Annotated in this window: 53 protein-coding genes and 6 pseudogenes (1 of these 59 running past the window's edge); 28 read left to right on the top strand and 31 right to left on the bottom strand. The window is 70.5% G+C overall.

Annotated features, from left to right (window positions below; genetic code table 11):
- The 7 genes in view from ACIBTS_RS07635 to ACIBTS_RS07605 are tightly spaced (at most 2 nt apart) and all read right to left on the bottom strand, a layout consistent with a single transcriptional unit that may run on beyond the window.
- Positions 1-1,642, bottom strand: the 5' portion of a protein-coding gene (locus ACIBTS_RS07635; protein WP_399317361.1) for a V-type ATP synthase subunit A. It extends 122 nt beyond the left edge of the window; 1,642 of the gene's 1,764 nt are visible here — the first part of the coding sequence; its start codon is at positions 1,640-1,642; the stop codon falls past the left edge of the window.
- Entirely contained in the window at positions 1,639-2,166 is a 528-nt protein-coding gene (locus tag ACIBTS_RS07630; RefSeq protein ID WP_399317359.1) for a hypothetical protein, read from the bottom strand. Before ACIBTS_RS07630 ends, ACIBTS_RS07635 begins: the two co-directional genes overlap by 4 nt.
- Entirely contained in the window at positions 2,163-2,390 is a 228-nt protein-coding gene (locus ACIBTS_RS07625; protein WP_399317357.1) for a hypothetical protein, read from the bottom strand. The genes ACIBTS_RS07630 and ACIBTS_RS07625 overlap by 4 nt, the downstream gene beginning before the upstream one ends.
- 2 nt (positions 2,391-2,392) lie before the next feature.
- Positions 2,393-2,809 carry an ATP synthase subunit C gene (locus tag ACIBTS_RS07620; protein WP_319671449.1) on the bottom strand — a complete coding sequence of 139 codons (417 nt, stop codon included), beginning with the start codon at positions 2,807-2,809 and terminating at the stop codon, positions 2,393-2,395.
- Positions 2,806-4,308, bottom strand: a complete 1,503-nt coding sequence (locus ACIBTS_RS07615) for a V-type ATPase 116kDa subunit family protein (RefSeq protein ID WP_399317355.1) — start codon at positions 4,306-4,308, stop codon at positions 2,806-2,808. The genes ACIBTS_RS07620 and ACIBTS_RS07615 overlap by 4 nt, the downstream gene beginning before the upstream one ends.
- Positions 4,295-5,272 carry a V-type ATPase subunit gene (locus tag ACIBTS_RS07610; protein ID WP_399317354.1) on the bottom strand — a complete coding sequence of 326 codons (978 nt, stop codon included), beginning with the start codon at positions 5,270-5,272 and terminating at the stop codon, positions 4,295-4,297. Before ACIBTS_RS07610 ends, ACIBTS_RS07615 begins: the two co-directional genes overlap by 14 nt.
- On the bottom strand, positions 5,272-5,751 hold the full coding sequence (locus tag ACIBTS_RS07605) for a hypothetical protein (RefSeq protein ID WP_399317353.1): 480 nt from the start codon (positions 5,749-5,751) through the stop codon (positions 5,272-5,274). The genes ACIBTS_RS07610 and ACIBTS_RS07605 overlap by 1 nt, the downstream gene beginning before the upstream one ends.
- A 173-nt stretch (positions 5,752-5,924) precedes the next feature.
- On the opposite strand from ACIBTS_RS07605, the gene ACIBTS_RS07600 reads away from it, so the two are divergent.
- Entirely contained in the window at positions 5,925-6,788 is an 864-nt protein-coding gene (locus ACIBTS_RS07600) for a CBS domain-containing protein (RefSeq protein ID WP_399317351.1), read from the top strand.
- Positions 6,789-6,824: 36 nt separating this feature from the next.
- Here the strand turns inward: ACIBTS_RS07600 and ACIBTS_RS07595 are convergent, their stop codons facing one another.
- From ACIBTS_RS07595 to acsA, 5 genes are read right to left on the bottom strand one after another with little or no spacing between them, the layout of a single operon-like run.
- Positions 6,825-7,070 carry an acyl carrier protein gene (locus tag ACIBTS_RS07595; RefSeq protein ID WP_399317349.1) on the bottom strand — a complete coding sequence of 82 codons (246 nt, stop codon included), beginning with the start codon at positions 7,068-7,070 and terminating at the stop codon, positions 6,825-6,827.
- Positions 7,067-8,476 carry a 2-oxo acid dehydrogenase subunit E2 gene (locus ACIBTS_RS07590; protein ID WP_399317347.1) on the bottom strand — a complete coding sequence of 470 codons (1,410 nt, stop codon included), beginning with the start codon at positions 8,474-8,476 and terminating at the stop codon, positions 7,067-7,069. The genes ACIBTS_RS07595 and ACIBTS_RS07590 overlap by 4 nt, the downstream gene beginning before the upstream one ends.
- Positions 8,477-8,478: 2 nt before the next feature.
- Positions 8,479-9,474 carry an alpha-ketoacid dehydrogenase subunit beta gene (locus ACIBTS_RS07585; RefSeq protein WP_399317345.1) on the bottom strand — a complete coding sequence of 332 codons (996 nt, stop codon included), beginning with the start codon at positions 9,472-9,474 and terminating at the stop codon, positions 8,479-8,481.
- A 2-nt stretch (positions 9,475-9,476) separates the two neighbouring features.
- On the bottom strand, positions 9,477-10,562 hold the full coding sequence (gene pdhA, locus ACIBTS_RS07580; protein WP_399317344.1) for a pyruvate dehydrogenase (acetyl-transferring) E1 component subunit alpha: 1,086 nt from the start codon (positions 10,560-10,562) through the stop codon (positions 9,477-9,479).
- Positions 10,559-12,349, bottom strand: coding sequence for an acetate--CoA ligase (gene acsA, locus ACIBTS_RS07575; RefSeq protein WP_399317342.1), 1,791 nt, complete (start codon positions 12,347-12,349; stop codon positions 10,559-10,561). The genes pdhA and acsA overlap by 4 nt, the downstream gene beginning before the upstream one ends.
- A gap of 81 nt (positions 12,350-12,430) precedes the next feature.
- On the opposite strand from acsA, the gene ACIBTS_RS07570 reads away from it, so the two are divergent.
- From ACIBTS_RS07570 to ACIBTS_RS07550, 5 genes are all read left to right on the top strand, one after another.
- Positions 12,431-12,700, top strand: coding sequence for a universal stress protein (locus ACIBTS_RS07570; protein ID WP_399317339.1), 270 nt, complete (start codon positions 12,431-12,433; stop codon positions 12,698-12,700).
- 155 nt (positions 12,701-12,855) lie between these two features.
- Positions 12,856-13,458, top strand: coding sequence for a hypothetical protein (locus ACIBTS_RS07565; RefSeq protein WP_399317338.1), 603 nt, complete (start codon positions 12,856-12,858; stop codon positions 13,456-13,458).
- A 40-nt stretch (positions 13,459-13,498) separates the two neighbouring features.
- Positions 13,499-14,890 (top strand): nicotinate phosphoribosyltransferase, encoded by a 1,392-nt coding sequence (locus tag ACIBTS_RS07560; RefSeq protein ID WP_399317336.1) that lies wholly within the window; start codon positions 13,499-13,501, stop codon positions 14,888-14,890.
- An 11-nt stretch (positions 14,891-14,901) separates the two neighbouring features.
- Positions 14,902-15,189, top strand: a complete 288-nt coding sequence (locus tag ACIBTS_RS07555) for a DUF1876 domain-containing protein (protein ID WP_399317334.1) — start codon at positions 14,902-14,904, stop codon at positions 15,187-15,189.
- Between the two features lie 36 nt (positions 15,190-15,225).
- Positions 15,226-15,684, top strand: coding sequence for an Hsp20/alpha crystallin family protein (locus tag ACIBTS_RS07550; protein ID WP_399317332.1), 459 nt, complete (start codon positions 15,226-15,228; stop codon positions 15,682-15,684).
- A 141-nt stretch (positions 15,685-15,825) separates the two neighbouring features.
- Here the strand turns inward: ACIBTS_RS07550 and ACIBTS_RS07545 are convergent, their stop codons facing one another.
- Positions 15,826-16,503, bottom strand: a complete 678-nt coding sequence (locus tag ACIBTS_RS07545) for a CBS domain-containing protein (protein WP_399317330.1) — start codon at positions 16,501-16,503, stop codon at positions 15,826-15,828.
- A gap of 144 nt (positions 16,504-16,647) precedes the next feature.
- On the opposite strand from ACIBTS_RS07545, the gene ACIBTS_RS07540 reads away from it, so the two are divergent.
- On the top strand, positions 16,648-17,571 hold the full coding sequence (locus ACIBTS_RS07540; RefSeq protein ID WP_399317328.1) for a DUF1918 domain-containing protein: 924 nt from the start codon (positions 16,648-16,650) through the stop codon (positions 17,569-17,571).
- A gap of 66 nt (positions 17,572-17,637) precedes the next feature.
- On the top strand, positions 17,638-18,630 hold the full coding sequence (locus tag ACIBTS_RS07535; protein ID WP_399317326.1) for an Acg family FMN-binding oxidoreductase: 993 nt from the start codon (positions 17,638-17,640) through the stop codon (positions 18,628-18,630).
- A 119-nt stretch (positions 18,631-18,749) separates the two neighbouring features.
- On the opposite strand, the pseudogene ACIBTS_RS07530 reads toward ACIBTS_RS07535, so the two are convergent.
- From ACIBTS_RS07530 to ACIBTS_RS07520, 3 genes and pseudogenes are all read right to left on the bottom strand, one after another.
- Positions 18,750-18,875 (bottom strand): annotated as a pseudogene (locus ACIBTS_RS07530) (CBS domain-containing protein); the annotation flags it as partial.
- An 86-nt stretch (positions 18,876-18,961) separates the two neighbouring features.
- Positions 18,962-21,649, bottom strand: coding sequence for a formate dehydrogenase subunit alpha (fdhF, locus tag ACIBTS_RS07525; protein WP_399317324.1), 2,688 nt, complete (start codon positions 21,647-21,649; stop codon positions 18,962-18,964).
- Positions 21,646-23,331 (bottom strand): NAD(P)H-dependent oxidoreductase subunit E, encoded by a 1,686-nt coding sequence (locus tag ACIBTS_RS07520; protein ID WP_399317322.1) that lies wholly within the window; start codon positions 23,329-23,331, stop codon positions 21,646-21,648. The genes fdhF and ACIBTS_RS07520 overlap by 4 nt, the downstream gene beginning before the upstream one ends.
- Positions 23,332-23,543: 212 nt before the next feature.
- Here ACIBTS_RS07520 and ACIBTS_RS07515 point away from each other — a divergent pair, with 212 nt between their 5' ends.
- Both ACIBTS_RS07515 and ACIBTS_RS07510 read left to right on the top strand, forming a co-directional pair.
- On the top strand, positions 23,544-24,320 hold the full coding sequence (locus ACIBTS_RS07515; RefSeq protein WP_399317321.1) for a PspA/IM30 family protein: 777 nt from the start codon (positions 23,544-23,546) through the stop codon (positions 24,318-24,320).
- Positions 24,317-24,595: a hypothetical protein gene (locus tag ACIBTS_RS07510; protein WP_399317319.1), complete on the top strand. Its 279-nt coding sequence runs from the start codon at positions 24,317-24,319 to the stop codon at positions 24,593-24,595. The genes ACIBTS_RS07515 and ACIBTS_RS07510 overlap by 4 nt, the downstream gene beginning before the upstream one ends.
- Before the next feature lie 91 nt (positions 24,596-24,686).
- Here the strand turns inward: ACIBTS_RS07510 and ACIBTS_RS07505 are convergent, their stop codons facing one another.
- The gene (locus ACIBTS_RS07505; RefSeq protein WP_399317317.1) at positions 24,687-25,127 is read right to left on the bottom strand and encodes a transposase family protein; all 441 of its coding nucleotides are present in this window, start codon (positions 25,125-25,127) and stop codon (positions 24,687-24,689) included.
- A 196-nt stretch (positions 25,128-25,323) separates the two neighbouring features.
- On the opposite strand from ACIBTS_RS07505, the gene ACIBTS_RS07500 reads away from it, so the two are divergent.
- Entirely contained in the window at positions 25,324-25,518 is a 195-nt protein-coding gene (locus ACIBTS_RS07500; RefSeq protein ID WP_399317315.1) for a hypothetical protein, read from the top strand.
- A gap of 493 nt (positions 25,519-26,011) precedes the next feature.
- Here the strand turns inward: ACIBTS_RS07500 and ACIBTS_RS07495 are convergent.
- From ACIBTS_RS07495 to ACIBTS_RS07455, 9 genes and pseudogenes are all read right to left on the bottom strand, one after another.
- A pseudogene (locus ACIBTS_RS07495) lies at positions 26,012-26,449 on the bottom strand (SLC13 family permease); the annotation flags it as partial.
- Positions 26,446-27,702, bottom strand: a complete 1,257-nt coding sequence (locus ACIBTS_RS07490; RefSeq protein ID WP_399317314.1) for a cation:proton antiporter — start codon at positions 27,700-27,702, stop codon at positions 26,446-26,448. The pseudogene ACIBTS_RS07495 and the gene ACIBTS_RS07490, both read right to left, overlap by 4 nt.
- A 170-nt stretch (positions 27,703-27,872) precedes the next feature.
- Positions 27,873-30,425, bottom strand: a complete 2,553-nt coding sequence (locus ACIBTS_RS07485; protein ID WP_399317312.1) for an ATP-binding protein — start codon at positions 30,423-30,425, stop codon at positions 27,873-27,875.
- Between the two features lie 45 nt (positions 30,426-30,470).
- Positions 30,471-31,154 (bottom strand): response regulator, encoded by a 684-nt coding sequence (locus ACIBTS_RS07480; protein WP_399317310.1) that lies wholly within the window; start codon positions 31,152-31,154, stop codon positions 30,471-30,473.
- A 121-nt stretch (positions 31,155-31,275) separates the two neighbouring features.
- Positions 31,276-31,887 (bottom strand): potassium-transporting ATPase subunit KdpC, encoded by a 612-nt coding sequence (gene kdpC, locus ACIBTS_RS07475; RefSeq protein ID WP_399317308.1) that lies wholly within the window; start codon positions 31,885-31,887, stop codon positions 31,276-31,278.
- Positions 31,888-31,892: 5 nt separating this feature from the next.
- Positions 31,893-34,040 (bottom strand): potassium-transporting ATPase subunit KdpB, encoded by a 2,148-nt coding sequence (gene kdpB, locus ACIBTS_RS07470; protein WP_399317307.1) that lies wholly within the window; start codon positions 34,038-34,040, stop codon positions 31,893-31,895.
- Positions 34,040-35,701 (bottom strand): potassium-transporting ATPase subunit KdpA, encoded by a 1,662-nt coding sequence (kdpA, locus tag ACIBTS_RS07465; RefSeq protein ID WP_399317305.1) that lies wholly within the window; start codon positions 35,699-35,701, stop codon positions 34,040-34,042. Before kdpA ends, kdpB begins: the two co-directional genes overlap by 1 nt.
- A 7-nt stretch (positions 35,702-35,708) precedes the next feature.
- The gene (gene kdpF / locus ACIBTS_RS07460; protein ID WP_037770757.1) at positions 35,709-35,798 is read right to left on the bottom strand and encodes a K(+)-transporting ATPase subunit F; all 90 of its coding nucleotides are present in this window, start codon (positions 35,796-35,798) and stop codon (positions 35,709-35,711) included.
- On the bottom strand, positions 35,795-36,001 hold the full coding sequence (locus tag ACIBTS_RS07455) for a hypothetical protein (protein ID WP_399317303.1): 207 nt from the start codon (positions 35,999-36,001) through the stop codon (positions 35,795-35,797). The genes kdpF and ACIBTS_RS07455 overlap by 4 nt, the downstream gene beginning before the upstream one ends.
- 123 nt (positions 36,002-36,124) lie before the next feature.
- Here ACIBTS_RS07455 and ACIBTS_RS07450 point away from each other — a divergent pair, with 123 nt between their 5' ends.
- Positions 36,125-36,724, top strand: coding sequence for a hypothetical protein (locus tag ACIBTS_RS07450; protein WP_399317301.1), 600 nt, complete (start codon positions 36,125-36,127; stop codon positions 36,722-36,724).
- 162 nt (positions 36,725-36,886) lie between these two features.
- Positions 36,887-38,470, top strand: a complete 1,584-nt coding sequence (locus tag ACIBTS_RS07445) for an amino acid permease (RefSeq protein WP_399317299.1) — start codon at positions 36,887-36,889, stop codon at positions 38,468-38,470.
- A gap of 15 nt (positions 38,471-38,485) precedes the next feature.
- Here the strand turns inward: ACIBTS_RS07445 and ACIBTS_RS07440 are convergent, their stop codons facing one another.
- Positions 38,486-38,914, bottom strand: coding sequence for a hypothetical protein (locus tag ACIBTS_RS07440; RefSeq protein ID WP_399317297.1), 429 nt, complete (start codon positions 38,912-38,914; stop codon positions 38,486-38,488).
- Positions 38,915-39,042: 128 nt separating this feature from the next.
- On the opposite strand from ACIBTS_RS07440, the gene ACIBTS_RS07435 reads away from it, so the two are divergent.
- From ACIBTS_RS07435 to ACIBTS_RS07410, 6 genes and pseudogenes are all read left to right on the top strand, one after another.
- A complete protein-coding gene (locus ACIBTS_RS07435; protein WP_399317296.1) occupies positions 39,043-39,735 on the top strand; it encodes a CATRA system-associated protein in 693 nt (230 codons plus the stop codon).
- Positions 39,707-41,299: a CATRA conflict system CASPASE/TPR repeat-associated protein gene (locus ACIBTS_RS07430; RefSeq protein ID WP_399317295.1), complete on the top strand. Its 1,593-nt coding sequence runs from the start codon at positions 39,707-39,709 to the stop codon at positions 41,297-41,299. Before ACIBTS_RS07435 ends, ACIBTS_RS07430 begins: the two co-directional genes overlap by 29 nt.
- Before the next feature lie 86 nt (positions 41,300-41,385).
- On the top strand, positions 41,386-44,844 hold the full coding sequence (locus ACIBTS_RS07425) for a CHAT domain-containing protein (protein ID WP_399317294.1): 3,459 nt from the start codon (positions 41,386-41,388) through the stop codon (positions 44,842-44,844).
- On the top strand, positions 44,814-45,236 hold the full coding sequence (locus tag ACIBTS_RS07420; RefSeq protein WP_399317292.1) for a VOC family protein: 423 nt from the start codon (positions 44,814-44,816) through the stop codon (positions 45,234-45,236). Before ACIBTS_RS07425 ends, ACIBTS_RS07420 begins: the two co-directional genes overlap by 31 nt.
- Positions 45,209-45,874, top strand: a pseudogene (locus ACIBTS_RS07415) (transposase); the annotation flags it as partial. The gene ACIBTS_RS07420 and the pseudogene ACIBTS_RS07415, both read left to right, overlap by 28 nt.
- A 240-nt stretch (positions 45,875-46,114) precedes the next feature.
- The gene (locus ACIBTS_RS07410; RefSeq protein WP_399317963.1) at positions 46,115-46,603 is read left to right on the top strand and encodes a GNAT family N-acetyltransferase; all 489 of its coding nucleotides are present in this window, start codon (positions 46,115-46,117) and stop codon (positions 46,601-46,603) included.
- A gap of 129 nt (positions 46,604-46,732) precedes the next feature.
- On the opposite strand, the pseudogene ACIBTS_RS07405 reads toward ACIBTS_RS07410, so the two are convergent.
- A pseudogene (locus tag ACIBTS_RS07405) lies at positions 46,733-46,987 on the bottom strand (hypothetical protein); the annotation flags it as partial.
- 2 nt (positions 46,988-46,989) lie between these two features.
- Positions 46,990-47,215, bottom strand: a pseudogene (locus ACIBTS_RS07400) (transcriptional regulator); the annotation flags it as partial.
- A gap of 11 nt (positions 47,216-47,226) precedes the next feature.
- On the opposite strand from ACIBTS_RS07400, the pseudogene ACIBTS_RS07395 reads away from it, so the two are divergent.
- From ACIBTS_RS07395 to ACIBTS_RS07385, 3 genes and pseudogenes are all read left to right on the top strand, one after another.
- Positions 47,227-47,382 (top strand): annotated as a pseudogene (locus ACIBTS_RS07395) (RNA helicase); the annotation flags it as partial.
- A 207-nt stretch (positions 47,383-47,589) separates the two neighbouring features.
- On the top strand, positions 47,590-47,832 hold the full coding sequence (locus ACIBTS_RS07390; RefSeq protein WP_399317291.1) for a DUF5302 domain-containing protein: 243 nt from the start codon (positions 47,590-47,592) through the stop codon (positions 47,830-47,832).
- A 288-nt stretch (positions 47,833-48,120) separates the two neighbouring features.
- On the top strand, positions 48,121-48,369 hold the full coding sequence (locus ACIBTS_RS07385; RefSeq protein ID WP_399317290.1) for a hypothetical protein: 249 nt from the start codon (positions 48,121-48,123) through the stop codon (positions 48,367-48,369).
- A gap of 218 nt (positions 48,370-48,587) precedes the next feature.
- On the opposite strand, the gene ACIBTS_RS07380 is transcribed toward ACIBTS_RS07385, so the two are convergent.
- Together ACIBTS_RS07380 and ACIBTS_RS07375 are read right to left on the bottom strand one after the other, a co-directional pair.
- Positions 48,588-49,811, bottom strand: coding sequence for a PP2C family protein-serine/threonine phosphatase (locus tag ACIBTS_RS07380; protein ID WP_399317288.1), 1,224 nt, complete (start codon positions 49,809-49,811; stop codon positions 48,588-48,590).
- A gap of 238 nt (positions 49,812-50,049) precedes the next feature.
- Positions 50,050-50,229 carry a hypothetical protein gene (locus tag ACIBTS_RS07375; protein ID WP_399317286.1) on the bottom strand — a complete coding sequence of 60 codons (180 nt, stop codon included), beginning with the start codon at positions 50,227-50,229 and terminating at the stop codon, positions 50,050-50,052.
- Between the two features lie 325 nt (positions 50,230-50,554).
- Here ACIBTS_RS07375 and ACIBTS_RS07370 point away from each other — a divergent pair, with 325 nt between their 5' ends.
- From ACIBTS_RS07370 to ACIBTS_RS07345, 6 genes are all read left to right on the top strand, one after another.
- Positions 50,555-51,097 carry a lysylphosphatidylglycerol synthase domain-containing protein gene (locus ACIBTS_RS07370; RefSeq protein WP_399317284.1) on the top strand — a complete coding sequence of 181 codons (543 nt, stop codon included), beginning with the start codon at positions 50,555-50,557 and terminating at the stop codon, positions 51,095-51,097.
- The gene (locus ACIBTS_RS07365; protein ID WP_399317282.1) at positions 51,073-51,252 is read left to right on the top strand and encodes a hypothetical protein; all 180 of its coding nucleotides are present in this window, start codon (positions 51,073-51,075) and stop codon (positions 51,250-51,252) included. Before ACIBTS_RS07370 ends, ACIBTS_RS07365 begins: the two co-directional genes overlap by 25 nt.
- Before the next feature lie 286 nt (positions 51,253-51,538).
- Positions 51,539-52,477 (top strand): ATP-binding cassette domain-containing protein, encoded by a 939-nt coding sequence (locus ACIBTS_RS07360; protein WP_399317280.1) that lies wholly within the window; start codon positions 51,539-51,541, stop codon positions 52,475-52,477.
- Positions 52,474-53,313 (top strand): ABC transporter permease, encoded by an 840-nt coding sequence (locus ACIBTS_RS07355; RefSeq protein WP_399317279.1) that lies wholly within the window; start codon positions 52,474-52,476, stop codon positions 53,311-53,313. The genes ACIBTS_RS07360 and ACIBTS_RS07355 overlap by 4 nt, the downstream gene beginning before the upstream one ends.
- 27 nt (positions 53,314-53,340) lie before the next feature.
- A complete protein-coding gene (locus ACIBTS_RS07350) occupies positions 53,341-54,621 on the top strand; it encodes a sensor histidine kinase (RefSeq protein ID WP_399317277.1) in 1,281 nt (426 codons plus the stop codon).
- Positions 54,618-55,286, top strand: coding sequence for a response regulator (locus ACIBTS_RS07345; RefSeq protein WP_399317276.1), 669 nt, complete (start codon positions 54,618-54,620; stop codon positions 55,284-55,286). Before ACIBTS_RS07350 ends, ACIBTS_RS07345 begins: the two co-directional genes overlap by 4 nt.
- Positions 55,287-55,439: the final 153 nt, after the last annotated feature.

The following is a 55,439-nucleotide window of genomic DNA, read 5'->3' as shown; positions in this document are numbered from 1 at the left end:
CCGAGGCCGCCGGGACACCGGAGTCCACCAGCTCGCGGCAGCGGTCGGTGACCGCGAGGACGGCGTCGGCCAGGGCGGCCGTCTTCTCCGGACCGCAGTACGCGTCCCGCTCCGACAGCGCGCTCTGCTGCAGTACGCCCTCGCGGACCAGCCTTCCGGCCAGCACGCTGATGCGCTCCTTCGCGGGCAGTGCGGCGATGCCGATCAGGTCCACCAGGTCGGCCAGCCGGTCGGCCTCCGCCAGCACCGCTCCCACCCGGTCGCGGCGCCGGGACCATGCCGGATCGCCGGCTGCCCGGTGTCCGGCGGCGAGGACCGGTACGTCCCGGGAGAAGGACCCGGCCCAGGAGACCGCCGGGTAGTGGCGGGCGTAGGCCAGGTCGCGGTCGAGGGTCCACAGGGAGCGGACGAAGCGTTCGGTGTGCGCTGTCACTGGTTCGGTCATGTCCCCGCCGGGCGGGGACACCGCGCCGATCACGGTCACCGAGCCGCGGTCGCCGCCGAGAGTGGTCACGGCGGCGGCCCGCTCGTAGAAGGCCGCGATGGCGGAGGCCAGCCCGGCCGGGTAGCCCTCCTCGGCGGGCAGCGCACCGGTACGGGAAGCGAACTCGCGCAGCGCCTCGGCCCACCGCGAGGTCGAGTCGGCGATGACGACCACGTCCAGGCCCATGTCCCGGAAGTACTCGGCGACCGTCATCCCCGTGTACACGCTCGCCTCACGGGCCATCATCGGCATGTTGGAGGTGTTGGCGATCGTCACGGTGCGGTCCGCGAGGCGCCCGCCCGTGCGCGGGTCCTGGAGCTCCGACAACTCGGTGATGACGTCGGCCATCTCGTTGCCGCGCTCCCCGCAGCCGACGTAGACGATGACGTCCGCGTCGCACCACTTGGCGATCTGCTGCAGGAGCATCGTCTTGCCGGTGCCGAAGCCACCGGGCACCGCCACCGTGCTGCCCCGAGCCACCGGGAAGAGCAGGTCGATCACCCGCTGGCCGGTGTTCAGGGCTTCGTGGCTGTCGACGCGCTCCCGCACCGGGCGCGGCCGCCGTACCGGCCACAGGGCGCCGACGGTCACCTCGGTGCCGCCCACCACGGCCACCACGGCGTCCCGTGGGTCGTCCCCGGCCCTGGCGATCTCCTCGACCGTGCCCCCGCCGCCCGGCGGTACGAGGACCTTCACCCGCAAGGGCCCCGCGTCGCGGATTTCTCCGAGCGCCTGCCCCTCGGCCACCTGCTCGCCCCGGGCCACGAAGGGGCGGAAGGACCAGGTGCGGTCCTCAGCCGTGTTTCGCTGCGAGCCCGGCAACAGCCAGTCGCCGGCACCGGACAGCGGCCGCAGGAGGCCGTCGAAGATGCCGCCGAGCAGTTCGGGACCGAGCCGGACCGACAGCGGACGGCCCTGGGGCAGCGCCGTCTGTCCCGGAGCGAGGCCGCCGGTGTACTCGTACGCCTGGACGGTGACCACGTGTCCGCTGATGGCCACGATCTCCCCGGGCAGCCGGGCGGGGCCGATCGAGACCAGGTCGTACATGGCGATGCCGCCCGTGTACTCCATCTCCACGAGCGGTCCGGTGACGCGCAGGATCCGGGCGACCGACTGCCGGTCAGTCTGTCGCTGACGCGGCCTGGAGTCTTCCGTCACGGCTCCCACAGGCTCCGCACCTCCCCTCTCATACGGTCCAGCGCGCGGTCGGCAAGCGCGGTCAGCGAGAGGTCGACCCGCTTGCCCGGCGCCCGGGCCACCACGCCCCCGTCGGCGTGCTCGCTCACTTCGGCTGCGGGACCGAGGAGGACACGGGTCCGCTGCTCCAGCCACTCCCGCAGGGAGGCGTAGCCATCGGTCCCGCGCAGGGCGCGGACCCGCTCGGCGGCCTCGCGGCGCAACTCCTCGTACGCCTCCCGGCGAGCGGAGAGCGTGCCGGACCTGGCCTCCCGCCGGGCTCTGACGAGGAGGTCGCGGGCGGCGTCCGAACCGTCGGCCTCGCCCTGCCGCCGGGCCTCGTCGAGGATGGCCCGAGCCTCGGCGCGGGCCTGGTCGAGCAGTGCTGCGGCCTCCCGCTCGGCGTGGCTCAGGACCGCCTCCGCATCGGCGTGAGCGGCTCGCAGCAGCCCCGCCCGGACCGGCGACAGTGCGTCCGTCGTGCGCTGCGGGGCCGGGGTCGTCATGGCGGCATCACGGCGGTCAGCGGGCGGCGGCCACCGGGCGTGGCGCGCTCCGGCTCCAGTGCCTCGGCCGCGGCGGGTGTGAGGATCACCAGGTCGATGCCGTCCGGCAGGCTGCGCCAGACCCGGCGTACGGCCGGGGCGTCGTCGGCGACGAGGACCATCGCCCCGGCCAGGGCCAGACCGGTCACCCTGGAACGTTCTCCGAGGGCGGCGACGCGTCCCATGGTCACGCCTTCCCGATGAGGATGACCGCGACGACCAGCCCGTAGATGGCGATGCCCTCGGCCAGGCCGACGATGACCATGGCCCGGCCGAAGAGTTCGGGCCGTTCGCTGAGCGCCGCGAGGGCCGCCGCACCGGTGTAGGCGACGGCGATGCCGGCGCCGATCGTCGCGCCCGCCACCGCGATCGCGGCTCCGATCAGGGCGGCGGATCCGGAGCCCGACTCCTGTGCCACCGTGGTCGCGGCCTGTGCGGATCCTCCGCCGAGCGCCAAGGTCAGCACCACGGTGCCGGCCACCAGGAGCACGGCGTCGGCGGCGACCATCCACCACAGGGCCCTCCGGCCCGAGCGCCGCAGCACGAGCCGTACGGCGACGAACCCCGCGACGATGACGGGCAGTGCCAAGAACCAGGTGATCACGATTCCTCCTCCCTCGCCGGGCCGCCGTGTCGGACGGCCTCCCGGGCTGCCGGCGGCCCGGTGTGCACGGCCGGCTCCGTGAGGCGTTCCACGGGCAGCCGCCAGGGCCTGAAAGGGCGGCCCTCAGTCTCGAAGAGCCGGGAGAACAGCTCGTAGAACTCCAACCGCAGCGCCTGGACACCCGCCACCAGCGCCTCCAGCGAGAAGGCCAGGGCATTGCCGAGAAGGAAGACGAGCACGGCTGCGACGATGCCCATCGGGCCCCGGCCCGCCAGGGCCGTCGTGCCGTCCCAGACGATCGCACCGAGCGCCGCATGCGTCAGCCCGAAGGCCGCGAGCCGCGCGAAGGACACGATGTTGGAGCCGATCCGGACCACCGCGTCGAAGAGCTGGATGCCGGTCTGCACGGCGCCGCCCGGCCCGCCCGCCGTGCTCGCGAACAGTCCCGTCCCCGCCAGAGCCAGCCCCACAACGGCGATCACGGCACCCACGACGCCGTACGCCACCTGGCCGAGCCACACATACCCCGCGCCGACGGCCAGCCCGAGATAGAGCGCGGCCCCGGCGATTCCGGTCGTCGCGTACAGGGCAGCCGCAGGTCCGCCCTCCCGCCATCGGTTCACGATCCCCGCCGCGTAGGCGCCGGCGAGCAGTACGGCGCCGAGCCCGACCGCGACGGCAAGCAGCCGCATGGGCTCCTCCAGCGGTTCCAGCCACAGCCCGGGGAGCACCCCGGTCGGGCCGAAGAACTCGCCGTACCCCACCCCGGCCAGCGTGGCGGCCAGCCCGGCACCGGCGACGAAGGGCCACAGCGAGCGCAGCGCCGCCAACCGGCGCGGCCGTCCCGCCCGCAGCAGGAGCGCGATGGCGACCAGCAGCAGCCCGTGCCCGGCATCGCCGAACATCAGGCCGAACATCACCACGTAGACGATCCCGGCCGGCATGGTGGGGTCCAGGTCGGAGTAGGGCACGGTGCCGTACGTGCTGACCAGGGGCGTGAAGGAACGGCGCAGGGGCCTTGTCGTGTACGCCGGGGGCCCGGTGTCCGCTCCGGTCAGCAAGGTCGGCGGATCGACACCGCGCGGGCTCCGCAGGGGCACCAGCGCGCCCCCGGCACCGGATAGGCGTGCAGCCGTGGCGCCCACGTCCGCCTCGGGGCACCAGCCGGCCAGTGCCGCGACGGCGCCGTGCCGGACCGCGCTGCCGAGCCGTTCCTCCAGCTGTGCCTCGCCTGCCAGCAGGTCGGTCCTGCCCTCGCGCTCCAGGACGTCCAGATCGGGGGGAGCCTCACTGAGAACTGGTTGTGCCGACTCCGCGCGCAGCCGTTGCAGGCGCGTCGCTGCCGGCCCGCGGACGTCCGGCCCGCCGTCCTCGGCCAGGTCGACCTCGACGCAGCCCGCCTCCGCGATCCGCACCAGGCTCTCCCGCAGCGCCTGCTCGGGGGCCACGATGGCCACCCTGCGCATCCGGACCGGGACCGCCGCGTCAGCGCGGAGCATCGAACACCTCCGCCCACCAGTCCCCGGGGCCACCGCCCCGGGCGGCCAGTTCCAGCGCCCCGCGGGTCCGCCACGCATCGACGGACAGCAACGCCACGGCCCCCACCACCGGCTGGGGACCGAGGTGGGACCGGCGCAGCAGTTCCCGGCCGTCCCGCTCGACCGCCTCCCACCACCGTGCCTCCGCCCGCCACATGTCCGCCGCCTCGTCGATGTCCTCCAGCAGCCATCTTGCGGTGGCCGGCAGCGCCTGCCGGAAATCGGCGTACGACCCCGCGCCCACCGCGCGCGGACCGAGCAGGCGGGCCGCCCGGTGGACGGACACGTCCGGCAACCGGCGGCCGACGACGAACACCTCGCGGCCGAACAGCAGGGCGAGCCGGGCCGCCGCCCAGCGCGCCGCGTCGGGAACGGCGGTGGCGAGCCGTAGGGCGGCGGAGATGCGCATACCGGTGGCGACCGCGGCCGGGGAGTCGCCCCCGGGGTCGCCCCAGACGGAGGCCGCCAGCGCGGCACGCAGCTCCGACGGCGTGCGGGTGTGGGCGAGCCTTGTCCAGGCGGTCGCCAGAGCGCCGAGGCGGTAGGGCGGCAGGCGTCCTGTGTCCAGGGCTGGTGTGCCGGCCGGGGCGGGGCGCGGGTCGTCGGCGGAGAAGGAACGCAGATGGTGTTGGGCGTTGGAGATCTCGAACCCGGCGGCGAGCGCCCGGATGGCGTCGGCGCCGGTGGCCGGCTGCCAGCCGGCGAGAACCCGCAGATGCCACAGCAGCGTCGCCGAGACCGCGCGTTGGGCCTCGGCCGGCGTTGCGCCCGGGCTGACGTCGTGCCGGTACGGAGTGGCCGCCAAGTAGCGCAGGGCATCCTCGAGGGTGTGGGACGCGGACACGTCCCTGATGCGCTCGGCGCCCAGGCACCTCGTCCGCAGAGCCCGTGCCCGTGTCACGCCGGCCACCCATCGGGCGCCCATCAGAGGTCGCCTTCCTGGGGGTTCCCCCGTTCGGGAGCCTGGCGTCCCTGCTCCGCTTCGAGGTCCTCCAGCACCAGCGCGAGCACTCGGTCGGCGAGCTCGGGCGTACGGCTCCTGGCACGGTCGCGGACGGCGACAGCCTCACGCTCCGCTTCGGCGAGCAGCGCCGCTGCCTGGCCCTCGGCCGCACGCAGCACCTGCTCGGCGGTGCGTGCCTGTACGCGGCGGGCTTCCGCACGCGCCGCGGCCACCATCGCCTCGGCCTGTCGTTCGGCTTCACGTCGGCGCGACGCGGCGGTGGCGTCGGCCTGTTCGCGTACGGCCCGGGCTTCCGCCTCAGCCTTTTGGAGCCGGGCCAGGGGCGGCGCGAGTTCCGCACGGAGTTCGGCGGAGCGGTCCGCCGGGACACCGCTCGGTGCGGCCCGGCCGGGCGAGGCCGCCGGTCGGAACCGTGTCAGAAAGTCCCGGAAACCCGTCACGAACTCTCCTCGCGTCGGCCCAAGCCCCCGCTTCCAGTCTCCCCGCTGGGCGGTGACATGTCGTGCTGCATGGGGCCGTCCGGCCCGCAGGGGGGCCACTCGGCCCGCAGGCCACGCCCCTCGATCGATGCGAAACTGGCCCCATAAGTGGACGGTGTCCCCAGGAGGCAGCCGTGAGCGACTTGGACCGCAGCTCCGCGGAGAAGGAAGCCCGCCGCAGCACGCCGGGCCGCCCCTGGACACCCCAGGAGGAACCCCGTCAGGACGCGTTGGGCCGCTACCTCGCGGCCGTCGCCGCCGCAGCATCGGCAAGGGGCGCCGACGAGCCCGAAGTCCCTCCCGGCACGGCGAAGTCCGAACCGCGGCAGGCCGCTTCCGCGCGCGGGCCCTCGGATCGGGAACCGGCCACCCTCCATGTACGGGACGTCATGCAGGTCCCGGCGGTCGCCGTCCCCGGCGACATGCCGTTCGTGGACGTGGCCCACACACTCGCCCGCGAGCAGGTGAGCGCCGTACCGGTGGTCGACGCCGACGACCATGTGATCGGTGTCGTCTCGGAGTCGGACCTGCTGGCCAAAGCCGCCGTCATGGCGGAACCGCGCCGGCATGGAGCCGTCGGCAGGCTGTGGCAGCACCGCCTCTACGAGAAGGGCCACGGCGACACGGCGGCCACGTTGATGACCTTCCCGCCGGTCACCGTCCATCCGGCGGAACGAGTGGCGGACGCAGCGTGGACCGCCGCCCACGCGCGGTTGAAGCGGCTGCCCGTGACCGACTATCGCGGCCGCCTCGTCGGCGTGGTGACCCGGCGTGACCTGCTGCGGGCCCTGATCCGTGACGACGCCGAGATCCGGGCCGAGGTCGAGTCCCTGGTCGCTCAGCACCTGCTGGATCCGCGCGCTGTCGAGATCACAGTGGAGGACGGCTTGGTCACCGTGGCGGGGAAACCGGACAAGGCTGTGGTCACCGAACTGATCGCATCGATGCGGGACATCGACGACGTGGTCGGTGTCGTCGACGACACCGAAGCGGTCTGAGCCGTGATCGTCCATTGATCGTCCATGGGGCGCGCGTCACTGCGTATGGGAGACGACGAAGTCGGCGCTGCCGGAGAGCGTGGACAGCTGGGGCGCGTCCTCGTCCTCGATGCGCACGCCGGACCGTTCGCTGAGCACCTCGACGAAACTCAGGAAGTCCAGCGAGTCCATCTCGAGAGCGTCGCGGAACGCGTCGTCGGGCCCCAGCGCGGCGACGTCGGCGTCGGGGATGACGCGCGAGATCGAGTCCCTGACCATGTCCAGTGCGTCGGTTCGGTTCACAGCTCCTCCGGGTTCTGCAGGAGGCGGGAGACCGCCGAGAGGTAGCGGGCGCCGACGGCACCGTCCGTCGCCCGGTGGTCGGCCGAGAGGGTCGCCGTGACCACGGGCCGCACCCCCAGCAGGCCGTCGACGGCCCACGGTCGGTCGACCACCCGGCCGAAGCCGACGAGGGCCACCTGCGGCGGGTAGATCACGCCGAAGACCGTCTCCACGCCCTGATCGCCGAGATTCGTGACCGTGATGGTGGCGTCCGACACCTCGGAACCGCGCAGCCTGCCCGTGCGGGCCCGGGCGACCACGTCCTTCAGGCCGGCCATCAGCCGGGGGAGCCCAAGGGTGTCGGCGTCGTGCAGCGCGGGAGCGACGAGCCCGCCGCCACGCAGGGACACGGCCACGCCGAGATGGACGCCCTCGCCTCCCGTGAAGTGGTCATCGGTCCAGAAGCCGTTGAGTTCGGGGACCTCCCGAGCTGCCAGGGCCGCCGCCTTGAGCAGCAAGGCCGCGGGGAGCAGCCGTTCACCGACCGGGCTGCGCCGGTTGTGCTCGTGCAGCCAGTCCGTCGCGGCGGCCATGTCCATGGTCGTGGAGAGGTAGTAGTGGGGGATGTCCCGGTTGGCGCGGCTCATCAGGCCGGAGATCGCCTGGCGCATGGCCGCCGCCCGGTCTTCGGACGGGCGCGCCGCAGAAGGTCGTACGGGGGAAGGCCGTACTGGGGCGGCGGCAGCGGATGCGGGCGGAGTCGGGGCTGATGGGCCGGGCGCTGCATGACGTACGTCCGATGCACGGACGGCCGACTGCCTGCCCGTCCCTTTCACCGTGGCGAGGTCGACGCCCAGTTCGGCGGCGAGCCGTCGGGCGAGGGGGGTGGCACGCAAGCGCGCTGGCTTGGTGCCGGCTCGGGCAGCCGCCGCGTGTTCGATGTCGGTCCGGGTGACGCGCCCACCGGGCCCGGAGCCGTGCAACGTCTCCAGGTCGACGCCGCTGTGCTCCGCGAGGTGCCGGACCAAGGGGCCGGCCTCGATGTGGCCGGGCAGCCGAGCGGCGGCGGGTGCCGGCGCCGGGACCGGGACGGGCTCAGGCGGTGGGGAGGGCGGCTCGGGAGGCTTGGGGATCTCGGCGGGCTCGGCGGGCTTGCTCTTCTTCGGTGCATGACGGGCGGGTTGTCGCTCCTTGGCCGGTCCGATCAGCGCGAGCGGTGTGCCCACCGGCACCGTCGCTCCGGGCTCGACGAGCAGCTTCGTCATGGTCCCGGTTTCGAAGCACTCCACCTCGATGGTCGACTTGGCGGTTTCGACGACCGCGACCGGGTCTCCCTTGTGGACGAGGTCACCCGGCCCCACCAGCCATTCCAGGAGCGTGCCCTCGTCCATGTCCGCGCCGAGGGACGGCATGGTGAACTCGGCCATGGTCAGTCCACCGCCCGGTGGGCGGCCGCGACGATGTCGGCGACCTGGGGCAGCGCGGCCTCCTCCAGCCGCCGGGCGTACGGCATGGGCACCTCGGCGCTGCACACCCGCTCGACGGGGGCGTCCAGGTCGTAGAACGACTCTTCGGCGATGCGGGCGGACACTTCGGCGGCGAGGCTTCCCGTCCGCCATGCCTCGTCGACGACCACCGCACGATGCGTTCGGGCCACCGAAGCGGTGATGGCCGCGTCGTCGAGGGGACGCAGCGTGCGCAGGTCGATCACCTCGGCGTTGATGCCCTCGGCGGCCAGTTCGTCCGCCGCAGCGAGTGCCTTGGGCAGGGAACCGCCGTGCGTGATCAGTGAGATGTCGGTGCCGGGGCGGCGAATCGCGGCGTGGTCGAGGTCCACGGGTTCGGTGGGCGGGAGGAGTTCGCCGGAGACGTTGTAGAGGCTGCCGTGCTCGAAGATCAGTACGGGATCGGGGTCGGCGAGCGCCGGGGCCAGCATGTGCCGGGCGTCCTCGAGAGTGGCGGGGGCCAGGACGCGGATGCCGGGGATGTGCGCGTACCAGCCTTCCAGGCTGTGCGAGTGCTGGGCGGCCAGCTGCCGTCCGGCGCCCGTGGTCATGCGGATGACCAGCGGCACGGGCAACTGGCCGCCCGACATGTGCAGCAGGGTGGCGGCGTTGTTGAGGATCTGGTCCAGGGCGAGCAGGCTGAAGTTGACGGTCATGATCTCGACGATGGGACGCATCCCGGACAGGGCCGCCCCGATGCCGGCTCCCACGAACGCCGACTCCGACAGAGGGGTGTCGCGGACGCGTTCGGGGCCGAACTCCTCCAGCAGCCCCAGGCTGACGCCGAAGCATCCGCCGTAGCGGCCCACGTCCTCGCCCATCAGGAAGACCCGGTCGTCGGCGCGCAGGGCCTCTCGGAGGGCCTCGCGCATCGCCTCCCGGTAGGTCGTCTTCGCCTCTTGCGTTCCGTCGGCGCCCACGGTCAATTCACCGCCTCTGCCGAGGAACCGGTGACGTGGTGGAGCAGGTGCTCGACCGGTTCCTCGGGTGCCTGTTCCGCCGCTTCGACGGCGTTGTCGATCTCGTCGGTGACGCGCTGCTCGATCCGGGCCAGTTCCTTGTCGCCCAGCTCACCGTTCTCGCGCATGCGGTCGGTGAGCAGGCTGATCGGGTCCCGCTCCTTCCAGCGCTCGACCTCCGCCTTGTGGCGATACCGGTCCGGGTCGTACATCGAGTGGGCGCGGAAGCGGTACGTGCGCAGCTCCAGGAAATGCGGTCCGGTGCCGGCCCGGATGCCCTCCACGGCCCGCCTCGCGGCATCTTCGACGGCTTCGACGTCCATGCCGTCCACGGCCCAGGCGACCATGCCGTACGAGGCGGCGCGCATGGCCAGATCCGTCTGTGCCTCGTGCCGCTCCAGGGCGGTGCCCATGGCGTAGAGGTTGTTCTCGCAGACCAGCAGGAGAGGCAGTTTCCACAGGGCCGCCAGGTTCGCGGTCTCGTGGAACTCGCCCTCGGCGAAGGCCCCGTCGCCGAAGAAGCAGCAGGTGACGTTCGGCTGTCCACGCATACGGTCGGCGAGCGCGAGGCCGGCGGCCAGGGGGAGCCCGCCGGCGACGATGGCGTTGCCGCCGTAGAAGCGGCGGCTCGCGTCGAACAGGTGCATCGAACCGCCCCGGCCGCCGCTGCACCCGGTCGTCCGGCCGTACATCTCGGCCATGACGGCCTCGGCCGCGATCCCGCGGGCCAGCGCGTGGCCGTGTTCACGGTACGTGGAGACGACCGCGTCCTCGGGTGTCAGTGCCTCGTTGACGCCGACGGCCACGGCCTCCTCGCCGATGTAGAGGTGGACGAAGCCACGGATCTTCGTGGCGCTGTACAGCTCGACGCAGCGCTCCTCGAAGCGCCGGATGCGCAGCATGGACTGCAGCAGATCGGTCCGGTGTCCGGCGGCCCCGCGCCCGGACGGAGTTCCGGTACTCGCGTTCCCCTTGGCCGTCTTGGTCTTCTTGCCGGACTTCGGGGGCGCAGAGTTCTTCCGCGTGCGGGTGGGGCGGGCCACGGTCATTCGGATCCCTCCAGGGTCGACAAGTCGCCTGTGGGCAGGCCGAGTTCACGCGAACGCAGCAGGCGGCGCATCACCTTCCCGCTGCGGGTCTTGGGCAGGCTCTGGTCGAAGGCGATCTCCCTGGGAGCGACGGCGGGGCCCAGCTTGCGGCGGCCGAAGGCCAGCAGCTCCCTCTCCAGATCAGGGGTCGGATCGACACCCGGGCGCAGCGACACGAACGCCTTGACGACGTTCCCGGCGACCGGGTCCGGGCGTCCGATGGCCCCGGCCTCGGCGACCGACGGGTGTTCCATCAGCGCGCTCTCCACCTCGAACGGGCCGATGAGATGCCCAGCCGACTTGATGACGTCGTCGGCGCGCCCCACGAACCAGTACCAGCCGTCCGCGTCCCGGCGGACCAGGTCACCCGTCAGATACCAGCCGTCGGCGAACGCGGCGTCGTAGCGCTCCTTGTCGTGCAGGTAGCCGCGGAACATCGACGGCCAGCCCGGCCGCAGCGCCAACTCGCCCTCGACATCGGGGCCTTTCACCTCTGTGACCCTGCCGTCGATGACCAGTGCCCGGCCATCCTCGGCCTGCTCCAGCACGGTCGCCTCGACGCCGGGCAGCGGACGTCCCATCGAACCGGGACGGATCTCGCACGCCGCGAAGTTCGCGATCATGATGCAGCCGGTCTCCGTCTGCCACCAGTTGTCGTGCACCGGCAGGCCCAGCACGTCCCGGCCCCAGACGACGGCCTCCGGGTTGAGGGGCTCGCCGACGGAGGCGATGAAGCGCAGGGCGGAGAGGTCGTAGGAGCGCGGCAGGTCGTACGGGCCCTGTCGCGGCGTGGCGCGCATGAGCATGCGCAGGGCCGTGGGGGCGGTGTACCAGACGGTGACCCGCTGTTCACCCAGGATCCGGTACCAGCGCCGGGCGTCGTAGTCGCCCTCGTCGACGACCACCGTCACGCCGTGGACGAGCGGCGCGATGATCCCGTACGACATGCCGGTGACCCAGCCGGGGTCGGCGGTGCACCAGTACACGTCCTCGGGGTGCAGATCGAGCGCGTACGCGGCCGTGGCATGGTGGGCGACGACGGCCTCGTGGACATGGACCGCACCTTTGGGGGTGCCGGTGGTGCCGCTGGTGAAGTGCAGCAGCGCCGTGTCCTCCGGGGACGTCGGCGGGATGGTGAAGGTGTCCGAGGCGGCGGACATCAGGTCGTCGAAGGAGGCCGTGCCGGGCAGGTCCCCCGCGCCGGGTCCGACGATCAGGACGTGCTTCAGTCCGGGGACCGATGTCCGACGCTCGGCGACCTTGCGCCGGTAGAGGGCCGCGGTGGTGACCAGGATCTGTGCGTCGCCCAGGCGCAGCCGCTGCTCGACCGGGTCGGGGCCGAAGGCGGAGAAGAGCGGGCACAGCACGCTGGTGTTCTTCAGTGTGCCCAGCACCGTCGCGTACAGCTCGGGGCAGCGGCCCAGCAGTGTGAACACCCGGTCTCCGTGGCCGACGCCGAGCGACCGCAGGACGTTAGCGAAGCGGGCCGTGCGGCGGGCCAGTTCCGCGTACGTGATGGTCGAGACGGAGTCGTCCCGTGCGACGCAGCGCAGCGCGACCTTGTTCGCGTGGGCCGAGGCGGCGTGCCGGTCGACCGCCTCGTGGGCCATGTTGAGCCCGCCGCCTGGCAGCCTGGCCAGCGTGGCGCGCGCCTGCGACCAGGTGAAGGCGGAGCGGGCCCGGTCGTAGTCCGTGAGACGGGGTGGCACGACCGGAATGGCGTCCTTGTGGATGGTTTTCCAGTGCATGGGGGCTCCTCCCGGCACTGTCCCCTGATCTCCAGGGTCGCCGAGCCCGGCTCTGGCCGCATTTCCGCCGGATGGGCACGGGTGTCCACCTGGCCGCTGCCGATCGTGTCGGCACAGGTGCTGGACGACGCCCTTGGGGACGCGTCGGAGCGGTACCGCGACGCAGCGGTGAGCCGGCGGGTGACCGAGGGCCCGGCACGCCAGTCCCTGCTGGAGGCGGCCTCCGACGCGGACCTGCTGGTCGTCGGCGCCCGCAGACGACAGGGGCGCCTGGGCCTGCAACTGGGACTGATCACCCATGCGGTACTGCATCACGCGCCATGTCCGATCGCGGTCGCCCCCGGGATATGACCGGACCGGCCAAGACGGACCACGTCGACGGTCGCCCCTGCGGGACCGGACGTCGTCCCCCCAGGGACCTTCGGCCCTGTGGCGGGAGGCCGCTGCCGTCCGATGATGGACAAAGGGGTGGGGAAACGGACCAGCGACTTGCTGGAGGCCGAGTCATGAGTGCACCCAATCCGCCGCAGGCGTCCGGTCCGCCCCCGCCGCGTCAGCACGCGCCAAAAGGGGCGAACCCCCTCAGGCGTACTTCCGACAGGCTCGAGTCCTGGTTCCGCGGCTTGCTGATGCTCGTCCTCGTCCTCGGCCTGCCGGTGGCCGCGCTCAGCGCGGGGCTGACGGCGTATGAGTCGTCGATGCGTACGGTGCAGACTCAGTCGGCGGAGCGGCACCAGGTCACCGCCCGGCTCATGTCGACGGACAAGGGCGTCACGACAGATGGGAAGCAGCGGGCGACGGTCCGCTGGACCGACGACGACGGCACGGTACGGACGGGAACAACCCTCGTGGCGGCGCGAACGCCCATGAGCGCCATGGTGCGGCTGTGGGTGGACCGCGACGGCAGCGTCACCGACCCGCCGATGAACGCGCTCACCGCGAAGACCAATGGCTGGTTCGTGGGGGGCACGGCGGCGCTCGGCATGGCCGCCGGCGTCTACACGGCACGTGCAGGCATGCGCCACGTGCTGGACCGGAGAAGGTACGCACAGTGGGACGCCGAGTGGGACCTGGTGGAGCCCCTGTGGTCCGCGCGCTTCCGCCGGTGATGGGCAGGAAGCCCGGACGGGAGCCTGGGAGGCGACGCTGATGTCCGACGCGACGACCACCGACCTGTACGAAGTGACGATGGCCATGTCCTACCTCCGGGAGGCAATGACCGGCCCCGCGACGTTCAGCCTCTTCGTTCGCGACCTGCCTGACGAGCGCGGCTTCCTGGTCGCCGCAGGGCTGGAGTCGGTCCTGGACTACCTGTCCGGCCTCCATGTCGGCCCGGAGGACGTCGACGCCTTCGCGTCCGCGGTGCGTCGACCGCGGCGGGATCTTCAGCCCCTGCTCGGCCTGGAGTTCACCGGTGACGTGCGGGCGGTGCCGGAGGGAAGGATCGTGCTGGCGGGGGAGCCCCTGTTGGAGGTGACCGCGCCTCTCCCGCAGGCGCAGCTGGCCGAAACGTACGTGCTCAACCAGCTCAGCCACCAGACCGCCATCGCCTCGAAGGCCGCACGGTGCGTCCTCGCAGCGGCAGGGCATCCGGTGGTGGACTTCTCCCTACGGCGGACCCACGGCCCACAGGCCGGATTCCAGGCCGCCCGCCTCGGCGCGATGGTCGGCTTCGCCGGAACCAGCAACGTGGCCGCGGCCACCGCCCTGGGCATCCCTGCCGTCGGCACCATGGCTCACTCCTTCGTGGAGGCGTTCGCCACGGAGGAAGACGCCTTCCGCGCTTTCGCGCGGTCCCACCCAGGGCCGGTGACCTTGCTGGTGGACACCTACGACACCGAGGCGGGCGTCCGCGTCGCCGCGCGCGTCCTGCGGGACCTGGATCGCGGGCCCGGCTCGGCCGTACGGCTGGACAGCGGCGACCTCGGGGCTCTGGCGGTACGGGCGCGGTCCATCCTCGACGAGGCGGGCCTGCCGCAGGTGCGGATCGTCGCCAGCGGCGGTCTCGACGAGTACGCGCTGGACGACCTGATCCGCCCGGGAGCGCCGATCGACATCTACGCCGTCGGCACCCGCGTCGGGGTCTCGGCCGACGCACCGTATCTGGACTCGGCGTACAAGATGGTGGAGTACGACGGACGGCCGGTGATGAAGCTGTCGTCGGCGAAAGTGACGGCACCCGGTCCCAAGCAGGTCTTCCGCTGCCCCGGATACGCCGACGTGATCGGTCTGGCCGACGAGCAGCCCCCCGACGGTGGCAGGCCGTTGCTGGAGACGGTGATGCGGGGCGGGCAGCGCACCGGCACCAGGCCCACGCTCGACGAGTGCCGGGAGAGATTCACGGCGGACCTGAGCGGGCTTCCGGCGGCAGCCCGCCGGATCCGAGCGCCGGTCGCGCCTCGGGCGACGGCCTCCGAGCGGCTGGGCGCACTCGCCGCCCGCGTCCGGCGCCGCATCGAGGAACAGACGACGGCGGCTTCCGCACGGTCCTCGGTCCCGGAACGAAACGTGTCCGGACCGCAGGGGTCCGTATCGAGGTGAGGAGGAAAGCGATGCCACACACGGCGGAGTGGGAGGTTCGACTCCACCTCTTCGAGGACGAAGACGGAACCACAAAGGCGCATGTGGTGCTGGACACCGGCACCACGGCGCTCACCGGCCACGGCACCGCGCACTGCCATCCGGCGGACGCCAACGTGCCCGAGATCGGGGACGAGCTGGCTGCAGGCCGGGCCATGGAGGACCTCGCCCAGCAGCTGCTGAACATCGCCGGGCGCGACATCGAGGGCATGGGGGTGCCGCGGCCCAGCACTCGACAGGTCACCGGATGGCCCACGTGACCGACGGTCGGTACAGCAAGTCAAGGAGGATCAGCCATGACACATCCCGTACGACACACCAGAGGTGGGCTCTCGGCAGCCCTGCATGAGCTGGACGATCTGCGTGCCCGTATGGACCAGCTCATGCACGCAGTCTTTCCCGTCGGCGGTTACCCCGAGTTCGGTACTGCCGAGCCATGGGCGCCGCTGGCCGACGTCGTGGACACCGAGGACGCCTACCTGGTGGAACTGGAGCTTCCCGGCGTGGACAAGGACCAGATCACCGTGGAGGTCGCCGAGGGCGAGCTCGACATCCACGGTGAGATCAAGGAGAAGGAACAAACCGGGGTGGTCCGCAGGCATACCCGCCGCATGGGGCAGTTCGACTACCGCACGACGCTGCCGTCGAACTCCGACACCGAGCACATCAGCGCGGACCTGACGGGCGGAGTCCTCACGGTGCGCGTCCCGAAAACCGAGACGGGGAAGGCGCACCGCATCGAGATCACCGGCTGAGCCAGGCGAGCGTCCGCCGGGCCACGTACTGGATTCGGCAGGCAAGCGCCCCTTTCCCTCCGCGCGAGGCCGACGGCTCCGCCGGCCTCGCGTGCGGCCACGGCCCCGCACGTCTCCCAGCCGCCGACCGCGACGGCCCCCTCAGGTGGCGGAGGTGGGGGACCGTGGGGCGTCGTCGGTCCGGTACGTGAGGTGCTCGGCGACCGAGACCACGCCGTCGACGCTCCGGCAGAGCCGCTCGACGACGGGGATCAGACTCCTGAACTCGACTGTGCCCCTGAGGTCGACCCGCCCGTCGCGCACCTCGACCGTCACCTCTGAGGGACCAAGCCCCATCGTGCGTCGCAGCACATCCTCGGTGATCTCGTCGCGGATGGCGTCGTCACGGCGCAGAAAGATCCGCAGCAGGTCGCCACGGCTGACGATGCCCAGGAGCCGGTCCGTCTCGTCCACGACGGGCAGCCGCTTGACGTGCTGGGCCTCCATCAGGCGGGCCGCCTCCACCACGCTCCACTCCGGACGCGCGCACACGGCGGGAGCCGACATCACTTCCTCCGCGCGCGAGCCCTCGGCCTTGGCCCGCTCCCACGCCTCCAGGTGCGGAACAGGGACCCTGCCCGACGGGTCGGCCTGATCGGCGCTCTTGCGCAGCAGGTCCGCCTCCGACACCACACCCATGGGGCGGTCCAGGTCGTCCACCACGGGCACAGCGGTGACGTCGTTGTCCGCCAGCAGCCTGACGATCTCCTTGAACGGCAGGTCGCGCCGCGCCTTGACGACGTCTCGGGTCATGAGTTCCGCGACCGTTCGGTGCTGCATGTCGCCTCTCCCGTCCGGGTTGTGACCGCTTGACATCCAGTCGGCTCAGCCCGCCTCTGCGGATGCGGGCCGGTCGTCCCATGCGGCGGCGTGTCCCGCGTGGCACGTTGGATACAGCACCATTCTGAGGAGAGGGCGGCGATCATGCGAGCTCACCTCGGCGACCAACTCGTCATCGAAAGCCAGAAAACCGGCGCGACCAGGCGCGACGGCGAGATCGTCGGACTTCATCACGAGGACGGAACACCCCCATACGACGTGCGCTGGTCGGACACGGACGAAGTGACGCTCGTGTTCCCCGGCCCCGACGCACACATCAAGCCTGTGGAGCACGGGCAGCCCGGGACCACCCGCGGGTCTTCCCGGCCGGACACGGGCGAGGCGGAGGCCGTGTCCGCGGCTCCTCCGCCGGCCGGGACACCCAACCCCGGCGACATCGGCCGGCGCGTGGCCGTCGAACGCCGGAGGCATGGGTTGAGCCGGGAGGAAGCGGCCCGCCGCGCCCGAATGTCGCCGGACTACCTGACGTACCTGGAGGAACAGCCGGCCGACCCGACCGTGGCGACTCTCCTGAGGCTGGCCGACGCGTTGGGCACCACCGCCACAGCCCTGCGCGGGGCAGGCGTCGACCTGCCACCCGGTCAGGGTCACGCACTGCTGCATCCGCAGCTGCGGGAGCTCAGCCCGGAGGAATGCCGCCGCCTGCTGTCCACGCACGGTGTGGGGCGCATCGCCGTGTCGACGTCGGACGGCCGCCCGGCGGTCGTCCCGGTCAACTACGAGGTCGTGGACGACGCGATCGTCTTCCGGACCGCGCCCGACTCCGTGCCCGCGGCTGCTGTCGGAGTGGAGGTCGCCTTCGAGGTCGACCACGTGGACGAGGCGATGAGCCAGGGCTGGAGCGTGCTCGCAGTCGGCCCCGCGAACGTCGTCACGGAGCCCGACACTGTGCGTGGGCTCGCCCAGCGAGCACATACCGAGCCATGGGCGGGCGGTGCACGCGAGATGTGGGTGTCGATCCGACCCACGCGTCTCACGGGCCGGCGCATCACTCCGGCGGATCAGTAGGCGTCCACGGGCCGCCGAACAGCGGCCCCGTCCCAGCGGGTCGCCGACTCGCGAGGGGAGGTTCCGGTGAGCCGACAAGCACCGGCCGACGAGCAGGTGACGGCCCTGGCCCACGCCGCGGCCGCCGCCCCGTCCATGCACAACGCGCAGCCCTGGCTCTTCCGCTACTTCCAGCACAGCTGCACGTTCGAAGTCCACGCCGACTTCGAGCGCACCATGCCGCACTCCGACCCCGACACCCGGGGCCTGCACATCGGCTGCGGTGCCGCGCTGCTGAACCTGAGAGTCGCCGTGGCCCACGAGGGTTGGTATCCGGAAACCTTGCTGCTGCCCGACCCCACCGACCCGACGCTGGTCGCGAGCGTTCGGTTGACCGGCTCCGCAACCGACGAGAGCGAGCTCGGCGTGCTGTATCCGGCGATTCACCAGCGTCACAGCAGCCGTTACCCGTTCGAGGAGAGGGACATCCCCGACCCCGTGCGGGAGGCTCTCAGCGCAGCCGCCCGCGTTGAGGGAGCAGCGCTGACCTTCCCGACCTCATGGCATCTGCGGGAGGTGCTGGAACTGGTCCAGGAAGCCGAGGCACGCAACATCACCGACCTCGGCAGCGACCAGGACCTGGCGCGGTGGACGCGTATCGACGCCCCGTCGGCGGGCACCGCCGACGACGGAGTCCCGCACTACGCCTTCGGGCCGCGCAAGCGCGGGGGCAGGGCCCCTATGCGCGACTTCGCGGGACCCCGGAGGGTGGCGGGCCGTGACGCCGCGGATTTCGAACAAACTCCTCGGCTGGCACTCCTCAGCACGAGCCACGACCACCCGGAGGACTGGCTCCGCGCCGGGCAGGCCATGGAACGCGTCCTGCTGCTGGCCACCCTTGAGGGCCTGTCCAGTTCCTTCGTCACCCAGCCCCTCGAATGGACCGACCTGCGCTGGCCGCTGCGCGACCCGGTGTCCGGGACGGGCTACGCCCAGATGCTCCTGCGCCTGGGGTACGGCCCCAAAGGACCCGCCACACCGCGCCGCCCGGTGCCGGACGTACTCGACATCCAGCCCTGACCTGCCACCCAACCCTGACCCGCCCGGGGGACCGCAGCCGGCCGGCGGCCGGCCTCACGCAGGGTCACTGAGACCTCATGCACGTTCACGTGGACGGCGTGGTTGAAGGCCGGGAAGAGGACCACGGGCAGCCGCTTGACGTGCCGAACGGCCATGATCCTGGCGGCCTGGGCCAGGGTGGCGTCGGGGCAGACCGTGATCGCGGGGGTGCTCATGAGCTCCCCGGCCGTCGTCGCCCCGGCTGCTGCGGCACGCGACTCTGCGGTGGGGCCCGGCGGAGGACGGAGGCGGGCAGGCCATGCAGAGCACGAGCAATCCCGGTCTGCCGCCGTTACGACGCAGCCACGCGGACCGCCGTGACCTTGTACTCGGGGCAGGAAGTGACGGTATCCGCGACGTCCGAGGTGAGGCGGTTCACTCCGCTCGCGGGGAAGTGGAAGGAGCAGAAGACCTGGCCTGGGGCTGTCTGGTCACCGACACGAGCGATGAGCCGGGCTCGGCCGTGCCGGCTCTCCACCGTCACCTGCTCGCCGTGGCGCACGTCGTACCGGCCGGCGTCGTCGGGGTGGAGATCAAGGAAGTCGACCGGGTCGAGCGCGAGGTTGCCGCCGCGCCGCGTCATGCTTCCGGAGTTGTAGTGAGCCCAGCGCCGCCCGGTGACCAGGACCAGCGGATAGTCGTCGTCGGGCCGTTCACCCGGGGGGAGATAGGGGGCGGCGGCCAGGTGGGCCCGGCCGTCCGGTGTGGCGAAGCGCTCGGTGTACAGCTTGGCTTCTCCCGGCCGGTCGGGGGCGGTGCAGGGCCATGGCACCGAGCCCTCGCGGTCGAGCCGGTCGTGGGAGAGCCCGGCGAAGACGGGCGCGAGCCGGCCGCATTCGGCGAGGGCGACGGCGGGAGTCGCGCAGCCCAGCTCGACCCCCATGGCTCCGGCGACGGCCCGAAGGGTGTCGAAGTCGGTGCGGGCCTGTCCCGGTGGGGGCACGGTGGGGCGGACGCGCTGGAACCGGCGGTCGAAGTTGACGAAGGTCCCTTCCTTCTCCAGCCAGGAGGCCACTGGCAGTACGACGTCGGCGTGCTGGGCCGTCTCGGACAGGAACAGTTCGTTGCAGACGACGAGCGGGCAGGCGTCCAGGGCGTGGACGACCTGGTTCGTGTCGGGGTCGGTGGCGCAGACGTCCTCGCCGATGACCCACAGCGCCCGCAGATCGCCGGCTCGTGCGGCGCCGAACATGTCCGGGATCCGCAGGCCAGGCCGCCCTGGGACTGGTACGCCCCAGACGTCCTCGGCCCGCGCGCGGGCGGCCGGGTCGGTCACCTTTCCGTATCCCGGCAGGAGGTCGGGCAGGGCGCCCATGTCGGAGGCGCCCTGGACGTTGTTCTGGCCGCGCAGCGGGTTGACCCCGTACCCCCGGTCGGTGCCCACGGCACCGCGCAGGATCGCCAGGTTGGCCAGGGACCGCACCCCGTCGGTGCCGTGGAGGTGCTCGGTGACGCCCAAGCCGTAGACGATGGCCGGCCGCTCGGCCCTGCCGTAGAGGCGGGCGGCGGCGACCAGGTCCGCGGCCGGTACACCGGTGAGGTCCGCGACGCGGTCGGGCGGGTAGTCGGCCAGCAGTTCGGTCAGCTCCGGCAGTCCGGTGGCCCGTTCGCGCAGGAACGCCTCGTCTGCCAGCCCTTCGGTGAGCAGGACATGGGCGAGCCCGTGGAAGAGCGCCACGTTGGTGCCGGGACGCGGACGCAGATGCACATCGGCGTGCAGGGCGAGACCCACGGCCCGCGGGTCGGCGACGACCAGCCTGGCGCCGCGGAGGACCCGCCTCAGCAGCCGGGCTCCGACCACCGGGTGGGCCTCGACCGGATTGGCCCCGACCACCAGCAGACAGTCGGACCGCTCCACGTCGTCGAACGTGTCGGTGCCGCCGGAGAGCCCGAAGGAAGCGGTGAGGCCGGCCGCGGAGGGGGAGTGGCAGAGGCGGGAGCAGTTGTCGACGTTGTTCGTGCCGATGACGACCCGCATGAACTTCTGTACGAGATAGTTCTCCTCGTTCGTGGCGCGGGCCGAGGAGATCGCCGCCACGGCGTCCGGGCCGCCGACGTCGACCGCCGCCCGCAGCCCCCGGGCGACATGCGCCAGCGCCTCGTCCCAGCCGACCGGCTCCAGCACGCCGTCCCGTCGCAGCAGGGGCCGGGTGAGCCGTTCCGGTGAGGTGCGGAATCCGTGTGAGAAGCGGCCCTTCACGCACGCGTGGCCGCGATTGACCGGGCCGTCCCGGGCGGGCAGCACCGCCGTGACCTCACCGTCCTGCGCGATCACGTCGAGGGTGCAGCCCACGCCGCAGTAGCCGCACGTGGTGCGCGTGCGGGCCTTCGCGGGGTGGAGCGCCGAGGTGAGTCCCCGCGCCGGTCCCGGCTGGGTGATCGCCCCGGTGGGGCAGGTGTCCACGCAGCCGCCGCAGGCCACGCAGTCCGACTCGGCCCAGGGCCCGCCGGTGCCGGGGGCCACGACGGTGTCGCCGCCTCTGCCGACCAGGGTGAGGGCGAAGGTGCCCTGCAACTCGGAGCACATCCGCACGCACCGGCCGCAGGCGATGCACAGGTCCCGGTCAAGGTGGACGTACGGGTGGGAGTCGTCAGTCCCCCGACCTCCGGCCCCATGCGCCGACTCAGGGCCGATGCCCATCGACCGGCAGACATGCGCCAGTTCGCTGGGACTGTCGTTGGCAAGGGCCCGGGGCGGAAGCGCAGAGACGATGACCTCCACCGCGTCCCGGCGCAGCCGCACAACCTCGTCGCCTCTGGTGTCCACGCGCATGCCGGGGGAGGCCGGAGTGACGCAGGCCGCCGCGATGCGCCCCTCGGCCCGTACGAGACACGTACGGCATGACCCGGCGGGACTGAGCCGGTCGTCGGAGCACAGCGCGGGCAACTCGACCCCGGCCGCCCGCACCGCCGTGAGCAGTGACGACTCCTCTGGCACCGCCACGCCGGTGCCGTCGACCTCGATCGTGACTGCGTTCATGGCCCCCATCCCGGCAGTCGGTCCCCGTAGGCGTGGGCCAGGCTGTGCACGGCGGGCGGGATCCGGCGTCCGAAGGCACACAGGCTCGCCTCGGCCAGGACCCGCGAAAGCCGCTCCCACTCTCGGCCCGGCGGCGTGTCGGCGGACGCCCATTCCAGGCCGCGGCGCGAGCCGACACGGCAGGGCGAGCACGCGCCGCAACTCTCGGCCGCGGCGAACTCCCAGACGTGACGCAGCACTTCCTCCGGTGCCACTCGCTCGTCGAAGGCGACGAGACCGGCGTGGCCGAGGGCGGCGCCCCGGGCCGACAGCCCTGCCTCCGACAGCGGCACGTCCAGCGCATCGGCGGCGAGGAAGCCGCCCAGCGGCCCGCCGACCTGGAGAGCCATCAGCTCGGCGCCGTCCTTCGGACCGCCTCCGAGCTCGGTGACGATCCGCCGCACCGGCGTGCCGAGCTCGACCTCGTAGCAACCCGGCCGGGCGAACCGCTCCGAGAGACAAACCAGCTTGGTCCCGGTCTCGTCGGACGTGCCGCGCCGGGCGTACGCCGCGCCGCCGCGCCGGACGATCCATGGCACGGCAGCCAGGGTCTCCACGTTGTTGACGACGGTCGGCGCATCCCACAGCCCACGCTCGGTCGGGTACGGCGGACGGGGCCGGGCGCATCCGCGACCGCCCTCCAGCCCCGCGATGAGTGCGGTCTCCTCACCGGCGATGTAGGAGCCGGCGCCCTCGACGATGTGGATGTCCAGGGAGGTGGCCGTCCCATGGACGGACGGTCCGAGATGCCCGTCGGCGTATGCCTGGCGCACCGCTTCCCTCATCCGGGCCAGGGCGGCTGGGTATTCGGAGCGCACCAGCACGATGCCCTGGCGGGCCCTGCACGCGAAACAGGCGAGGGCCAGACCCTCCAGCACGCGCCCCGGGTCGGTTTCCATCAGCAGTCTGTCGGCGTACGAACCCGGATCGCCTTCGTCGCCGTTGGCGACGATCACGGTCCCGGGTGCGCGGCCGGCCGCCTCCCACTTCGCCGCCACGCGGAATCCGGCGCCGCCACGCCCCCGAAGCCCGGACGCCGCCACCTCCCGGTGGACCTCGTCCGGAGTGCCCGACGACACCGTCCTCGACCACACCTCCCACGTCGGCTCACCGGAGAGCACACCGCCGAGCAGGACCGGGTCACCGGTGTCGTCGGCCACCGGGATCTCCGGCGCCAGGGGTGGCTCCCGCCCTGCGAGCTGAGCGGGGAGGGTCACCCCGGTACACGGTGTGTCGCCGTCCAGCGCGGCGGGCCCCGCATAGCAGTAGCCCAGACAGCGGACGGCCTGCACCGACACGTCACCGCGCGGTGAGGCGGTATGCGCGGCGACACCCAGCTCACGCTCCACCTCCGCGAGGTGCCCTCCGCCCCCTGCGGCGAAGCACGCCGTCGCGGCGCATACCCGGATATGACGGTCGCTGTGCGGGACGGCGAGGTCCGCGTAGTAACTGGCAGGTCCCAGCGCGGCGGCAGCGGGCAGGCCGACACGGGCGGCGACAGCCGGTGCCCAGACCTCGGGGCCGTCCCCCGTTCCAGCTCTGGTCTCGGCCAACGACTCGATCAGCCTGTCTCCCGGCCGCCCACGTCGGTCCGCCAGCGCCCGGAAAGCGTCGAAAGACTGCGCGGATCCGATGAGCGCCATGCATTCATCGTGGAGGAAGGCGCACAAGACCGCAGCTGGGAAACCGGCACGGGTGGAAACCGGCATCGAGCACCTGCTGACAAGAGCGAGGACACCCGGACCGAGGTTGCGGCCCGGACCACGCCGCCGGAGCCTGGAGGTGTCCCGCATACGTGGCATGGAACGGCTGAATTCCTCTGTATTCCTCACCGATCGAGAGGAGGGAGGCCGCTATGACCAGCATCGCCCACCGCATGGCCACCCTGTTCCGGACCAAGGCGAACAAAGCCCTGGACCGGGCTGAAGACCCGCGCGAGGTACTGGACTACTCCTATGCCCAGCAGCAGGAGATGCTGCAGAAGGTTCGACGCGGTGTGGCGGACGTGGCCACCAGCCGCAAACGCGTCGAGGTGCAGATCAACCAGCTGCAGCAGTCCGGCGGCAAGCTGGAAGGACAGGCCCAGAAGGCACTCGCCGCCGGACGGGAGGACCTCGCCCGCGAAGCCCTGAGCCGTCGCACCGCCGTGGCCTCCCAGGTCACGGACCTGCAGACCCAGCACGCTTCGCTGCAGGCCGAGGAGGAGAAACTCACCCTCGCCGCACAGCGCCTGCAGACGAAGGTGGAAACCTTCCGCACCAGCAAGGAAGCCATCAAGGCCCGCTACACCGCGGCCGAGGCCCAGACCAGCATCACCGAGGCCGTCACCGGCATCGGCGAGGAGCTGGGCGACGTCGGCCTTGCCATGCAGCGTGCCGAGGACAAAACCGAACAGCTGCAGGCCCGAGCCGGAGCACTGGACGAACTGCTCGCCTCCGGCGCCCTGGAGGACGCAACCCTCCCCGCCGGCCGCGACGACATCCAGGCCGAACTCGAGCGCGTCACCGCGGACCAGGACGTGGACAAGGAACTGGCCCGGATGAAGGCCCAGCTGTCGGCGCCCGCAACCCCGCCGGCCGTAGAGGGCAGGAGCGCCGAGCCGGGCCCGCCCGACCAGGAGGCGACATCATGATCATGCGGATTCTCGGTGAGGGCCAGTACGAGATCACCGATGAACACCTCCCCCGGCTCAACGAGCTGGACGCCACCTTGCAGTCGGCCGCCGACGCGGGCGACGAGACGGCGTTCGCCACCGCCCTGTCGGCCCTGCTGGACGCGGTGCGCAGCCTGGGCACACCGCTGCCGGACGAGACGATCACGCCGTCCGATCTCGTACTGCCGGATGCGGACACCGGCCTCACACGGGTGCGGGAGCTGCTCTCCGACGAGGGCCTCATCCCGGGGTGACCGGGCGCACGCCCGGCCCGGCTCGGCTACGGCGCCACCGCGTCCTGAACGGCGCTGCCCTCACTCCACCTCTGACGAAACCGGCCCCTGCTCAACGTGAATGCAACCGCACGACCACTGGCCGAGTGGGCAGGCCCTCAGCCGCAGCCCTGTACAGGGCGGGCAGGACGTGGATGCGGGCGGCGGTGATGTCGGGCGTCGATCCGGGCTCGACCCCGGAGACCCGCAGCGGCGTGCCGTCCGGAGCGGCCAGGAACTGCACGTTCCCGCCGAATGCCTTGTGCTTCCGACTGAACCACAGGTCGTTGCCGTTCTCGCGGACTCCGGCGACCCGGTCACACTCGATCAAGGTGCCGTCCAGGATCACGTGCGTCATGCCCGACTCCTGACACACTTTCAGTATCTCGTGCAGGCCAGGTGCCTGGTCGGCGAGGACATCGCTACCTTCGTGCAGGTAGCGGTAGCGGTAGCGGTAGCGGTAGCGGTAGCCGGTGGCCTGGGAGACACCGGCGTCGCGGGCCAGGCAGTGCACGCAGCCGCGCTCACGAAAACCAGCGCGATGATGTGGCGCGGGACGTCGAGCGTGGCAGCATAAGTGATCAACGTGAGCCTCTGGTTCGGCAGACGACCTTGTAGTGAGAAGCGTCCTACCAGGGGCTTCACGGCCACCCTCGGCCGGTGGCTCCAGTGCGACCTGACCCCGCAATGACGGAGCGGAATCGTCGGGAATGCTCGGCCGGGTCCGCTATCGGGCTTCGTGGCGGCAGTCCCTGCCACTGGGCCTGACCCTCAGCGCCGCCGTGCTGATGCAGCTGTCGAACCCCTTGCTGGGGGCGCACCAGCGGCCCGGGCTGCCCGGCCTGCCGTTCGACTCGCGGGTCCTGGCCATGGTGCTGCCGTTCTTCGTCACGCTCGAACTGTGAGTGCTGAGCCGCTACGTCGGGGTAACCCTGACCCCTGAGGCGGTCGTCGTCCACAACCTGCGCCGCTGGACCATCCCGTGGACCAACGTGGCCGAGGTCGCGGTCGAGCCGTTCACCGGCGGACGGCGGGTAGTCCTCTACGAGACGGATGGACGCCGCACCCCGCTACGAATGCCCAGCTCCGGTTTCCTGTCCCGCGACCGCCGGTTCGACGACAAGGTCGCGACCATCCGAAGCTGGTGGCTTGCCAACGGCGGCGCGGCCCGAGGCGAAGACACAGCTGGTGAACTCGGCCACTGGGGGCGTACCTACGGCCGGCTGCCCGAGCGACTGGGCATGCGACCTGCGTGGCCGACAGCGGTGCTCGACGTGCCCGGGCAGCCCGGTCTGAGCGAGGAGGGCCGGCCGCATCGGGGGCGGTCGGCGTGGTACGGGCAGTGGCTCGCCGAGCACTGGAGCAGGCGGTTGGGGGGGGCAGGCCCTGGTGGTCGGGCACTCGCTCGGCGGCGAACGGTGCGGAGGCCAGGCCGAGGCGTTCGCAGACCAGCAGGGTGACGGGGGCGATCAGCAGTACGGTGGTGACGTTGTCGAGCAGCGCGGACGCCACGGCGGTGATCAGTATCAGCATCGCCATCACGCGGAAGGGTTTGCCGCGGGCCCGTTTGACCGACCAGATCGCCAGGTATTCGAACAGGCCGGTCTGCCGCAGTACGCCGACGATCGCCATCATCCCCAGCAGCAGGAAGATGACGTTCCAGTCGATGCCGGTGTGCTCGGAGTAGAACGCCGCCTTGTCGTCGGTGGCGCTGATCGCGAGCATGAACCCGGCGCCGCCGAGGGCCGCGGCCGTGCGGTGGACGCGCTCGCTGATGATCAGTGCGTACGCGCCGACGAACACGGCCACGGCCGCCCAGCTGTGCCAATCACTCATACGGCTGTCTTTCTCTCCAGTCCGGTGTCGCGGTTGTCGCGGTTGTTCTGGTCGTCTTCGTCGTCAGGGATGCCGACAAGGTCCTCGACGTCGAACATGCGGGCGATCGGTACATCGGTGCTGGAGTGGGCCACGATCGAGAAGGCGATGCACACCGCGATCAGCGTGTATGCCTCCTCGGCCTGCGGGATGCCGGATTGCAGTACCAGCAGCCCGTAAACGACCGAGGCGAAGCCCTTCGGCCCGAACCAGGCCGCGGTGAGCTTCTCGCGCCGATCGAACCGCGTACCGGCCAGGGAGATGAGCAGCGATGCCGGGCGGATCAGCACGATCGCCAGGACGACCGCCACGTAGCCCTGCCACGGCAGGTCCGCGAACAACCGCGGGGTCAGCAGCGCCCCGAACACCAGCAGCGCGGCGAACTTCGCCAGCTCCGCCAGTGCCTCGCCCAGCGGCTCGAACGCCTCCTTCGCCTCCGGTGAGAGGGCGGCGAGCACGGCCCCGGCGGAGAACGCCGCGAGGTAGGGGTTGGCGTGGGTCAGGTGGCACATGCCGTAGAGGATGATCCCGGTCGCCAGCGGCAGCAGGGGCTGCAGCTTCGGCTCGGCGCCCAGCAGCCGGAACCGTACAAGTCCGTTGCCGAAGAGCGGCAGCAGCACGCCGAAGGCCAGGCCCATGGCCAGCTCCAGCGCGATGCGCCCGATCGACGCCTCGTCCGCGTGCCCGGCGGCGGTGGGGCCGGCTGTGGCGATCAGGAGGAGTACGACGGGCAGTGCGAGGCCGTCGTTGATGCCGCTCTCGACATTGAGCAGTTCACGCAGCTTGGCGGGGACCTCCTTGCGACCCACGATCGCCGAGGCGAACACCGGGTCGGTGGGCGCCAGCACCGCCCCCACCAGGAACGAGGTCGTCCAGTCCAGACCGACCAGGTAGTGCGTGGCCAGTGCCATGAACACGAACGCAAGCGGCATGCCCAGGCCCAGGGCGCGGGCCGGGTTGCGCCAGTTCGCGCGCAGCTTGGCGAAGGACACGTGCTGCCCGTCGGTGAACAGCACGGCGAACAGCGCCAGATCGGCGGTGACCGACACGATTTCGCTGTCCGGCGTGATGTGGATCAGTCCGAGGAAGCCGTCACTGACCAGTGCTCCGCCTGCGAGGAAGAGCAGGGAGGTGGACAGGACGGTCCGGGCGGCGAGCCCGGACAGCAGCACTGCGACCAGCAGTGCCACCCCGAAGACAGCAACGAGTACCACCGGAAAACGCCCTCGATCGGAAGAGAGATCACACCTCTTTTCGCCGACCAGGCTTCCCGGCACACCAAGGGGAACCCTACCTGCTGTTGATGCGTCTTTGACAGGATGCTTACACGCACCATCGGGGCGGTCAGGTTGCCGGGATCCGGCAGTGAAGGCGGTTCCTGCGGCTATGGCGTTGTTGTCGCCGACAGGTGGGTGGGGGCGGTGGGGTGGTGGGGGGCCGCCGGGAGGGTGAGCACCATGGTGAGGCCGCCGCCGGGGGTGTCCTCGGCGGTGAGCGTGCCGCCTATCGCGTCGGCGAAGCCGCGGGCGACCGCGAGGCCGAGGCCGACTCCGGCGCCGCGCGGGGCGTCGCCGTAGCGCTGGAAGGGCTCGAAGATGCGGTCCTTGGCCTCGTCCGGGACTCCGGGGCCGCGGTCGACGACCCGGACCTCCACTCGGTCGGCGAGGGCGCTGGCCGACACGGTCACGGGCTCGCCGTCGGGGCTGTATTTGACCGCGTTTTCGACGACGTTGGCGACGGAGCGCTCCAGCAGTCCCTTGTCGACGGCGACCATCGGCAGGGTCTCGGGGATGTCCAGGACGACGGCCGAGTCGGGGTCGGGGATGCCGACGAGCGCCATGGGGACCACCTCGTCGAGGTCGACCTCGCGAATGAGCGGGGTGAGCGTGCCGGTCTGGAGGCGGGACATGTCGAGCAGGTTGCCCACGAGGTGGTCGAGGCGGTCGGCGCCGTCCTCGATCGCCTCGAGGAGTTCGGCCTGGTCCTGCTCGGACCATTCCACGTCGTCCGAACGGAGTGAGGACACTGATGCCTTGATGCCGGCGAGCGGGGTGCGCAGGTCGTGGCTGACGGCGGCCAGCAGGGCGGTGCGGATGCGGTTGCCCTCGGCCAGTTCCTTGGCCTTGTCGGCCTCTTGCTGCAGGCGCTGGCGGTCAAGGACCACAGCGGACTGGGCGGCGAAGGCGGCCAGCACCCGGCGGTCCTCGGCGGGCAGCACCCGGCCGGTGAGGGCCAGTGTCATATGGTCGCTGACCGGCATGTCCACGTCCGCGTCTTCCGGCCGCTCCACCGGCCGGTCGCTGCCGGCCCGGCCGGCGCAGGTCCAGGGGGCGACGTCGCTCTCCCGTTCCAGCAGGGCCGCGGACTCCATGCCGAACGTCTCGCGTACCCGCTCCAGCAGCGCCTCCAAAGTGGTCTCGCCGCGCAGTACGTTGCCGGCGAGGAAGGAGAGGATCTCCGACTCGGCGCGCAGCCGGGCCGCCTGCTGGGTGCGTCTGGCTGCGAGGTCCACCACCGAGGCGACGGAGACGGCCACCGCGAAGAACACGGCGATGGCGACAATGTTCTTGGGGTCGGCGATCGTCCAGGTGTGGACGGGCGGGGTGAAGAACCAGTTGAGGACCGCCGAGCCGACGGTGGCGGAGGCCAGCGCGGGCAGCAGTCCGCCGAGCAGGGCCGCGGTCACCGTCAGTGACAGGAACAGCAGCACGTTGTTGGCGAGGCCGAGGTCCGCGTCGATGTGGGTCAGCAGGAGCGTCAGCAGCGCTGGGCCGACCACGCCCAGGAGCCAGCCCCAGATGATCCGCGCCCGGCCGAGCCGCGCGGCCCGGATCACCGGCAGGCCGCGCCCTTTGCCCGCCTCGTCGTGGGTGATCAGGTGGACGTCGAGGTCGGGGCCAGAGTCCCGGGCGACGGTCGCGCCCACGCCGGGTCCGAAGATGTACTGCCAGCTCTTGCGGCGCGAGACGCCCAGCACGATCTGGGTGGCGTTCACTCCGCGCGCGAAGTCCAGCAGCGCCACGGGGATGTCGTCGCCGACGACATGGTGGAAGGTGCCGCCCAGGTCCTCCACCAGGGTGCGCTGGACGGCCAGTTCCTTCGGGGAGGCGGAGGTCAGCCCGTCGCTGCGGGCGATGTAGACGGCCAGGACCTCGCCGCCTGCGCCCTTTTCCGCGAGCCGTGCAGCGCGCCGGATCAGTGTGCGGCCCTCGGGCCCGCCGGTCAGGCCCACCACGATCCGCTCCCGCGAGCCCCAGATCTTCGACACCCGATGCTCGCCCCGGTACTGCTGCAAGTACTCATCGACGCGGTCTGCCACCCACAGCAGGGCGAGTTCGCGCAGCGCGGTGAGGTTGCCGGGCCGGAAGTAGTTGGACAGGGCGGCGTCGACCTTGTCGGGCTTGTAGATGTTGCCGTGCGCCATCCGGCGGCGCAGCGCCTGTGGCGACATGTCGACCAGCTCTATCTGGTCCGCCCGTCGCACCACCTCGTCCGGCAGGGTCTCCTGCTGCCGTATGCCGGTGATCGACTCGACGACGTCTCCGAGGGACTCCAGGTGCTGGATGTTGACCGTCGAGACCACGTCGATCCCTGCCGCGAGCAGTTCCTCGACGTCCTGCCAGCGCTTGGCGTTGCGGGAGCCGGGGATGTTCGTGTGCGCCAGCTCGTCCACGAGGGTCACTTGCGGGCGGCGGGCGAGGACCGCGTCCACGTCCATCTCGGTGAAGACGCTGTCGCGGTATTCGATCTCGCGGCGCTCGATCTGCTCCAGCCCGTGGAGCATCACCTCGGTACGCGGCCGGTGGTGGTGCTCGACGAAGGCCACTACGCAGTCGGTGCCGCGCTCGATCCGGCGGTGGGCCTCGGACAGCATGGCGTAGGTCTTTCCAACGCCGGGTGCCGCGCCGAGGTAGATCCGAAGCTTGCCGCGTGCCATGGTCTCGTCTCTGCTTTTCGTTGCCGGCGGTGCGTGGGTGACCCGTCAGGACTCGAAGCGGTAGCCCATGCCGGGTTCGGTGATCAGGTAGCGCGGGTGCGCCGGGTCCGCTTCGAGTTTGCGCCGCAGCTGGGCCATGTACACCCGAAGGTAGTTCGTCTTGTCGCGGGACGATGCGCCCCAGACTTCCTGGAGCAGCTGCTTTTGTGTGATGAGGCGGCCGGGGTTGGTGACCAGGATCTCCAGCAGATGCCACTCCGTGGGAGTGAGCCGGATGTCGTGGCCACCGCGGGTGGCCTTCTTGGTTAGCAGGTCGATGGTGAAGTCGTCCGTCTGGATCAGGCTTGTCTCGGGGGCAAGGGGGATGCTCTGCGTGCGGCGGACCGCGGCGCGCAGCCGGGCCAGCAGCTCGTTCATGGTGAAGGGTTTGGTGATGTAGTCGTCGGCGCCCGCGTCGAGGGCGGCGACCTTGTCTTCTGACGCCGTCCGGGCGGAGAGGACCAGGATGGGCGTCCTGCTCCAGCCCCGCAGCGCCTTGATGACGTCGACGCCGTCCATGTCGGGCAGCCCCAGGTCGAGGACGATCACATCGGGCTGGCGGGCGGCGGCGAGGCGCAGGGCCGTGGTGCCGTCGGGCGCGGCGTCCACGCCGTACTGCCGGGCCTGCATGTTGATCACGAGGGCTCGTACGAGTTGTGGATCGTCTTCCACCACCAGCACCCGGGTCATCGGTGTGCGGCCTTCCTGTCATCGGTGGACGGGGCAGTGCGTTCGCAGCGGTGCCGGGAACCGGCGGGCAACGATCCGCCGCCCGCCGGCTCTCAGCTTGTTGTCCTGCGGCGTCAGGCCATCAGTGCTCGGCCAGTTCCTTCAGCGCGATGTTGAGTTCGAGGACGTTGACGCGCGGCTGGTCCAGGAAGCCGGCCGTGCGGCCCTGGGTGTGGTCCTTGACCAGCTTCTCGACCTGGGTCGCGGTCAGACCGTTCGCCGTGGCCACGCGGTTGACTTGGATCTTGGCGAAGGCCGGGGAGACGTCCGGGTCGATGGCGGAGGCGGAGCCGGTGACCGCGTCCTCGGGCACCTCGGACTCGGGTACGCCGTTGAAGGCGGCGACCTGCTTCTTTGCGGCCTCGACCATCTTCACCAGCTTCGGGTTACTGGCGCTGAGCTGGCTGGAGCCGGTGGCCAGCGGGTCGTAGCCGCTGTTGGACGGCCGTGGCTGGAACCACTTGGGGTCCGGCTTGTCGGTGCCGGGCAGGTTCCAGCTCTGGCCGATCAGCTTCGAGCCGACCTCCTTGCCGTCCACCTTCACCATCGACCCGTTCGCCTGGTCGTGGAAGGCGAGTTGGCCGATGCCGGTCACGGCCAGCGGGTAGACGATCCCGGTCACCACGGTGAGGACCAATAGCATGCGCAGCGCCGCCCACGCCATGCGCACGGAGTTCACGAATGAGGTGTTCATGTCCTTCACCCGATTCCGGGGATCAGAGAGATGAGCAGGTCGATGATCTTGATGCCGGCGAAGGGGGCGATCAGCCCGCCGATGCCGTAGATCGTGAGGTTGCGCCGCAGCATCTTGTCGGCGCTGACCGGCCGGTACTGCACGCCCTTCAGGGACAGCGGCACGAGCGCGATGATGATCAATGCGTTGAAGATGACGGCCGAAAGGATCGCGGAATCCGGCGAGTTGAGCCCCATGATGTTGAGCTTGTTCAGGCCCGGGTAGACGGCCGCGAACAGTGCCGGGATGATCGCGAAGTACTTCGCGACGTCGTTGGCGATGGAGAACGTGGTCAACGCGCCGCGCGTGATGAGGAGTTGCTTGCCGATCTCGACGATCTCGATGAGCTTGGTCGGGTTGGAGTCGAGGTCGACCATGTTGCCGGCCTCCTTGGCGGCCGACGTACCGGTGTTCATCGCCACACCGACATCCGCCTGTGCCAGCGCGGGCGCGTCGTTGGTGCCGTCGCCGGTCATCGCGACGAGTTTGCCGCCGGCCTGCTCCCGCTTGATCAGCGCCATCTTGTCCTCGGGCGTGGCCTCCGCGAGGAAGTCGTCGACGCCCGCCTCCTCGGCGATCGCCTTCGCGGTCAGCGGGTTGTCACCCGTGATCATGACCGTCTTGATGCCCATGCGGCGCAGCTCCTCGAACCGCTCCCGCATACCGTCCTTGACGACGTCCTTGAGGTGGATGACCCCCAGGATCCGGGCGCCCCGGCCGTCCTCGACGGCGACGAGCAGCGGGGTACCGCCGGCCTCGGAGATGCGGCCCGCGATCTGGCGGGCGTCCTCGGCGATTTCACCGCCGCGCTCCTGGACCCAGGCGATGACCGAAGCCGTGGCCCCCTTGCGGACCTTGCGGCCGTCGACGTCGATGCCCGACATGCGGGTCTGCGCGGTGAACTCGATCCACTGCGCGTGCGCCAGCTCGCCCTGGTGCCGCTCGCGCAGCCCGTACTTCTCCTTGGCGAGGACGACGACGGAACGGCCCTCCGGGGTCTCGTCGGCCAGGGACGACAGCTGCGCGGCGTCGGCGACCTCGGCCTCGGTGGTGCCGCGCACCGGCACGAACTCCGACGCCTGGCGGTTGCCGAGGGTGATGGTGCCGGTCTTGTCGAGCAGCAGTGTGGAGACGTCACCGGCGGCCTCGACCGCCCGGCCCGACATCGCCAGGACGTTGCGCTGTACCAGCCGGTCCATGCCGGCGATGCCGATCGCGGAGAGCAGGGCGCCGATCGTGGTCGGGATCAGGCAGACCAGGAGGGCGACCAGCACGACCATGCCGAGCTTCGAGCCCGCGTAGTCGGCGAACGGCGGCAGGGTCGCCACGGCGAGCAGGAAGACGATGGTCAGCGAGGCGAGCAGGATGTTCAGTGCGATCTCGTTCGGCGTCTTCTGCCGCGCCGCGCCCTCCACCAGGTTGATCATGCGGTCGATGAACGTCTCGCCCGGCTTCGTCGTGATCTTGATGACGATGCGGTCGGACAGCACCTTCGTGCCGCCGGTGACCGCGGACCGGTCGCCGCCGGACTCGCGGATGACCGGGGCGGACTCACCGGTGATGGCTGACTCGTCCACGGACGCGACGCCCTCGATGACATCGCCGTCGCCGGGGATGATGTCGCCCGCCTCGCACACCACCAGGTCGCCGATCTTCAGCTCGGTGCCGGGGACTCGTTCCTCGGTCTTGCCGTCCTTCGTCAGCCGGCGGGCGACCGTGTCGGTCTTGGCCTTGCGCAGGGTGTCGGCCTGGGCCTTGCCTCGTCCCTCGGCCACCGCTTCTGCCAGGTTGGCGAAGACCACGGTGAGCCACAGCCAAGCGCTGATCGTCCAGCCGAACCAGTCGCCCGGGTCCTTGAAGGAGAACACGGTGGTCAGGACGGAGCCGATCCACACCACGAACATCACGGGCGACTTGATCATCACCCGCGGGTCGAGCTTGCGGAAGGCGTCCGGCAGCGACTTGACCAGCTGCTTCGGGTCGAACATGCCGCCACCGACCCGCCCTTCGGGCTTGTGTCCGGTCGGTGCGTCCTGGTGGGGCGCGAGTGTCGGAGTGCCAACGGACATGGCGTCCTGTTTCTCTACGTCGGTCTTCTTCGTGTTGGTCGTCATCACGCCAGCCCCTCCGCCAGCGGGCCCAGCGCGAGGGCCGGGAAGAACGTCAGGCCCGTGATGATCAGGATCGCGCCCACCAGCAGGCCCGTGAACAGCGGCTTCTCGGTGCGCAGCGTGCCGGCGGTCGCCGGGATGGGCTTCTGCTCAGCGAGCGAACCGGCCAGCGCGAGGACGAACACTATCGGCAGGAACCGACCGAGCAGCATGCACAGGCCCAGCATCGTGTTGTGGTACTCGGTGTTGGCCGCGAATCCGGCGAAGGCCGAGCCGTTGTTGTTGCTGGCCGAGGTGTAGGCGTACAGGACCTCGGAGAAGCCGTGCGCGCCGATGTTCGTCATGGACGACTGGCCCTTGTCCAGGGCCATCGCCAGCGCGGTCCCGATCAGCACCAGGGCTGGAGTGACGAGGATGTAGCACGCCGCCAGCTTGATCTCGCGGGTGCCGATCTTCTTGCCCAGGTACTCGGGCGTGCGGCCGACCATAAGCCCGGCGATGAACACGGCGATGATCGCCATGACCAGCATGCCGTAGAGGCCGGAGCCGACACCGCCGGGCGCGATCTCGCCGAGCATCATGCCCAGCAGCAGCACACCCCCGGACAGTCCGCTGAAGGAGTCGTGGAAGGAGTTGACCGACCCGGTCGAGGTCATTGTGGTGGACACCGCGAAGAGGGATGACGGGCCTTCGCCGAAGCGTTGCTCCTTGCCTTCCATCGCGCCGCCGGCGAGCTGTGAGGCTGTGCCCGGGTGGGTGTACTCGAGCCAGGTCACGGCGACCACGCCGGCGAACCAGATGAGGCCCATCGCGGCGACGATGGCGTAGCCCTGCTTCACCGAGCCGACCATCTTCCCGAAGGTCCGCGGCAGCGAGAACGGGATCACCAGGAAAAGGAAGATCTCCAACAGGTTGGTGAAGCCGTTGGGGTTTTCGAACGGGTGCGAGCTGTTGGCGTTGAAGAAGCCGCCGCCGTTCGTGCCGAAGTCCTTGATCGCCTCCTGGGAGGCCACGGCGCCGGGGCTGATGGCCTGCTTGTCACCGGTCAGCGTGGTGATGGTGTGGATGTCACCGAAGTTCTGGATGGCACCCGCGGCGATCAGGATCACCGCCGCCACCACGGAGATCGGGATCAGAATGCGGACGGTGCCACGCACCAGGTCCGCCCAGAAGTTGCCCAGGTCTCCGGTGCGGGAGCGGGCGAAGCCGCGCACCAGGGCCACGGCCACCGCCATGCCGACGGCCGCGGAGACGAAGTTCTGCACGGCCAAGCCCATCGTCTGGGTGACGTGGCTCATGGCCACCTCACCCGAATACGACTGCCAGTTCGTGTTCGACACGAAGGACGCGGCCGTGTTGAACGCCTGGTCCGGGGTGATCGCCTTGAAGCCGAGCGACAGCGGCAGCTTGTCCTGTACCCGCTGCAGCAGGTACAGGAAGAGCACGCTCACCGCGGAAAAGGCCAGCACCCCGCGCAGATAGGCGGGCCAGCGCATCTCCGCATCCGGGTTGGCGCCCACCGAACGGTAGATCCACCGCTCGACGCGCAGGTGCTTCTTGGAGGAGTAGACGGCGGCCATGTAGTCGCCGAACGGACGGTGCACCAACGCGAGCGCGCCGATCAGCGCGGCCACCAGGAGCACGTCGGCAAGGACGGGACTCATCTCGTGCTCAGAACCTCTCCGGGAAGATCAGCGCGAGGACGAGATAGCCCAGCAGGGCGACGGCCACGACCAAGCCGACGACGTTCTCGACGGTCACAGCTTCGCCACCCCCTTGGCGACGAGAGCCACCAACGCGAACACCGCGATCGTGGCGACGACGAAGGCCACATCGGCCATCGCAAGCTCCTGGATGAGGTTCGGATAAGAACGGACCTCTAGAGGGAAGCTGGTTTTCTGGACGGATTCGACTGCCCTTAACGGATCCCATACGGCGGCCCGCACACCCTTGACGCACCCCATACGCGCGCCGTGTCGGGGACGCAGCCGTGCACCTCGGACGAGCCGTCAAGGCCGCATCAGCGACGCGTTAGCGTGGCGTCAATGAACGCGGGAGGGGGCCTGCGCCGGTTTACCGTCGGCGCTATGGACCGCCCTGTCGACGGGGACGAAACCGACGGTGCCATCGGCGCGGCCGGTCGGCACATGCCGCCGCCCGGGACGCAGATCCGCGACCGCCACTGGGCCGCGGAGATGCGCAGCGCCGTCAGGTGTGCCAGTGCGTTCCTCGGGCTCCTGCTACTGGTGGACGCCGCGGCCAATACGTTCACCGCGTTGCGCGCCGTGCTGTGGAGCGGGCTCGCCCTGCTCTTGTTCTTCGTGCTGATGCCGCCCCGCGTCACCGCGGGCGAGGGCTGGCTGTCCGTGCGAACCCTCTTGGGCACACGCCGGGTACGAACGGACCGCCTCATTTCCGCCCGCACCACCGGACATGCCGGTCAGCGCCTGGTGCTGCGGGACGCCCTCGGCGGACGCGTCGAGTTCGATCCCCAGATCCTGGTCGCCAACCCGGCCCTGTGGCACCGGCTCGATGCGGATGCCCGAGTGTGGGCCACCCGAGGGCACACCGCCCAGCGCCCGGCGGCCCTCAGCACACTGGCGACGCGCATCGACCGCGAGACGGCGTGGACGGTCTTCAAGGTCTCCGGCCTGGCAGCGGAATCCGACGATCCACCGGCCCACTGATGCGGGCCTCTTTACGCCGTTTGTACGCATTCGGTGAAATCCTAACGGCTCCTTGACGCCCGGATGCCCCGTTGCCCTTCCCAGCGGTCGCCCGCCCCGGCTTACCCTCGCGCACGTGTTCAACGTGACGGGATCCTGAAACGCCTGGTGATCGGCCGGGCCATGCGCAGCGAGGAGCTGCACGAGACGCTGCTGCCCAAGCGGCTCGCCCTGCCGATCTTCGCCTCCGACCCGCTGTCGTCGGTGGCGTACGCGACCCAGGAGATCCTGCTCGTCCTCCGGTACCTGGTCGGGGACGCGCCGGTGGCCGAGTCCGCCAAGTACGGCATCGCGGCCGAGCCCGGGGACGCACACTTGGCCGGTCTGGCGCTGGTGATGCTGGTGCTGCGCGCGTTCTCCCAGGGCTGCACCGCGCTGACCGGCGTGGAGGCCATTTCCAACGGCGTACCGGCCTTCCGCAAGCCCAAGCCGAAGAACGCGGCGACCACGATGGCCGTGATGGGCGCCATCTCCATCACCATGTTCATCGGTGTCACCACGCTGGCGCTGATCTCCAAGGTGCGCGTCACCGACGACTCCTGCCGGCTGACCGGTCTGGACGGCAGCTGTGAGAGCTACACCCAGCGCACCGTCATCGCCCAGATCGCGGCCGCCGTCTTCGGCGGCGAGCACAGCATCGGCTTCTACTTCATCCAGGCCGCCACCGCCCTCATCCTCATCCTGGCCGCGAACACCGCCTTCAACGGCTTCCCGCTGCTCGCCTCGATCCTCGCCCAGCACCGCTACCTGCCCCGCCAGCTGCACAACCGCGGCGACCGGCTCGCCTTCTCCAACGGCATCCTCGCCCTCGCGATCGTCGCCGGCCTGCTGCTGTGGGGCTTCAAGGCCAACGTCACCCAGCTCATCCACCTCTACATCCTGGGCGTGTTCACCTCCTTCACGCTCTCCCAGACCGGCATGGTCCGGCACTGGAACCGCGAACTGCGCACCGAGACCGACCCGGCCGCACGCCGCAGCCACAAGATCGCCCGCGTCATCAACGGCACCGGCGCCGTCGTCACCGGCCTTGTCCTGCTGATCGTGCTGGCCACCAAGTTCACCCAGGGCGCCTGGCTGGCGGTGGTCGCCGCGACCGTGCTGTGGGTGATGATGCGCGGCATCCGCCGCCACTACGACGCCACCGCCGCCGAGCTCGCCGTCACCGACCCGCGTGATCAACTCGTCCCGCCCAGCCGGGTGTTCGGCATCGTGCTCGTCTCCACCATCCACAAGCCGACCCTGCGGGCCCTGTCCTACGCGCGAGCCTTCCGGCCCGACCAGCTCGAAGCGCTGACCGTCTCCGTCGACCGTGACGAGGCGGCGGCGCTGCGCACACGCTGGGAGGAGTACGGCATCGAGGTCCCGCTGAAGATCCTCGACTCGCCCTACCGGGAAGTGACCAAGCCCGTGGTGGAGTACGTCCGCTCCATCCGCCGCGAAAGCCCCCGCGATGTCGTCGCCGTCTTCATCCCCGAGTACGTCGTCGGCCACTGGTGGGAGAACCTCCTGCACAACCAGTCCGCCCTCTGGCTCAAGAGCCGCCTGCTCTTCACCCCCGGCGTGATGGTCACCAGCGTCCCCTGGCAGCTGACCTCGTCCGCCCACGCCGACCGTCCGGCCGCCCGCGCCCCCGGTTCCGTCCGCCGCGGCGAACCCCCGACCGTGGCCGAGAGCCAGGAGCAACCCACCGGATCCCCGCGCTCATGACCAGCCCCGGTCCGCTCAGGCGAACTCGGCCAGCCGCGGCCGCAACCCGAGCAGCGTGAACACGCCCACCTCCAGCAGCGCCCCGCACGTCCACGGCAGCAGCCCGGTCACGGCGGACCGGCCCTCGCTCGCCGAGGCGGCGAAGTGGCCGCGGTCGACGGCGATCAGCTGATCCAGGGCGGCCATATACGAGCCGAAGTGCGCGTTGGACATGCCGGGTTCCCAGCTGATGCAGAAGGCGACCGCCTCGCGCTGCTTGCCCTGCGCCACCAGCGCGCGGAACCGGCGGTCGTCGCGCTGGTAGACGGCGTACGCCTTGATGGTCTTCTCGGCCGCCGCACGCTCCCCGGCAAAGGTGATGTTGTCCAGCTCCCGGCGATACTCGCCGGTAAAACGCAGATCGTGGTGGTCGACGCGGTAGGCCGCCCAGGTGCGACGCTCCACGGGTGAGGTGGTTTTGGGAGTGGACACGCACCGGGATGCGCATGTGGCTGCGGTGCTCTCCGTGATGGGGCAGTGCTTGCCACCGACGAGTTCCCGGCCACTGCGGCGGGATACCGCGATCTGCTGAAATGGGCCAGGAAGTTGGGAACCGTGGGCGGGCCGGGGTGGAGGGGACCGGCTCCTTCGGCGCGTCCCTGTCGCGCTATCTGCTGGCTCAGGGCGTGGATGTGTTTGACGTGAATCGGATGGATCGGGCAGATCGCTGTCCGCGCGGCAAATCGGATCCGCTCGAAACGATGGCGACCTCCGGTCCCGGCTTCGGACTCACCCTGCACCCAAGTGCCCTTGGGGTCCCCTTCCGCTGGAAGGCGCCCCGCATGGGCACCGGTCGGAGCGGACGATCATCAGAAAAGGGAAGCGGGCAGCGCTCGCCTCCCGCTCAACTACCATCTGTACGTATGGAATTGCCGGAACAGGGTGCTGTCGGGGCGAGCAGTGCTGAGGACCGCGGCGAAGCCGCGGAGGCGGTGGCCGGGATCACCGGTCTGGTGCTGACGGCGACCGGGTGGGAACGTGTGAGGCGTGCCCTTGACCGGATGGAGAGCGCGGTTGTGTCGGGGAACGCGGACGTTTTGAACGCCGCGACGGGACAGCTGGAGCTCGCGACGCCCGCCCGGATCCGAACACCGCTCGGTGAGGAGGGCGAGCCCGCACCGCACGACGTGCTGGAACGAGCCAACCGGCTGGTACACGCGTTGCGCAGCGAAGCCGGGGGCGACGATCGGGTGGAGGGTGAGCCGACCGGTGACGACCCTCACTGACCAGTCCCTGGTCGTCCATTTGTTCACCGCCACGACCGGACGGCGTGCTGCTGCGTCGTACCAGCGGCTGCGCGAGGCGTGGGAGGCGTTCGGGACGGATCTTGATATGACGCTTCCCGCAGTGGCGACCGGACTGCCCGACGTGCTCCCCGAAGAGCTGGCGGGTCTGCCCGCGACCGGAGGACTGGGGGCGCGGCGCAGCCGCGACGGTTTGTCACAGGCGATCCTGCGACGACACCAAGACCTGTTGTGCCTGTCGGTGGCACTCTCGCCCGCTGCGGCTGCCGAGGCGTCGTGGGCGGAATGGGACCGGCGATGGGCGCAAGTCGTCGGTACGACGGGAGAGTGGGTCCTCGGCGAGGCACGGCTTCTGGTCGCCTACCGTAGCGCGGATGACGGGTTCCCGGTGAACACCCAGCTGATGGAGGAGTCGATCCGGGCCGGGCTGTCTTCTGTCGATCCGCTGCCGCGTCTGGGGCCCGGCGTCGACGTGATCCGCCCGCCGGTCACCGTGTGGGAGACGGGCGACACCTCCGAGACCCGGCAGCTACGCCGGTTCGTCGCTGTTGCCGTCGACCGTGGGAGCGAGCCGCAGGAAGTCGAGCGCTGGCTCTGGAGCCAGGGGGGCAGCGCACCACCGTCGTTCGTCCGGTATCTCGCCAACGCGGCCAAGCTTCGCTATGAGATCAGGGTGCGCGCGGCCCACGACAGAGATCCGGGCTCCGACGTGGGGGCGATCGTGGACGCCGCGCTGGCGGTTCTGGACAGGTCCCCGACGGTCGACGAGGCACAGCCGGACGCACGCGGCGACGAATTGGCTCTGTGGCGCAACCGGCTGCTGGCGCTGACCGCCGGCTCCGCCGGGCTCACCCAGCGGATCACCCGCTTGAGGGAGCTGCGCGCCACCGCACAGATCACCGAGGCCAACATGCGCGTCCTGAGTGACGATGCCGGTGTGTCCGCCGATGCTCCCGGCGTGTTCGCGGAGGATATCGCTCTGGCCGGCCGGTTCATCCAGCACCTGACCGACGAACTGGTCTACCTGGAAGCGGACCGGGAACGCGCACGAGATGCGCTGGCGGCTGTGGCGGCCGAGGCGGAGCATGCCGTGCAGCGGCGCCGGGAGATCGTCCAGGAACGGGCCGACGCCCTCCAGCGGCGGCAGAGCGAGACGAATCTGATGCAGACGGCTCTTCTTGGCGCCGTGCTGATGGTCCTGGCCGCCGCGCAGACCTTCGAATACCGGATTCCCCTGCTACCCCGTCCCGCGATTCCCGCCCTCATCGCACTGCTCGGCGCGGCCGCCCTCCTGTTGGGCAGCATGGTGCTGTGGCTCGTTGCCCCGTCGCAGACTGCTGGACAGGGCCGCGGACGGGGGCGAGTCGGCGCTGTGTTGGCCGGCCTGGTCGGCGCCGCCACAGGCTGGCTGGCCGTCACCGTGCTCATGTACGCAGTCACCGGCAGGGCCTCACCCGTCGCGCTGACGCTGGCTGTGGCAGTGCCTGCATTCGGCTGTGGATGCTTCGTCATGCACCGCCGCCTGCACACAGGTGACCGGAGTTGACCGGTGGCGAACACAGTCGGCTGGGAAATCCTGGTTCGCCCACCGAGGTACTAGCGTTTTTCTGCTGAGTGTGCGGAGGGAGAATCATGCGGGTGGACCCCGCCGCGGCCGTTGCCGCGCGTGTGCGCCGATTCGAGACGGAGAGCGACCTGTCGGCGGTACTGGAACCGGAGGCGCTGGCCGATGCCCGCCGACTCGCAGAAGCCTTGCGGGACAGTGAGGTCGGTGAGCCCAGAACCACGCTCGGTTCCCTGTACTGGTACAGGTCGTGGGCACTGCAGCGCGAGGGCCGCCCGAACGACGAGGAAATCGAGGCAGCGGTACAGGTCCTTGTGCCGTGCTTCGTGGCGGGTGGCATACCGCTGCCCGAGCTCTTGCTGCCTCTGCTCGCCCGTGCCGCCGTCCCTGCCGCGCTGGCCATGCTCCAGGAGATGCGGGAAGAAGCGGGCCCCGATCTGCGTGCCGTCGTTCCGGGCCTGTGGGGCCGCATTGTGGAAGCCACGCCCCCCATGGTCAGCGCATCCCGTGCCTTCGGCTTGGCCAAACTCAGTGAAGCTCTGCTGCTGCGATTCAAGAAGGAGGGAGTAAAGCCCGATCTCGAGGCAGCGATCACCGCCGCCCGGGAAGCCGTGCAGCGGGTCTCCTCCGAAGATCCCAGCCGGGCGCGATACCTGCACGCTCTGGGCGAGGCACTGCAGGCACGGCACCAGGACACGGACGACCGGAACCCACTCGGCGAGGCAGTCACCGTCTTCCGCCAAGCCGTACTGACCGCGCATCCCGACGACCCGGGCCAGGTGATGTACCGGGCCCACCTGGCGGACTCCTTGCTGGAACAGTTCCGCAGAAGCGAGACGACCGAGCACCTCGACGAGGCCATTGAGGCGCATGCGCTGGCAGTGCACCCCGCACACCTCGACAACGGCGATCCAGGGCGGGCCAGGCTGCTGGGCAACCTCGGCATTCTCCTGCGAGAACGCTTCGAACGCACTGGGGAACCCGGGTATCTCCACGAGGCCGTCGCGGCGAGCCGTAGTGCCCTGGAGGCCGCCCACGAGGACGCCCCCAACCGTGCGGCTGTCCTGTCGAATCTGGGAGCATCCCTTCGGAACCAGTTCGGAATCACCGGTCAGCAGGAAATTCTCGACGAGGCCGTTCTCCTGCTGCGCGAGGCCGCGAGTCTGACTCCCCGTGAAGACCCCGGCGTGGCTGTGTTTCTCTCCAACCTGGGGGCAGCACTCGGTGACCGGTTCGCACGTACCGGCGCACAGGCCGACCTCCAGGAAGCGATCGAACATCTGCGTGAGGCCGTCAAGGGTGCTGTGCCACCGACCGGGTCCGGGCCGAAGTCGAGTGTGTTCTGGGCCAACTTGAGCGGGCTTTTGAGGAGGAATTTCGAGCGCTTCGGCAATCCGGCGGACCTGGACGAATCGATCGAGGCCGGCCGGCAAGCCGTTGGCCTCACCCCCGAGGATCACGTCAACCGGGCCATGCACCTGTCCGCCCTGGCAGCCGCTCTCGGCTACCGGGCCGACACACCCACCAGCCAGCCGTCCCATCTGGAGGAGATGGTCGACATCTGCCGCCAGGCCCTTCGCGCGGCGCCTCTCGGCCACCCGCTCCACGTATTGTGCCTGTCCAACCTCAGTGACGCCCTCCGCCTTCAGCACCAGCGCACCGGCGGGGAGTCCGGAAACCTGGACGAGGCAGTCGAAACGGCCCGAGCGGCAGTGCAGGCCGGATCCGAAACCGATCCCTACAGGGTCGTCCACCAGTACAACTTGGGGCGGGCTCTTCGGGTTCGCGCCCAAGAAGGCGCGGACGCCGCGGGCCTGGACGCGGCGACTGAGGCTTACGCCGCCGCCGCATCGAACACCGTCGGCGCGCCGGCCTGGAGGATCAGCGCAGCGGGTTCGGCCGCGGAACTGGCCCAGGACCGGGGCAACACCCGTTACGCCGCCGAGCTCCTGGAGAACGCCGTGCGTCTGCTTCCGGACACCGCCTCGCGGCGACTCACCCGTGTCGACCAGCAGGACGCCCTGAGGAGCCTGTCCGGACTGGCCGGCGATGCCGCCGCCCTCGCCCTGGCCGCCCATGGCCGAGCGGGCGCCGCACGCGCGCTGGGGCTGCTGGAGCAAGGCAGAACAGTGCTGCTCAGTCAGGCTCTCGACACCCGCAGCGACCTGACGGACCTGCAGCAGCGACATCCCGCTCTGGCTGCCCGCTATGCGGAGTTGCGCGACCAGCTGCACGCCTCCGGGGTTCCCGTGCACTTCGGCAGCAGGGGGCCGGCAACGAACTCACCGACGCACGTGCTCCTTGACCGGCACGGGCTCTCCACTCAGTTCGCCGAGACCGTCGATGAGATTCGCGGGCTCGACGGCTTCCACACCTTCCATCTCCCGCCTAAGACAGAAGAGCTCGTGCAGGAGGCGTCCCACGGCCCCGTCGCGGTACTCAACGTCAGCTCGCACCGCAGCGACGCCATTCTTGTGCGGACCCAAGGAATCACCAGCATCGAGCTGCCCTCACTCACGGTGGAAAACGTCAGCGAAAAGCTCTTCCAGTTCCACAAATCGCTTGCTGACGTCCACGATCCCAGCCTTGGGCAAGACGAACAGAACCGTGCGCAGGATGCGCTGCACGATGTCCTGGAATGGCTGTGGGAAGCGGCTGCCGAACCTGTCCTCGAACGGCTGGAGATCCGCGAATCATCGTCGGAGGGAGCGGCTTTGCCGCGGATTTGGTGGGTCCTCGCAGGCCCGCTCGGCTTACTGCCCATCCACGCTGCCGGCCGCCACCGACAAAGGACCGGCCACACCGTCATGGATCGCGTCATCTCCTCCTACACTCCAACGATCCGTGCCCTGAGCCACGCGCGACGGCGAACCCCGCCAACGGCTCCTCCCGGAAAAGCGCTGATCGTGGCTATGCCGAGCACACCCGGGGCTCACCCGCTGCCCTACGTACGCAGCGAAGTCGAGAACCTCAAAAGGCGACTGCCTCAGCATGTCGTCCTCACCGACGATCCAGGTACCAACGCGGAGCACACACACGATGCAGTAGCCACCGCGGCCAATGTCTTTTCTCACCTGGCCGACTGCTCCATCGCACATTTCGCCTGCCACGCTGTCAGCGATGCCGCGGACCCTTCTCGCAGTGGCCTACTGCTCCACGGCCACCGGACAACACCGATGTCTGTCGCCGCTCTCGCCTCGGCCAGCCTGGTCCACGCTCGGCTGGCCTATCTGTCGGCGTGCCGAACCGCGCTCACGGCAGACCTCCGCCTTGTGGATGAGGCGATTCACCTCACTTCTGCGTTCCAACTCGCTGGATTCCGCCACGTGATCGGCACTCTCTGGGAAGTGAACGACAGGCTGGCCGCCCGGGTCTCTGACCGCTTCTACGCCAGTCTGCTCGACCTTACGGACAGAATCGAAGACGACAAGGTCGCCACCGCGTTGCACCACACGATGCGCGCGCAACGCGACAAATACGTCGATACGCCGTCTTTGTGGGCAGCTCATGTCCATGTCGGGCCGTGACCCACTGTGCGAACTCCAGGACATTTGCGGTTGTCCAGCGAACCGGCGAGCCCAAGCCAGTGAAAGAGCGTATGCACTTCGACATCACTTCAACCAACCCGCCCGCCGAGCAGCAGCGTGTCGAGGCGCTCGGCGGGTACCGGCTGGAGGAGTGCAACGCCGGCGGTTCCCGGGGATGGCGGACCACTAAAGCAATGAGTGGTGTGCAGCGTGAAGTTGCTGGTCGCGGGTCTGGTGTGCGCGGGCTTCGGAGTGCTCGGGCTGGTTGCGGGCGGATGACTTCCGTCAAGAAGGTCGGTCAGCGGTCGACTTCGCAGTTTGTCAGGTCCGCTAGGGCGTGTTTCGAAAGTAGCGTTTCCCGGCCACCGCGGCGGGATACCGCGATCTGCTGAAGTGGGCCAGGAAGTCGGGAGCCGTGGGGCAGGCCGGGGTGGAGGGGACCGGCTCCTATGGGGCGTCCCTGTCCCGCTATCTGCTGGCCCAGGGCGTGGACGTGTTCGACGTGAATTGGATGGACCTGGCGGATCGTCGGCGGCGCGGTAAATCGGATCCGCTGGATGCCCAGAACGCGACGCGAGCCGTTTTGAGCGGGCGGGCCTGTGCTCGGGCGAAAGCGGGAGACGGGCCGGTACAGATCGCGAGAACGTACAAACTCACGAAGGTGTCGGCCGTCAAAGCCCGCACCACCGATGCGTGTGGTCACGAGGAGGTCGGTGCGGAGACGGTGGTGCAGGCCACCCGGATCACGCTGGGCCTGCTGGCTCACAGGATCGGCCAGCTCTCAGAGGAGATCCGGGATGTAGAGGCTCGTCTGACCCGGCTCGTGGAACGGCATGCCCCGCAGCTTCTCGACGTGGTCGGCATCGGTCCGGGCACGGCGGTCACGTTGCTGATCACGGTGGGGGACAACCCGGAACGGCTCGACAGCGAAGCGTCGTTCGCCGCGCTGTGCGGTGTCAGCCCTGTTGAGCGCTCCTCCGGACGCCGGCAGTACCGTCGCCTCAACCGCGGCGGCGACCGGCAGGCCAACGCCGCGCTCGGCTGGCCCTCGCTGCGGCAGGCCCAGGGGAAGCAGCGGTTGACCACCCCGTTCTCCGGCTTCTCCGCAGTGGTTCGGGCGTCCCAGTTGCTGTCGACGGCGGTCGATGCGGCGCCAGTGACTTGGTCGATCTGGTGCCTGGGCAGGCGGTTCCCGGGAGCGGTGCAGGAATCCTGCCCGAGCGGCCGACCCGCCGCACGGCGGCACGCCCCGGTGCGAAATACTCTCCCGATGAGTTCACGCACTTCCCCGATCAGCCGGCCGGTCACGATACGGAGGGCCGTCGCGCGGGATGCCAAACGGCTCACCCGGCTCGTGCGTGGCTCAAGCGCCTACGAGGGTAAGTACGCAGCCGCAGTCGCGGGCTACCGAGTCGGGCCTGATTACATCGAGGCCCACCGCACCTTTGTGGCCGTCGGCTCCGACGAGCAGGGAGGCCGGGTCCTCGGGTTCTATTCGCTCGTCCTTGCTCCACCAGAGCTCGACCTATTGTTCGTTGCCGACGAAGTGCAAGGACGGGGTATTGGACGGCTGCTCGTGGCGCACATGCAGTCCGAGGCCCGTGCCGCCGGGCTCGAGCGTGTCATGGTCGTGTCGCATCTTCCCGCCGAGGACTTCTACCACCGTGTTGGCGCGGTGCGGACCGGGACCGCGTTTGCGAACCCGCCCGCCGTGCCGTGGGACCGTCCCGAATTCGAGTTTCGCATTCCTTCGGGATGACGCGGTGTGCCGGTTGGCGAGGCACCGGCTTCGCTGCGTGGTGGCCGGCTTGCCGGAGCCGCTGGACGCCGCGCGCTCCGTGTGTGTGGCTCCTCTGCCCTGGCGCCGTGATCGCCTGCGCCAGCGGTCTGCCCCCAAGGCCCGGACGTCCCAGGCCAGGGCCTGGGCGGGATCTTCATAGAGATCTGCCAGGTGGTGAGCGAGAGAGCAGCGGTGAAGCTGGTCGCCCGTGACACCGACCGCGGACCACAGGGTCAGAAGCTTCTGGCGGGCAGAAGCGATGTCACCGGCTCGGCCTTCGCTGCCGGCTTGGCTTATGGCTTCCATGGTCGGGTCGGGTCGGGGCTGACGGGTGCGGTGGTCATGGGTGTTCCTCGTCGTCATTCTCAGGCGGAGCGGCCGGGCTTGATGGGCATGGCCAGGGTGGTGAGATCGCCGCGGTCGGCGGAGCGGATCGTGACGGGCTGGTCGTTTCCCCTCAGGTCGAGCATCACGTCGGGGCCGGATCGCGGTGCTCACGGCGGGACAGAGCATGGTCAGCTCGAAGCAGATCTGGAGGGTCTGCCCCGTCGCGGTAGCCGGGAGCGGGATGTCGGGGTGCTCGTCATCTGCTGACACGACTCGCCGTCCCCCGACCCAAGAACACCAACGCTCCCTTCCGCGGCCTGGGCGCCAGCAAGGGCACCTCCCGCGGTGCCGGCGGCAAGTCCCGAAAGGCGGGCGAGGCCCGCAAGCTCGCCGAGGCCCGCAGGGCCGCCCTCGTGCGTCGCAACGGCTGAGAGCCGTTGCCCTGGCAGCCTGGCCACGGGATCGACAACTCTTGGCCCAGCCCGAAGCCGTCCTGTGTGCCTCACCTACGAAGTCAACGCCTTTGGCCGCTGGGAGGGATGCTCGCCGAAACGGAGCAGGATGATGTTGCCGGCGCCTCGCACTGCGCCCGGCATGACAAGCTGTGCTTGCCCACCCCCCGAACCCAGGAGGTCACCATGACCGTGGAGCCCGTATCTGCGGAAGGTTCGGAGCTGGCTGCCCCCGAGACGTCCCCTCTGGAGCCGGACAGCGACGGCAACTACGACCTCAAGCGCAAGTTCCGCGAAGCCCTGGCGCGCAAGCGCGGTGCGCAGGCGGATGCCGTTGATATTGCCGCCAAGTCCGATGCATCGAAGGTGCGTTCGGCGCACGGCCCGGCTGCGAGCCAGCGGTCGTTCAGGCGCAAGAGCGGCGGCTGAGTCGATGAGTCTTGCGATCTAACCGCTTCACCGGCACTCGCGCTATCCACTTGCGCGTCCCGTGCAGTGGCCCGCGACGTGCGCATGCCTTGCGTGCCCCTGTACCGCTGTGTATTTCGACTGCGGTTGTCCGGGGTGACTGTAGGCATCCGTGTGGCAAGGACATTCGTTCCCCGTCCTGCTGCGGCTGAACGACGCACAGACGGTCGCGTTCCGGGCAGCGGTCGCCTTCGTGCCCAGCCACGACGTGCAGGTGCTGTCTGCCCCGAGTGGACGCTGTCCGATCTTGTGCAACATCTGAGCGGGGTGCACCGCCATGTCACCGGTTCCTCCCGCGGCTTCGGCCGCGAGTTTGCGCAGGCGGCCCTGGAGCGCGGTGACAGGGCCGTCGCCCGCAACACCGACTCCCTCGCGGACCTGTCGGCCGCCCACGGCGAGGCGATCCGCCTCGTCGAGCCCGGCGGCTTCGCCACCGTCCGGTCCGGGCGTGCCCGACCTCGATGCTCGCGGGGCCGCCACCGGAACCGCGGAGAGTGAACGGTGCTCTGCGGAGCCCGGTTGAGGCCGACATCGCCCGGCGTCTTGGGTGTCTGGACGAAGCTGGTCAGACGTGTCTGTGTGATGCTTTGCAGTCGGCAGTCGGCAGTCGGCAGTCGGCAGTCGGCAGTCGGCAGTCGGCAGTCGGCAGTCGGCAGTCGGCAGTCGGCAGTCGGCAGTCGGCAGTCGCCGGTTTCCGGTGGTGGACGACAGGGTCCTCAGTCAAGTTCGGCCAGGTGGTCGGCGGAGCCCCCATGCCACTCGATCATGAAAAGGGTGGCGTCGTCACTGGTGCGCCCGCCCCGCTGGTTCTTCAGAGTGTGGGAGAGGCGGCGCAGATCTGCTCGCACCCCTTGTGACGGCTCCTTGCCCAGGCGGTTGACGCAAGCAATGAGTCGTTCCTCACCGAACGGCTCTCCGCCCTCGACGCGCTCCTCGATGATGCCGTCGGTGTAGCACAGGACCCGGTCGCCTTGCTGGAGTGTGTGCTCTTTGATCGGCGGCAGTTCACCGCCGAGGCCGATGGGCAGCGTCGTCGCGCTCTCCAGCTGCTGCACGACCCGGCCGTCGCGGATCAGCAAAGGGGCGGGGTGGCCCGCGTTGACCAGCTCCAGCTTGCCGGTGGCGATGTTGATGTGCATCAGCTGTGCTGTGACGAAGTGGTCGGGTCCGAACTGCTGGGAGATGGCGTTGTCCATGAACGCATACTTCTCGGGCAGGCTGACGAACCCGCGCCGGGCATGGCGGTAGGCGCCAATCGCGATGGTCGCCGCCGTGGCGGCGTCCAAGCCGTGGCCCATTGCGTCGATTACGGCCGCGTGCAGGATGCTGTCGTTGAGGGCGTAGTCGAAGCTGTCGCCGGCGACCCGGTAGGCGGGTTCCAGCATGCCGGCGACAGCGACCTGTGGGACGGACATCGACAGCGGCGGCAGCAGGCTCCACTGGATCTCGGCGGGCACGCTCATCGGCTCCCGGCGGCGGGCCAGGAAGAACTGGTCGGTGTAGGCGTCCTTGGTGACCAGCAAGTCGGCGACCAGGGTTGCGAGCCTGCGCAGCACCCGCCGGTCGTCGTCGCCGACGGCATCCAGGGTGAGGGCCATCACCCCCACCTTGTCGCTGCCGTCCAGCAGCGGCAAGTACATCCGGATGCCGTCAGCCTGCTTCACCTCGACAACCTCCACGCGCGCGAAGGCCCGGCCGGCGGAGGAGTCTGCAATCGGCTGGGCCTGGCTAACGCGCAGCTTCCTGCCCGGCAGCGCCACCAGCACTTCCTGCGCGTAGTCCTGAAGCAGGATGGAGACATCACGCCCGCCGATCGTGGCCATTTCCTCCGCGATCAGCGGGGCAATCAGCTGCGGCGGTATCAGCTGCGCCCGATCCAGCAGCAGGCCGAGCAGCCGCTCGCCGAAGCCTTCGGATCGGTCCACCGCACCGTCTGCCATGGCCCGCCTTCCTTCACTTCCTCACTCGTTGACGCCGGGGAGCTGGAGGGATCAGGCGGCCTGCTGGGGCCCACTATCCACCCCTCCCATCCTGTCTGGTCAGCCACGCCCCGGCCACTCGTAGGCACCAGCTGCACCATCAGCACTGCGGCGGCCGAGGCGTGACCGGTGGGGCCGCGACTCGTCGGACAGAGAGAAGCAAGTCTGATGATTGCATCCCAGCGGCAGGCCCTGGACGTCATGGCCCAGGGCCTTCGCCAGCGTCAGCACCCGGTCCGCCGCCCACAGTGCGACCCAGGTAACCGAGGCCGATGGTGGCGGTGAGGTCGCCCGCGGCGGTGCCCAGCGCGAACGTGGCCAGCACGGCGGCCCAGTAGAAGCTCTCGCGGCGCCGGGAGCTCGTGGTGCTGGAGGACACCGTGCGCCGTACCACCGCGGCCCACCGCGAGTGGGCCTCCGTCGCCGCCGGGCTGCACCGGCTGGGCGTTCGCCCGCCCTGTCTGGTCACGGGAGTGAACGACGTCCCGATCGCCTACTACGCGTGGCTGTTCCTCCGCGGCGACCGTCGGCCACGATGCCAACACCACGTCGGCCGGCATCCGGCGAACCGCCCGCCGCCTGCCCACTGCCACGCTCGTGGCACCGGGCGTTGGCCCGCCCGGCTATGCCCGCGCCTGGACCGAGCACCGGGTGGCCGGCCTGCGCGTATACCGAGCACCCGCCCCGGCGGCGGGAGGGCGGCAGTGAGCGTCACCGGCGTTCCGCTGTCCCGCGGCCTCGGCCGGCCCTGGCAGCTCGCCGTCACCGCGGCCGTGGTGGTGGCGGCCGTCTGGGTGCTCGCCGCACACCGGCACACGGTGGACGCCGGCGCCGACCGCCTTGCCGTCGCCGATCGCGCCCGGCTGCTGGCGGCCTGCGGGGCCGCTCTGGCGACCTGGGCGTGCGCGGCCGTCGCCCAGCAGGGAGCGGTGGCCGAACGGCTGCCCGCCGGGCGGCTGGTGGCGGCACAGTTCGCCGCATGTGCGGTCAACCACGTGCTGCCTGCCGGGGTCGGCGCAAGCGCGGTCAATCTGCGGTTCCTCACCCGCTGCGGTCTGTCCACCGCCCGCTCGGCGACCGCGCTCGCGGTCAAGGCCGCCGTCGGCGGGCTGGTCCGCTTCGCGCTGGCCGTCGTACTGCTGCTGGCATCGCCCCGACCCCGCGGCTTTCGCCGACCGTCCCGCGCGCCTGCGTCATGCTCTCGGTGGTCGGCGGTGTCGCCGTGGTCGCCGCAGTCGTGGCGCTGAGCCGTACGGCGCGCCGCGGTGTGGGGCGCGCGGTCGGCCGGGTCCTGGCCGACGTGCGGGCGGTGCACGGCCGACGGGCCAGGGCATGCGCCTTGTGGGGCGGCTCTCTGGGCTTCGCCCTGTTGCAGATGTCGCTGCCGCTCACCGGCGAGTGACGGCTGGGATGGCCGATGTGTTCGAAACTGGCCCAGTGCGTGGCGGATGCCAGGGGGCCGGGCCCCGCGGGGGCGGGGCGCCCTCCGCGGCGGCCGGACGCCTGCTGCCACCGAGGCGGAGCCGACGAACACGGAAAACACCGCAGGCGGGCACGTAGTACCGCGGTACTACGCGCCCGCCGCGGTTCAGCCCCCCGGTACCACCGGATTCGGGTGATTCGGCACCTAGCGTTGCCGGTGAGGCGTCCGAAGTGACGGACGCCGGAGCCCGACAGGGAGAACGCGAATGATCGACGCACGGCGGTTGACCAAGAGGTACGGCGAGAAGACGGCCGTCGACGGGCTGGACTTCGTGGTGAAGCCCGGCACGGTGACCGGCTTCCTCGGGCCCAACGGCGCGGGCAAGTCCACGACCATGCGCATGATCGTCGGCCTTGACGCCCCGACGAGCGGCTCCGTCACCGTGAACGGCCACCCCTACGCCCACCACCGGGCGCCGCTGCAGGAGGTCGGCGCCCTGCTGGAGGCAAAGTCGATCCACCCGGGCCGCTCGGCCTACCAGCACCTCAGAGCACTCGCGCTCACCCACGGCATTCCCGGCAGCCGGGTCGACGAGGTCATCGGCCTCGCCGGTCTCGACAGCGTGGCGAAGAAGCGGGCCGGCGCCTTCTCCCTCGGCATGGGGCAGCGGCTTGGCATCGCGGCGGCGCTGCTGGGAGATCCGCAGACGGTGATGCTGGACGAGCCGGTCAACGGGCTGGACCCGGAGGGTGTGCTCTGGATCCGCAACCTGCTCAAGGGGCTCGCCGACGAGGGGCGGACGGTGTTCGTGTCGTCGCACCTGATGAGCGAGATGGCTCTGGTCGCGGACCACCTGATCATCGTGGGGCGCGGGCGGCTGCTGGCCGACACGACCGTGGCGGACCTGATCCGCGAGGCGGGCGGCGACACCGTGAAGGTCGCCACGCAGGACCCGGCGAGGCTGCGCGACGTGCTCGCCGGACCCGGCGTCGACGTCACCGGCCGGATCGGCTCCGAGGAACTCCAGGTGAGCGGCCTGACCGCCCGTGAGATCGGACTCAGGGCCGCCGAACACGGCATCGCACTGTTCGAGTTGAGCGCGCGGACCGTGTCGCTGGAAGAGGCGTTCATGGACCTGACCAGGGATGCCGTGGAGTACCACGGCTCCACGACCGCGATCGAGACGCTTGGGAGGCCCGCATGAGCACCCTCACGGCAACGGCCGAAGAACCCCGTACCGCCCCCGTCCGCCCCGCCTACCGGGTGACCGGACGGCGCGTGCTCGCCTCCGAGTGGGCCAAGCTGTGGTCCTTGCGCTCGACCTGGATCACCCTCGGCCTCGGCCTGCTGTTCCTGGTGGCCTTCGGGCTGATCGCCGCGAGCCGCTACAAGTCCGAGATCGGCTCCAGCCACATGGACCGCGACTTCGCCGCCTCGACGGCCGTCAGCCTTTCCCTCTTCGGCACGAACTTCGCCCAGCTGGCCTTGGGCGTGCTCGGCGTGCTGGTCACGGCGGGCGAGTACTCCACCGGGATGATCCGTTCCACGCTCGCGGCGGTGCCTCGCAGGCTGCCCGTGCTGTGGTCCAAGGCGGCCGTGTTCGGGCTGGTCGCCCTCGTCGTGGGGACGATCGGCGCGTTCGTCGCCTTCGTGTTCGGCAGCGTCATCGTCTCGGGAACGCCCGCGGCCATGAGCCTCTCCGACGCGGGCGTCCTGCGGAGCCTGCTCGGCGCGGGCCTCTACCTCGGGCTGGTCGGCGTGATCGGGGCCGCGCTGGGCGCGCTGCTGCGGTCGGTGGCCGGCGGGATCTCGGTGCTGGTCGCCGCCCTGATGCTGATCCCGGGGCTGATCTCCCTGCTGCCCAGCTCCTGGCAGAACGACATCAGCCCCTACCTGCCGTCCAACGCGGGTCAGTCGATGTTCGCGCTGACCCACGACTCCACGGCCCTCTCGCCGGGCGCCGGACTGCTGGTCTTCGTCTGCTGGACGGCGCTGGCGCTGGGCGGCGCGGCCTACCGGCTCGCGCGCACCGACGTCTGACGCCCGCACCATGGACAGGTGACGTCCGTGACCTCCGATGACATCAGCGGGATGGGACCGCTGGTCGCCCGGCTGTCCCGGGGCGGCCAGCGGCTGCGCCACGCCGACCGGACACATCCGTGGGTGCTGGACACCGTGGTCGTGATCGTGGTCTTCCTGATGTTCTGCCTGCCCGACCTGCTGCGCGGCGGTGTGGACGGCGGCGACGGACCGCCCCGCTTCCGGCTCGCCTTCACCGAGTTGCCCCTCGCGGGAATGCTGGCACTACAGGCCGGACTGGTGCTGCCCCTGCTTTGGCGGCGGCGCAAGCCCATGGCGGCCTTCGGCGTCATCGCCGCGGTGTTCGTCCTCCAATGGTCCCTGGGCGCGGCGCTGCGCGCGGACGTCGCCCTCTTCATCGCCCTGTACAGCCTGGCCCTGCACGGGCGGCTGCGGCAGCTGCCGTGGGCCTGTGCGGCCATGGCGGGCGCCATGGCGCTGGTCGCGGTCCGCGCGTCCTCGGCCGTGTCCGTGTGGGACGCGCTGTTCTTCCTGCTGAGCACGGCGACGGCGGCGCTCGCGCTCGGTCTGGTGGTGCGCATCCGCCGGGCCCAGCTCGCCGGCCTGCGCGAGCGGGCGGCCCGGCTGGAGACGGAGCGCGACCAGCGCAGCAGGCTGGCCACGGCCACCGAACGCACCCGGGTCGCCCGCGAGATGCACGACATCGTCGGCCACAACCTTTCCGTCATCATCACGCTCGCCGACGCCGGCGCCTACGCCACGGACTTCGCACCCGAACGGGGCAAGGAGGCGCTGCAGCTCATCGGCGACACCGGCCGGCAGGCCCTCGGCGAGCTGCGGCGCGTGCTCGGCGTACTGCGTGAGGCCGCGGACGGTCCGGCCGGCGGGCCCGAGCTCAGCCCCCAGCCCGGCATCGCGGACATCGGCGCGCTGTGCGCCACGGTGCGCGCCGCCGGACTGGAGGTCGTCTACCGGACCTCCGGCGACGTCGAGGCCCTGGACGGTGGGGTCCAACTGACGGTGTACCGGATCGTCCAGGAAGCCCTCACCAACACCATGAAGCACGCCGCCGGCGACGCCCGGGTGCACCTTGCGGTCGTCGTGACGGGCGCCCGGCTGAGCATCCGGGTCCAGGACACCGGCCCGGCCACACCGTCCGGACCGCCGAACGAGGAAGGACACGGCCTGGTGGGCATGCGGGAGAGAGCAGCTCTGTACGGCGGAACCGTCAGCGCGGGGCCGACGGGCGGCGGAGGATGGAACGTCGAGGCCGTCCTCGACCTCACACCCCAAGGCGGTGACCGATGACCACCGTGCTCATCGTGGACGACCAGCCGCTGCAACGCTACGGCTTCCACATCCTCCTGGACTCCGTCGCCGAGACCGACGTCGTCGGTGAGGCGGCGCACGGCGCCGAGGCCGTCCGCAAGGCCGCCGAACTACGCCCGGACGTCGTCCTGATGGACGTCCGCATGCCCGGCATGGACGGCATCGAGGCCACCCGTCGCATCGTCGCCGCCGGCGGTCGCTCGCGCGTCCTCGTGCTCACCACCTTCGACCTCGACGAGTACGTCCACGCCGCGATCCGGGCCGGCGCCGGCGGCTTCCTCCTCAAGGACGCGCGCCCCGAGGAGCTCCTCGCCGGCATCCGCGCGGTCGCCTCCGGCGACGCCGTCATCGCACCCGCCCTCACCCGCCGCCTCCTGGACGAGTACGCCCAGTACGTCCCCGCCCACCGGGGCGACTCCGTCGAGGACCCGAGGCTCGCCTCCCTCACCGACCGTGAACGGGAGATCCTCGTCGCCGTCGGCAAGGGCTGGACCAACGGCGAGATCGCCGCCCGGTTCGTCCTGTCCGAGTCCACGGTCAAGACCCACGTCGGCCGCGTCCTGGCCAAGATCGGCGCCCGCGACCGCATCCAGGCCGTGATCTTCGCCTACGACCTCGGCCTGGCCCGGCCCGGCGTGGACTGAACCGATGAGCGGCGGCCGGGCAGGACGCGCTGACGGCCGGGGGCGGGCGGGTGAGAGAGACCCGGCCCGGGCCGGCCGGTACGGGTTCGGGGTAAGAGACAGTCGACCGGCGGGCTCCCGGGGGGGTTAGATGACACCGCAGACTGTGCGATG

The sequence above is a fragment of the Streptomyces sp. NPDC050121 genome, assembly GCF_044460385.1.
GTDB classification, from domain to species: Bacteria; Actinomycetota; Actinomycetes; order Streptomycetales; family Streptomycetaceae; genus Streptomyces; species Streptomyces soliscabiei.
The sequence above is the reverse complement of the archived record's forward strand: the minus strand, read 5'-3'. Positions and strand labels throughout refer to the sequence as shown.

Coding starts and splice junctions, on each gene's coding strand:
- ACIBTS_RS07630 (WP_399317359.1), bottom strand. CDS start 2,166: ATGACGACCCCGGCCCCGCAGCGCACGACGGACGCACTGTCGCCGGTC.
- ACIBTS_RS07625 (WP_399317357.1), bottom strand. CDS start 2,390: ATGGGACGCGTCGCCGCCCTCGGAGAACGTTCCAGGGTGACCGGTCTG.
- ACIBTS_RS07615 (WP_399317355.1), bottom strand. CDS start 4,308: ATGCTCCGCGCTGACGCGGCGGTCCCGGTCCGGATGCGCAGGGTGGCC.
- ACIBTS_RS07610 (WP_399317354.1), bottom strand. CDS start 5,272: ATGGGCGCCCGATGGGTGGCCGGCGTGACACGGGCACGGGCTCTGCGG.
- ACIBTS_RS07590 (WP_399317347.1), bottom strand. CDS start 8,476: ATGGCCGAGTTCACCATGCCGTCCCTCGGCGCGGACATGGACGAGGGC.
- pdhA (WP_399317344.1), bottom strand. CDS start 10,562: ATGACCGTGGCCCGCCCCACCCGCACGCGGAAGAACTCTGCGCCCCCG.
- acsA (WP_399317342.1), bottom strand. CDS start 12,349: ATGCACTGGAAAACCATCCACAAGGACGCCATTCCGGTCGTGCCACCC.
- ACIBTS_RS07565 (WP_399317338.1), top strand. CDS start 12,856: ATGAGTGCACCCAATCCGCCGCAGGCGTCCGGTCCGCCCCCGCCGCGT.
- ACIBTS_RS07560 (WP_399317336.1), top strand. CDS start 13,499: ATGTCCGACGCGACGACCACCGACCTGTACGAAGTGACGATGGCCATG.
- ACIBTS_RS07555 (WP_399317334.1), top strand. CDS start 14,902: ATGCCACACACGGCGGAGTGGGAGGTTCGACTCCACCTCTTCGAGGAC.
- ACIBTS_RS07550 (WP_399317332.1), top strand. CDS start 15,226: ATGACACATCCCGTACGACACACCAGAGGTGGGCTCTCGGCAGCCCTG.
- ACIBTS_RS07545 (WP_399317330.1), bottom strand. CDS start 16,503: ATGCAGCACCGAACGGTCGCGGAACTCATGACCCGAGACGTCGTCAAG.
- ACIBTS_RS07540 (WP_399317328.1), top strand. CDS start 16,648: ATGCGAGCTCACCTCGGCGACCAACTCGTCATCGAAAGCCAGAAAACC.
- fdhF (WP_399317324.1), bottom strand. CDS start 21,649: ATGAACGCAGTCACGATCGAGGTCGACGGCACCGGCGTGGCGGTGCCA.
- ACIBTS_RS07520 (WP_399317322.1), bottom strand. CDS start 23,331: ATGGCGCTCATCGGATCCGCGCAGTCTTTCGACGCTTTCCGGGCGCTG.
- ACIBTS_RS07515 (WP_399317321.1), top strand. CDS start 23,544: ATGACCAGCATCGCCCACCGCATGGCCACCCTGTTCCGGACCAAGGCG.
- ACIBTS_RS07510 (WP_399317319.1), top strand. CDS start 24,317: ATGATCATGCGGATTCTCGGTGAGGGCCAGTACGAGATCACCGATGAA.
- ACIBTS_RS07500 (WP_399317315.1), top strand. CDS start 25,324: ATGCTCGGCCGGGTCCGCTATCGGGCTTCGTGGCGGCAGTCCCTGCCA.
- ACIBTS_RS07485 (WP_399317312.1), bottom strand. CDS start 30,425: ATGGCACGCGGCAAGCTTCGGATCTACCTCGGCGCGGCACCCGGCGTT.
- ACIBTS_RS07480 (WP_399317310.1), bottom strand. CDS start 31,154: ATGACCCGGGTGCTGGTGGTGGAAGACGATCCACAACTCGTACGAGCC.
- kdpC (WP_399317308.1), bottom strand. CDS start 31,887: ATGAACACCTCATTCGTGAACTCCGTGCGCATGGCGTGGGCGGCGCTG.
- kdpB (WP_399317307.1), bottom strand. CDS start 34,040: ATGACGACCAACACGAAGAAGACCGACGTAGAGAAACAGGACGCCATG.
- kdpA (WP_399317305.1), bottom strand. CDS start 35,701: ATGAGTCCCGTCCTTGCCGACGTGCTCCTGGTGGCCGCGCTGATCGGC.
- ACIBTS_RS07455 (WP_399317303.1), bottom strand. CDS start 36,001: ATGGGGTGCGTCAAGGGTGTGCGGGCCGCCGTATGGGATCCGTTAAGG.
- ACIBTS_RS07450 (WP_399317301.1), top strand. CDS start 36,125: ATGGACCGCCCTGTCGACGGGGACGAAACCGACGGTGCCATCGGCGCG.
- ACIBTS_RS07445 (WP_399317299.1), top strand. CDS start 36,887: ATGCGCAGCGAGGAGCTGCACGAGACGCTGCTGCCCAAGCGGCTCGCC.
- ACIBTS_RS07435 (WP_399317296.1), top strand. CDS start 39,043: ATGGGCCAGGAAGTTGGGAACCGTGGGCGGGCCGGGGTGGAGGGGACC.
- ACIBTS_RS07425 (WP_399317294.1), top strand. CDS start 41,386: ATGCGGGTGGACCCCGCCGCGGCCGTTGCCGCGCGTGTGCGCCGATTC.
- ACIBTS_RS07410 (WP_399317963.1), top strand. CDS start 46,115: ATGAGTTCACGCACTTCCCCGATCAGCCGGCCGGTCACGATACGGAGG.
- ACIBTS_RS07390 (WP_399317291.1), top strand. CDS start 47,590: ATGACCGTGGAGCCCGTATCTGCGGAAGGTTCGGAGCTGGCTGCCCCC.
- ACIBTS_RS07380 (WP_399317288.1), bottom strand. CDS start 49,811: ATGGCAGACGGTGCGGTGGACCGATCCGAAGGCTTCGGCGAGCGGCTG.
- ACIBTS_RS07360 (WP_399317280.1), top strand. CDS start 51,539: ATGATCGACGCACGGCGGTTGACCAAGAGGTACGGCGAGAAGACGGCC.
- ACIBTS_RS07355 (WP_399317279.1), top strand. CDS start 52,474: ATGAGCACCCTCACGGCAACGGCCGAAGAACCCCGTACCGCCCCCGTC.
- ACIBTS_RS07345 (WP_399317276.1), top strand. CDS start 54,618: ATGACCACCGTGCTCATCGTGGACGACCAGCCGCTGCAACGCTACGGC.